Source organism: Frateuria sp. (assembly GCF_035943815.1).
Lineage (GTDB): Bacteria > Pseudomonadota > Gammaproteobacteria > Xanthomonadales > Rhodanobacteraceae > Frateuria_A.
Genome location: NZ_DASZBU010000019.1, coordinates 283334 through 338372 on the forward strand (window position 1 = coordinate 283334; position 55039 = coordinate 338372).

Consider the following 55039-nt stretch of genomic DNA (forward strand, 5'->3'; position numbering starts at 1 on the left):
CCGTTGACCTTGCCGATCACCACATTCTTGTACTTGACCGGCGTCTTGCCCGCCTCCAGGCCCTCGGCGGTCTGGAAGGTGATGGTGATGTCCGGACCGGCCTGCAGCCAGGCGTGTACCACCAGCGACAGCCCCACCAGCGCGGCCAGCACCGGCACCAGCCAGATAAGCGAAATGCTGAAGCGGCGCCTGCGCACCACCGGCTCGGGCAGTTCCCCGCGCGGGCCCTGCCCGGTGGGTGGGGTCTGGTCAGTCATGGTCGGGGCCATCCCACATCAGTCGGGGGTCGAAGCTCATCGAGGCGAACATCGTAAGTATCACGGTCAAGCCGAAGAACACCACGCCCGGCAGCGGTTCGACCTGGCTGAAGAAGCCGAAGCGCACCAGCGCGGTAAGCAACGCCACCACGAACACGTCCAGCATCGACCAGTAGCCGATGAACTCGACCAACCGGAACAGCTTGGCGCGCTGGCGCAGCGCCCAGCGGCTGCGCCGCTGTGTGGTTACCAGCAGCGTGCCCAGCACCAGGAACTTCATCATCGGCACCACGATCGAGGCGGTGAACACGATCATCGCCAGGCTGGGCGAGCCCTTGACCCACAGCTCCACCACCCCGCTGATGATGGTGTTGTCGTCCACGTCGCCCAGGCTCACCGTGCGCATGATCGGCAGTACGTTGGCCGGAACGTACAGGATGAACGCAGCCAGCAGCAGCGCCCAGGTGCGGCGGATACTGTCGTGCTTGCGCCGGTGCAGTCCGGCGCCACAGCGAGGACACGCCGCATCTTCCATCGCCGGTTCGCGACAGACCAGCCCGCATACGTGGCAGGCCATCATGCCCAGCTCGTGCGCGCGCGGCGCGTTCATCGAGGTGGCTCCGTGTCGTCCCACAGTCGGCGCAGGTCGATGCCGGAGAAAATTGTGATCAACAGTGTCAGCACGCCATAGGCCCAGATGCCTGGGTCGGGCAGCACCTCGAAATAGGCCCGCGCCTTGACGATGGATACCAGCGCGCCGAGCACGAACACCTCGGTCATCGTCCACGGCTGCAGGTAGTGGAGTGTGCGCATGATGAACGCGAAGGCCGGCGCACGCCGACCGTCACGTGCGAACCACAGCACCCAGCCGAGCATCAGCATCTTGTTCAGGGGAAAGAAGAACAGCGTGGCCGCCGCGACTACCGCCACCACCTGGGCCTCCTGCTTCCACATCATGATGATGGTGCCCCACAGGGTTGCGCTGATGCGCTGCGCGCCCAGCCCCAGGGTCACCACCGGCCACACGTTGGCGATCACGAACACGATCAGCGCTGTCAATACCAGCGCGAGCATGCCGCCGGCATCGAGCGCGTGGTAGCGCGCCAGCTCGGCGCCGCAACGCACGCAACGTATCTGCTCGCCGCGGGCCAGCACGCGATTGCGATGGACGGTATCGCATTGCTCGCAGATCAGCGGCGCCGCAGCCGTGGCTGGCGCCGGTTCCTCGCGGGCGATGCCCTGCTCTGGCGTGCTCATCCTGGCATTCTCGCAAATCGCGAGCGAAGAAGAAGCTGGTGGCGTACACCCGGGGCCAATCGAAAGCGGCCGGCAGTGCTCTTGATATGCTGCGCGACGCCCTGATCTCAGCCATTCCCGCCAGGAGAGCTTCCACGTGACCGCTGCAGCCCAAGCCCACGTCTTCGACGTCGACACCGTCAATTTCGAGGCCGAGGTGCTGCGTGCCTCGCTGACCGTGCCGGTGCTGGTTGATTTCTGGGCGAGCTGGTGTGGCCCCTGCAAGACGCTCGGCCCGCTGCTGGAAAAGCTCGCCGCCGAATACAACGGCGCATTCCGGCTGGGCAAGGTGGACGTGGACAAGAACCAGGAGCTGGCGGCCATGTTCGGCGTGCGCTCCATCCCTACCGTGATGCTGGTCAAGGACGGCCAACTGCTGGACGGCTTCGCGGGTGCGCTGCCGGAAGGCCAACTGCGCGAATTCCTCTCCCGCCACGTGCAGCCGCTGGAGGGGGCCGCCGAAGCCGAACCCGAGCCGGCCGAGCAGGAAGACGCGGCGCAGGCGATCAACCGCCTGCAGCAGGCCATCGCGGCCGAACCGGAGCGCGCCGAACTCAAGCTCGACCTGGCGCTTGCGCTGATGCGCAACGGTCAGGCCGACGCCGCCGAGGCCGAGCTCAACGCGCTGCCCGCCAACCTGGCGACCGACGCGCGCGCGGTGCGCCTGCGCAGCCAACTGGATCTTGCCCGCGCGCTGGAAGGTGCGCCTCCGCTCGCCGCCTTGCGCCAGCGCGTGCACGCCGATCCCGCGGACTGGGCTTCGCGCGACCTGCTCGGCGTGCGCCTGCTGCTGGAAGACGACCCGGCTGCCGGCCTCGACCAGTTCCTGGCGATCCTGGAAAAGGCGCGCGACTGGAACGAAGGCCAGGCGAAGAAGCGTCTGCTAGCCGCGTTCGCCACGCTGGATGATGCCGAACTGGTCGGACGCTACCGCCGCCGCATGGCTTCGCTGCTGTTCTGACATCCGCGGCAGGAGCCACGTCCGCCCGCGAGACGGCCGCGGCGGTGCAGGATCCGTACGCTGGCGTACGCTAAAGTGCGTTTTTTCCTGCCGGCTCCCCTGCGCATGCGCCCCGCCACTTTCCGCCGCCTGCTCAACCTGTGGCCGCCGTTCCTGTTCAACAGCATCCGCGTGCAGGAGCTGGCCGAAGACTGGAGCGAGGCGCGCGTGGTGTTGCGCCTGCGGCCATGGAACCGCAACTACGTGCGCACCCAGTTCGGCGGCAATCTGTTCGCGATGACCGACCCTTTCTGGATGCTGCTGGCGATGCACCGCCTCGGCACCGACTACTACGTGTGGGACAAGGCCGGCGCGATCGACTTCGTCGCACCCGGCCGTGAAGACGTCTATGCGTCCTTTCACCTGACCGAAGCGTTGGTCGATGAACTTCGCGCGGCGGCCGCAAGCGGCGACAAGGTGCTGCGCTGGTTCGATACCGAAGTGACCACCGCCGATGGCGAGGTCATCGCGCGCGTGCGCAAGCAGCTTTACGTGCGGCTCAAGCCAGGGGCTCGCCAGCCCGCTCCGTAGGCGGGCTTTGGCCATGGCCAAGCCCTATTCCTGCTGGAAACGTTCGATTTCGGCGAGCAGGGCTTCGGCCTTTTGCAAGCTCTTGCCGGCCGCATGGTCCTCTAGCCTGCGGCCCCGGCCGGTGGCACGCATGACCCAGACGACTAGCCCCACGCCGGCCAGCCCCACGCCGGCGCTTAGCGCCATCCACGCCATTGACCGACCGCCTGCCCAGATGTCCAGGCCGTACCAGGCCAGGTTGACCCACAACACCAGTATCCATACGAAGCAGCCCGCCACGGCATTGAACGGCCCCTCGACGCGGACGCGCCAGGCGCGCAACTCGGCGAGTTGGCGTTGGATCGCCAGCACCGGGGCGGCATGGTCGATGTGGTGGATCAGATACAGCGTGCGCGCGGCAAAGCCGATCAGCGCCAACCCATACAGATGCAGGAGCACACCGCACACCAGCAGATGGGTTACATGCAGCCGCGCCACCCAGAAAGAGCCCGCCAGCACGGCGACCAGGACGCCCAGCGCGATCTGGGCCATCTGCCCCCACACCAATGGCCGCAGCCCGCGGCGCAGCCGGTCGGCCTGACCGTCGCGCCAGGTCCGCCAGTTCAACGCCTGTTGCTGCACCAGCCGGCGGTCCAGCGCCTGCCATGCCTGTTTCATCTCCTCCAGTTCCATGTTCATGCTCCGGTGGTGGCCGCGGCGGTCATCTGCCCGCGCAGCTTCTGCTTGATGCGGCCGATCTTGGTGGCCACGTTGGTTTCGCTGATGCCGAGCACCTCGGCGATCTCGGCGTAGGAACGCTCCTCCAGGTAGAGCAGGATCAGCGCGCGGTTGAGCGCGTCGAGCTGGCCGATGAAGGCGTACAGCGCGGCGAGCCGCTCGTCCGGCTGCGCCACGTCCGCCTCGCCGGGCAGCTCCAGGTGACATGCGTCGAACGGCTCCAGCTGCGGGTTGCCCGCGCTGCGCCGTGCGTACGAGATCGCCACGTTCAGGGCGACCCGGTACATCCACGTGGAAAACTTCGCCCGCGCCGCGTCGTAGGCACCGAAGGAACGCCACAGCTGGGTGGCGATCTCCTGGGCCAAGTCATTGCGGTCCTCGCCGCCGCGCGCGTAGATGCTGGCCACCTTGAACACGATGCCGCGGTGCTCGCGCAGCAGCGATTCGAACAGGTGTCGGCTGTGGCGGTCGGTCATGGCGTGCACTTGAGATCCCTGTCTCCAGCATGATTCGCCCGGGCGGGGAAAAAATCACACGTCCCGGCAGCGCACGCTCTTGGGCAACAAAACGACTCTTCCTGGGTCGACGCCGCCTACAATGGCGGCTCCCCGCCCCGACGAAGCCGCCATGCCCCGCCTGCGCCTCAAACGCAACCTGCTGACCGGCCTGCTCACCTTCATCCCGCTCTGGGTGACCTGGACGGTGTTCAAGGTCGTGCTGGGCTTCCTGGCCGGCATCGGCGCGCCGATGGTGGCCGCGGTGCTGGGCGCGCTGGCGCTGGTCGCGCCGCAAACCGCCGCCACGCTCGGCAGCGCCTGGTTCACCTCGCTGGTCGCCCTGCTGATCACCCTGCTGGCGCTCTACCTGCTCGGCGTCCTGGCGGGCCGTGTGATCGGACAGCGGCTGCTGGATACCTTCGACACGCTGCTGCACCGCATTCCACTGGTGCAGACCATCTACGGCGGCACCAAGAAGTTGATGGCGGTGCTGCAGCAGAAACCTTCTGGCGTGCAGCGCGTGGTGCTGGTCGACTTTCCGCACCCCGGCACCAAGGCAGTGGGCTTCGTGACCCGGTTGATGGTCGAGGAAGGCAGCGGCCGCGAAATGGCCGCGGTGTTCGTGCCGACCACGCCCAACCCCACCGGCGGCTTCCTGCTGACCTTGCCGGTGGAGGCGCTGACGCCCACCGACTGGACCATGGACCAGGCGATGGCCTTCATCATCTCCGGCGGCGCCGTCGCGCCGGACACGCTGCCGGCCGTCGAGCACAGGACCGCGTAGATGTGCTGACCACACCGGCAGCGCCTACCGGTGCGGCCCGCGTGCCGGATCGAAGGCTCTCTCGACCGGCCAGGCTGAAGAACAACGTTCTTGTGCGACACGCGATCAGTCGTCGCTAGGCACCTGCACCTTGCCCTTGACGCCGCTGTGGTTCACGTCGCCGCTGCCCTTGGCACCGAGGCTGAGGTCGCCGCCGACGCCATCGACGTCCAGGTCGCCCGAGCCCAGGGTATCGACCCGCACGCTGCCGCGGACGTCGCGCAGGCGGACGTCGCCGGAGCCGATGCTGCCCACGCGCGCATCGCCGCCGATGCCCTTGGCGGTAAGGTCGCCCGAGCCCACCGAACCCACTTCCAGACTGCCCACGTCGTTTGCCTCGACGTCGCCGGAGCCCACCCCGGTGGCGAAACGGCCCGCGACGTTGCGCACGTGCAGATCGCCCGAGCCGACGTGGCTGTCCAGCTGCCGCACCCCACTGACTTCGGCGTCGCCCGAACCCACTTCAACCGAGAGCGGCAGGTCCGCGGGCAATTGCACGGTCACGTCCAGGTCCGAGTAGTTGCTGCCGAACAGATGAAAGCCCGAGCGCAGGTCGCCGCCAAGTTCGAGCACGAGCTGGTCGCCCTCGCGGCGCTGGGTGACCGTCAGCCCGTCCAGCATGGAGCGGTCCGATGCACAGGCGCGGCCGTGCACGTCGAGCTTGCGGGCATCGGCGCGGCCGGTCACGTGCAGCCCGTAGCTGCGCACCTGGATCTGCACGCCGCGCACGCCGGCCAGATCGATGCTCATGTCGCGTGGCGCCTCGAAGGCACAGCGGTCGGCCGCGTGGCCGGCCAGTGGCGCGAGCAGCAGCAGGGAGGCGAGAAAGATACGCATGGCAACTCCGTTTCAGATGGGACAGGGCTAGGATGCCGCCGGGCCGCAAAGGGTTGCGTCTACCGGCCGGGAATGCCCGCGTTTTTGCCAGGCACGATTCCGCTGGAGTGCTTCCATGCCCCGTTTCGACCTGCTCGCCCCTGCTCTCGCCCTGCTGCTCGCCAGCCCATTGGCCATGGCCCAGGATGCGCCATCGATGCCCCCGACCAACGCGCCGCAGGTCCAGTCGTCACCGCACCCCGACCACGGAGCGATGGGTCATCACATGCGATCGATGCGCATGCACGGCCCGGAGCTGGGCGCCTTGGCCGACCTACGCGCGCTCGAACGCCTCTACCGGGAGACCGGGCGCGACAAGGAGCTCAGCGGCCTCTACAACGAGGTGCTGGCCAAGTCGCAGGATCCGCAGCTTCGCACCTACGTCTACCACCAGCTCGCCCGCCTGCAGGCCAAGCCGGCCAATGTCGACCAGGCGATCGCCACGCTGCGCAAGAGCCTGTCCGAAAACCTCGCCAACGAGGCCAAGATGCGCGCCGAGCATGAACGCACGCGCGCCCAGTGGAAACAGCACCAGGGTGCCACCGAGCCGGCGGACCGTTAACGGCCAGTCGCCTGGCGTGAGAGAGCGCATGCCTGAGGTGTCCGGTGAACGGCCCAGGCGACGGCGGGCGGTTCTCAGCCTTCGTCCGACTTGGCCTGGCGCCAGAGCAGTTCCTGTGCGTCCAGGCCCAGTTCGGCGAGCGGGCGTCCCTGCATGGCGGCCAGGGCCTCCATGCGCCGGAAGCGGCGCTCGAACTTTGCGTTGGCTCGACGCAGCGCCCGCGAAAAGTCGACGCCCGCATGGCGGGCAAGATTGGCAGTGACGAACAGCACATCGCCCAGTTCGTCCTCGATGCGATCGGCGTTGGCGCCGCCCTCGAATTCCGCGCGTACCTCGTCCACTTCTTCGGCTAGCTTGTCCAGCATCGGGCCCGGCTCGCGCCATTCGAAACCTACCGTGGCGGCGCGCTGCTGCAGCTTCGCCGCCCGCTTCCATTCCGGCAGGCCGTGCGAGATGCCGGCCAGCGCACTCGCATCGTTCGCATCGCCACGACCGGCACGCTCGGCCGCCTTGATCGCCTCCCACACACGGGTCTGCTCCTCGACGTCTGCGTAGCGCGCCTCGCCGAAGACATGCGGATGGCGCCGGCGCATCTTGTCGGCGATCGCGTGCGCCACATCGCCGAAGTCGAACAGGCCCCGCTCGCTGGCCAGCTGGGCGTGGAACACCACCTGCAGCAGGAGGTCGCCCAGCTCCTCGCGCAGATCCCGGAAGTCGGCGCGATCGATCGCGTCGACGACCTCGTAGGCCTCCTCTATGGTGTACGGCGCGATCGAGGCAAAATCCTGCCGCACGTCCCACGGGCAGCCGTCTACGGGATCACGCAGGCGCGCCATGATCGCCAGCAGGTCCTCGAGCGTGTAGCGCCCCGCCATCACCCGATCCCGGGTGCGGACGACGGCCGCCCGCTCAAGTCGGCCGCGCCTGCTGCAGCCGCCTCTTCCAGTCCACCGCCGGGTCGCCGACCGCGAGGAATTCCGGGTTCAGTAGCAAGGGCTTGGTGTTGTAGCGCAACGGCTCACCGGCAAGATCCATTACGGCACCGCCGGCCTGTTCCAGCACGCATTGGGCAGCAGCGGTGTCCCATTCACTGGTCGGGCCCAACCGCAGGTAGAGATCGGCCACGGCGCGGGCGATCAGGCAGAACTTGAGCGAGGAACCCATCGGGAAAGGCTGGTACGCCGCGCCGAGCAGGGCGTCGAGAAAACCATGGGTGTCGCTGCCGTGCGAGCGGCTGCCCGCAACCACCGCCGGCGCCGCCAGCGCACGCGCGCCGATCCGCTGCCATTGGCCCCCGTCATGCTGCTGCAACCACGCGCCCTGTCCTTGGGCGGCGGCATACAGTTCGCCGGTCACCGGCGCCAGCACCACGCCCAGCACCGGCTTGTGGTTTTCGATGAGCGCGATGTTGACGGTGAACTCGCCGTTGCGCTTGACGAACTCGCGGGTGCCATCGAGCGGATCGACCAGCCAGTAGCGCGACCAGGTGCTGCGCTGCTCCCAGGGCGCGGCGCGCGCCTCCTCCGAGAGCAGCGGCCAGTCCGGCTGGATGCGCGCAAGGCCCGCGGCGATGACGCGCTGCGCGGCCAGGTCGGCGGCCGTGAGCGGCGAGGCATCGTCCTTGTGCTCGACCGTGAACTCGTCGCGATAGATGGCCAGGATCGCCGCGCCGGCCTCGCGCGCGATCGCGCCCACTTCGGCGAGCAGGCCGCTATCGGGCTGGCCGCTCATGGCTGGAAGCGTCCGGCAAGATATTCGCGCGCCATGAACAGCGCTGCGATGGAGCGCCCTTCGGTCACGTCCTCGCGCCCGATCAGCGTGTGCAGCTCTGAGAGCTTCCACGGCACCACGTCCAGCTCTTCGGGCTCATCGCCGGGCAACCGCTCGGGGTAGAGATCCTGCGCCAGCACCACGTGCGCCATGTGCGTCATGTAGCCGGGCGACAGCGACAAGTTGTGCAGGATCTTAAGGCGGTTCGCGCCGTAGCCGATTTCTTCCTTGAGCTCGCGGTCGGCGCCCTGCTCGGCGGTCTCGTCCTGGTCCAGCCGGCCCTTGGGCAGCGACAGTTCGTAGCGGCCCACGCCGGCGCCGTATTCGCGCACCAGCAGCACGGTGTCGTCATCGAGCATCGGCACGATGATCACCGCACCCAGGCCGCTGGCGCGCAGGCGCTCGTAGGTGCGCCGCTCGCCATTGGAAAATTCGAGGTCGAGTTGCTCGACGCGCAGGAAGCGGCTGTCGACGCATTCGCGGGTGGCATGGACGATCGGTGGCTTGCGCATCGGCCGATTCTAGCCGGTCGACGCATCGCGCAGGCGTGCAAGCGCCTGGGCGTGGATGGCCGGCACGCCGGCCAGCACGCTGGTGGTGTCCAGGCTGGGCGGCTTGCCCTCGATGTCGGTGAACAAGCCACCGGCCTCGCGCACGATCACCGCCAGCGCCGCCACGTCGAGGATGTTGACGTCCGACTCGATCACCAGATCCAGTCCGCCGCGCGCCAGCAGGTGGTAATGGCAGAAATCGCCGTAGCCGCGAATGCGGCTCGAATCGCGGATGAGCGCACCCAGCGCTTGCCAGCGCGCATCGGCGGTGAGCGTCCTGACGTTGCCGGTGGAGATCGCGGCCTGCGCCATCGTCCCGGTCGCCGCCACCTGCACGCGTTCGCCGTCCAGCCAGGCGCCGGCGCCGGCGCGCGCCCACATCGTTTCGCCGTACACCGGAGCGCAGGACACGCCGAGCACCAGTCGGCCACGATCCATCAGTGCGATCTGCGTGGAAAAGAACGGCGTGCGGCGCACGAAGCTCTTGGTGCCGTCGAGCGGATCGACCAGCCAGAGCAGGCCGTCGCGCGCGCCTTCGAGCCCGTATTCCTCGCCGTAGATCGCCGCCTGCGGCAGCGCCGTGGCCAGCACGGCGCGGATCGCCTGTTCCGCTTCGCGGTCGGCGATCGTGACCGGCGTGTCGTCGGCCTTCCATTCCACCGCCACCCCGCGATGCCAGTAGTGGCGGATGATCTCGGCCGCGGCCGTCGCGGCCTCGCGAGCGGCGGACAGGGCTTGCTCTGCGTCGTAGCTCATCGCTCGGTTTCCGCGGCCGCGGCAAGTCCGCCACGGCGGCGCAGGCGGACCGATCCGTCGGGATCGGGCGGCCCCAGGTGGGCCAGCCAGTTGCGCAGCGCCTTGTCGCCCGTGCGCGGCTGCAGGAGGGCATCCAGACGCCAGCCCAGCGGGCTGGCCTGCCACTGGCCCTCGACATGCAGCGGCCCGTGACCGTCGTCGCCGAGCCTGCCATGCATCACGCCGTTGGCAGCCACCAGGTTCGTTTCCAGGTTGCCGAGGACCACGCTGCCGGCGCGCACCTGCATCGCCGCATCGGCCCAGTGCGCATCGCCCTCCAGTTCGACCGGCCAGTCGGCCTGCAGCACGGCACGCCGCAACCTCAGCGCGAGCGTGCCCTGCGGCTCGCCCAGCGGAGAATCCAGCCGTGGCGTCCAAGCGGCGAGGCCCGCCTGCACCGCCACGTCGGTCCATAGCAGGCGCCCTTGCGCATCGCGCTGCAGATGGCCGCGGGCAGTTAGCGCGGTCGCTGCGAAGTCCAACTGCAGATCGAGCCGCCCCCACAGCGCGCTGCGCGCAAGCCGCCACTGCAGGCGGCCCAGAGGGCGGCCATCCCTGCCATGCACCTGCTCCGCCGCGCCGTCCCATACCGTACCGTGCACCTGTCCGAGCGACAGCCCGCGCAGCCGGGCCTGCACGAACGGCAGCGCCCAGCGCGCCGGCAGGAACAACACCAGCAACACGACACACGAGAGCAGCAGGGCGATGGCCAGCCAGGCGATGCGCGGGCGGTTCACTTCGGTCCTTGGGCTTGAGCGGGCATGACGCAGCGCCGATGATAGCCGGATGGACACCCCTTCCCCCATTGTGCCGGCCGTCGCCGGCAACGCTGCGCTGGCCGCGCGCGACCTGAAGCACGTGTGGCACCCCTGCACCCAGATGCACGACCACGACATCGCCCTCGAGAGCCGCGTCCCGATGCTGCCGATCGTGCGCGGCGAGGGTGCCTGGCTCGTCGATGCGGACGGCCGTCGCTATCTCGATGGCATCAGTTCGTGGTGGACCAATCTCTTCGGCCACGCCAACCCGCGCATCGCCGCGGCGCTCGCCGACCAGGCGCGGCGACTGGAACACGTGATCTTCGCCGGCTTCACCCATCAGCCAGCGATCGAACTGGCGGAGGAGCTCGTGCGCGTCACGCCGCCCGGACTCAGCCGCGTGTTCTACGCCGACAACGGCTCGTCGGCCATCGAGGTGGCGCTGAAGATGAGCTTCCACTACTGGCTCAATCAGGGCCATGGCCAGAAGACGCGTTTCATCGCGCTGACCGGCAGCTACCACGGCGAGACGCTGGGCGCGCTGGCGGTGAGCGACGTGGCGCTGTACCGCAAGACCTATGCGCCCCTGCTGCTGACGCCGATCCTGGCGCCCTCGCCCGACGCCTACGAGGGCGAGCCGGGCGAATCGCCGGCCGCCGTGGCCGCACGCCGCCTGGGCGAGTTGCGCGTGCTGCTGGAGCGCCACGCGCACGAGACCTGCGCGGTCATCGTCGAGCCGCTGGTGCAGTGCGCCGGCGGCATGCGCATGTACCACCCCGACTATCTGGCCGGCCTGCGCCGCCTGTGCGACGAATTCGCCGTACATTTCATCGCCGACGAGATCGCGGTCGGATTCGGCCGCACCGGCACGATGTTCGCCTGTGAGCAGGCCGACGTCGCGCCGGATTTCATGTGCCTGTCCAAGGGACTCACCGGCGGTACGCTGGCGCTTTCGGCCGTGCTCACCACCGAGGACGTGTACGCCGCCTTCTACGCCGAGTACAACGCCGGCAAGGCGTTCCTGCATTCGCACAGCTACACCGGCAACCCGCTGGCCTGCCGCGTGGCGCTGGAGACGCTGGCGATCTTCCGCGACGAGCCGGTGCTGGAGCGCAACCGCGCGCTGGCCGCGCACCTGGGCGCGCGCCTGGGGCCGCTGCGCGACCACCCGCACGTGGCCGACGTGCGCCAGACCGGCATGATCGCCGCGGTCGAGCTGGTGGCCGACAAGCGCTCGCGCGAACCCTGGCCGGCCGCCGAGCGGCGCGGCCTGCGGGTCTACCTGCATGGGCTCGAGCACGGCGCCCTGCTGCGGCCGCTGGGCAACGTGGTCTATTTCATGCCTCCCTACGTGGTCGACACCGGCGAGATCGACCACCTGGTCGACGTGGCGACGGCCGGCATCGAGGCGGCCATCGCCTAGCTGCTGGCCGCCGGCGCGCGGCGTCGGCTCAGTGGCCGCGCACCGTCAAGCTGGGATCGAGCATTCGCAGCGCCTCGGCGGTCGTGCGCGCGCCGGTTCGGCGAATGTCTTCCCGGTCGTAGCTGCGCCCTGCCACAGGGAGGCATTCGCCCGGCTTGGGTGGAATCAGACTGCCGGTGGAGCGCAGGCAATTGCGGTCGCCGGGACGCGGGACCGAGTGACCTTGGCCGGCACCAGCGCGCGCATTGTCGGCAGGCGGCCGGATAGCATCCTGCGCATGTGTCGACAGGCCGGCCAGCAAGAGCGTGCCGGCGGCGAGGGAAAGTAGGCTGGAACGGAGCATGGCGGCACCTCGGGGATCAGGAGCTCCTCCGCCATGCTGCTCCCGGCCGCATTCCCGTGCAATCGGCCTGCGCGGCTGGGCGCGGCGGCGCCAGGCGGTAAGCTTGTTCTTTTGGCCGAGCCTGCCGTGCGCACCATTCGCATTCATGTCGACCAGCCGCTCGTCACCGGTGGCGAGCTGGACCTTCCCGCACAGGCGGGCGAGCACCTCGCGCGCGTGCTGCGCCTTGGCGAAGGCGCTCCCGTGGTCTTGTTCAACGGCGACGGCGGCGATTACGCGGCGATTCTCGTCCACGTCGGCAAGCGCGTGGTGCGGGCCCGCATCGAGGGCATGCAGGCGGTGTCGAACGAATCGCCGCTGGCGCTGACGCTCGCGCAGGGCGTCGCGCGCGGCGAGAAGATGGACCTGATCGTGCAGAAGGCGACCGAGCTGGGCGTCGCCCGCATCGTGCCGCTACTGACCGAACGCTCGGAAGTCCGCCTTGACCCGGCCCGCGCGGAAAAGCGGCTGATGCACTGGCGCGCGGTCGCGGCCAGCGCCTGCGAGCAGAGCGGCCGCGCCCGCCTGCCGCAGATCCTGCCCGCGCAGCCACTGGATGGCTGGCTCGCCGAATTGCCGCGGGGCGGCGCACTGCGCCTGGCCCTGCTGCCCGAGGGCAGCCGCTCGCTGCGATCGCTGGTCTTTGCGCCGGCCGGGGGCCTGCTGGTGGTCGGGCCGGAGGGTGGGTTGGGCGAGCGCGACGTCGGTTCGCTGCATGCGGCCGGTTTCAGCGGCCTGGCGCTGGGTCCACGGATCCTGCGCACGGAAACCGCCGGCCTGGCAGCGCTGGCGGCGCTGCAGGCCGTACATGGAGACATGGGGTAATCGACGCTGGCCCTGGGGCGCGGAACCCGCTCTGCAGGCCTTTCCGCGGATTCAGCTGGCCAGATCGAGCATCTGGGCGAGTTCTTCCTCGATGCCTTCCAGATCGGGAATCACCGCGATGTCGTCGCGCACCAGGACCTGTGCCTTCACACCTGGCGGCAGCGGCGTGCCGTCGTGGGTGGGAATGATCAGTTCGGCGTTGAGCGTGGTCAGGCGCGGAAAGCCCTGGGTGACCACCGCGACGAAGGGCAGCTTGGCGTTGCCGCCCAGCGCTTTGAGCACGGCAACGCGCACGGCCAGGTCGGCATCCCCTTCGGGTGCGCCGGCAAGCTTGGTGAAGGAGACCAGCGGCACGCGCCAGCCACGCCAGGCGATCCGCCCGAGCACCCACTCCGCCGCGCCTTCGACCGGTTCGGGGGTGGGCAGCGTGATCACTTCGGCCACGGTGGCGTTGGGCAGCAGCAGGCGCAACTGGCCTACCGGCACCAGCACGCAGCGGATTTCGCGCGGCAGGGGTTGTTCGCTCATGGCTGATCTTCCGGGAATTGCTCGGCCAGGCGTGCCGCCAGTTCGCGCGGCGTGCCGGCATGATGGGAAAGATGCTCGGCCAGCACGCCACTGACCATGTCGGCGGCCTGCGCGCTGCCGCTTGCCTCGACCCAGACCTGGCCGCCGCGGTCGTGCACGGCTTGGCAGCCGCCCACCGCATCGGTGGAACGTCCGGCGAAGACGATGGCGATCACGTCGCGGCCGAACACGGCGGCGGCCTGGGTAAAACTGGCGTCGATCGACGGAGCGTGCGCTGCGTCCATCTCGACCGGCTGCAATTCGACGCTGCCGTTGCGGCGCAGCGTCACCTGGCGGTCGGACGGCACCACGATCACCTCGCCGGCGCGCGCCCGCATGCCGGCTTCGGCCACGCGCACCGGCAGCGCGCACAGCGAGGCGAAGTATTCGGCCAATCCATCGGCGGGGCGACCTGCCAGGTGCTGGGTATGGAGCACGGTGACCCGCAGGCCCGCCGGAAGCGCAGCCAGGAATTCGCCGACCGACGCGGTGCTCTCGGTCGTGGCACCGAGCACCACCAGCCGTGTCACGGCAGTGGCCGGCAACTCGAGCACCATCTCGTGGCCCCGCTCGAAATCCCGTGGCGCGATGGCTTCTTCCATCGACACCAGCTCCAGGCTGAGACCAGGCAGGATCGGCGACTCCCCGTCGTCGGCAGCGTCAGGCGCCAGATAGTCGGCTGCACTGAGCTTTTCGATGCCGAAGTCCGCCGGATCTGCGCGTTCGACCCGCTCGGCCGGAACGGCATCGTGGTCGTACAAGGTCCAGCCGTCCGATATCCGCGGCGCGGCGGCAGGTTCGGCGGCCAGGCGCGTTGCGGCGGGGATGGCCGCCTCGTCTTCCACCGCAAGCTGCAGGTGATCCCGTTGGATCACGGCGAGTTCCGGCGATTCGACGACCGGCGCGTGGAAGGCATCGACAACCACGGCGGAAGCGGCCGTCACCTCTTGTGCCGGTGCGTCGGCCGGCTCTTCCGTCGGCGCCGCAAACACGTCCTCGTGCAGCGCCATGCCCTCGCCGGCGGCGTAATTCAGACCCGAGCCGAGCTCGTCGGATTCAGCCACCGCGACGTCGGAGGCCAGCAGAGCCTCGAGTTCGGCGGCGAGCGTCTCGGACGCGGCGGCCTGTCGGGCCTCCTCGGTATGCGGAGTGACGGTGTCGACGGCAGCGAGCGGCTCGGCTTCGGTCAAGGCCGCCGCCATGGGAGCAGATGATTCCAGCGGCGCCTCGTCGGCAGCCGGCGGGCGCGGCGGATCGGCGTCGCCCATCGCCAGCACCTTCATCGCCAGGTGGCGTGCCCAACGCGCGCGGTCCCAGCCTTCCAGCCGGCGGCTGGCCTGGCCGTCGTTGAAGACCACGCGGGGACGATCTCCGGCGAGGGTCTCGTCAAGACGATCGAGCGCACCGTCATCCTCGTCGTCGAGGTTGACCACCAGCACGTCCGCGTTCACCGAAAAAAGCAGTTCGCGACTGAGGCCGCCGAGCGGCCCCTCGTGAACGATCCGCGCGCCGCGCTCCTGCAGCGCGCTGCGCAACTGCTCACCCAGGCCCGCGTCGTCGAACAGCAGTGCGACCGCCGGTACCGCCTCAGCCATGGACGATCTCCAGCGCGCGCTGCTCCAGCACCTCGGCGATCTGCGCCAGCAGCTCGACCTCCTGGTAAGGCTTGCCGAGGTAGCGGTCCACGCCGATGTCGAAGGCGCGCTGGCGATGCTTGTCGCCGGTACGCGAGGTGATCATGATGATCGGCACCTCGCGCAGGCGCGGGTCGGCCTTCATGTGCGTGGCCAGCTCGTAGCCGTCCATGCGCGGCATTTCGATATCCAGCAGCATCAGGTCGGGCACGCGGTCGTGCAGCTTCTCCAGCGCGTCCATGCCGTCCTTCGCGGTGGCGACCTCGTAGTCGTGGCGCTCGAGCACGCGGCCGGTGACCTTGCGCATGGTGATCGAATCGTCGACCACCATGACCAGCGGCTTGACCCGCTGATCTTCCAGCACCGGCGTGGACACCGCGCTGAGGCCGTCGGCCAGGCGCTGTTCGCGGCGGGCCATGCCGTGGCGAACCAGCGGCGGCAGGTCGAGAATGACCAGCACCGAACCGTCGCCCATGATCGTCGCACCCAGCACGCCCGGCACCGAGCTCACCTGCGGGCCGACCGACTTGACCACGATCTCGCGCGAACCGATCACCGCATCGATGCGGATCGCGGCGCGCAGGTCGCCGGCGCGGGTCAGCAGCAGCGGGAGCTGCTCTTCCTCGCCGCCGTGGCTGGACGGCAGGCCGAGCAGTTCGTTGAGGTCGTGGATGTCGTAGGAATCGCCGTTGTAATCGAACGAAGGGTTGGCCTCGGCCATACGCGCGGCCAGGTCTTCCGGACTGATCCGGGCCACGCCCTGCACCGACGTCATCGGAATGGCGTAGCTGGCCTCGCCGATGCGCACCACGATGGCCTGCGTCACCGCCAGGGTGAACGGCAGCCGCAGGATGAAGGTGGTGCCCTGGCCGGCCTGCGATTCGATCGCCAGCGAGCCGCCGAGCTGCTTGATCTCGTTGGCCACCACGTCCATGCCGACGCCGCGGCCGGCAAGCTGGGTGACCTGGCTGGCGGTGGAGAAGCCGGTCTGGGTGATCAGGCCGAGCAACTGGTCATCGCTGGGGCGGGCATCCGGGCGCAGCAGCCCGCGTTCGATCGCGCGCGAGCGGATCGCGTCGCGATCCAGGCCGCGGCCGTCGTCGCTGACGCGCACCACCACTTCGGTCGCCTCGCGGGCGACGCGGATGCGCACCGCGCCCTCGGTCGGCTTGCCCGCCTTGCGGCGGTCGGCCGGCGATTCGATGCCGTGCGCGATGGCATTGCGCAGCATGTGCTCGAACGGCGCCTTGATGCGGTCGAGCAGGTTGCGGTCCATTTCGCCGTGGGCGCCCTCGACGTACAGCTGGGCGCTCTTGCCTTCCTCCTGCGCAGCCTGGCGCAGCGTACGGCGCAGGTTTGGCACCATCGTATCGAACGGCAGCATGCGGGTGCGCAGCAGGCCGTCCTGCAGCTCGGCGCTGACGCGCGACTGCTGGATCAGCAGCGTTTCGGACTGGCGGGTCAGCTCGTCCAGCATGTTCTGGATCGAGACAAGGTCGGACACCGATTCGGCCAGCGCACGCGAGTACTGCTGCAGCTGCGAGAAGCGGTCGAGCTCGAGCGGATCGAACACCGCCATGCCCGCCTCGCGATGCTCGCGCTGGAAGCGCGCGATGATCTGCGCCTCGGTCTCGATCTCCAGCATGCGCAACTGGCTGCGCAGGCGCTGCACGGTCTGATCAAGCTCGACCAGATTGAAGCGGTAGCCCGCGACCTGCTGTTCCAGGCGCGAACGATAGATCGCGACCTCGCCGGCGTGGTTGACCAGGTTGTCGAGCAGTTCCGCGCGGACGCGGATCTGCTCCTGCGTGGAGCGGATCTCCTCCTCGCGGTCGGGCAGCAACTCGGGCAGCAGTTCGGGAAGCGGAGCCGCCGGTACGCGGGCTGTTGCCGGCGCGGGCGCCGCAGCGTCGCTGTCCTCGACCAGCGACTCCTGGCCCGCCATCGCCAGCAGGCGGTCGATCAGCGCCTGCGGGTACTCGATCGCCATGTCCTGCGAAACACGCTGCACCAGCGAGTTCAACGTGTCGAAGCCGGACTCGAGCGCACCGATCAGCTGCGCGGTATCCCGCTCGCCCACCGGCCGTTCCAGCAAGGTTTCGATAGCGTGCGTGAGGTCGCCTACCGGCACCAGGCCGGCGATGCGGGCGCCACCCTTGAGCGTGTGCAGGTCGCGCTGGACGCCTGCGGCGTGCGCCGGCTCGCCCGGCTCGGCACGCCACTTGGCCAGCAGCCCGTCGGCGTGGTCGAGCAGCTCGCGCGCCTCCTCGGTGAAGATCTCCAGCAGGTCCGGATCTATCTGACCCGTCCAGGCAACAGCCGGGCCGCCGGGTTCGCCCTGGTTCTCCACCGCCGCGGCTTGCACCGGTGCATCGGCGGCGCCGAGCGGCTCGATGCCGGCCTCGCCCGCTGCGTGCTCCAGCGATTCGCTGACGGCGTCCTCGACCATCGCAGCCGGAGCCTCGGCGAGCGGCTCGATCGCGTCCGGTTCTTCGGACTGGGACGCGACCGTTCCTTCGGCTTCGAACGCGGTGGCCCCGGCCTGCGTCGGTTCGCCGGCCTCCAGATCAGTCTCGTGTTCGATGGCCAGCTCAGGTGCGTCTTCCACCCCGGCATGGCCATCGGATAGCTGCAGGACGTATTCCTGCTCGGCCCTGCCCGGCTCGTCGAACGCGCCGGAAGGCATGGCGGGGCTGTCGACCGGTTCGTTGAGCAGACTGTCGAGCAGCGCAGCCAGGCTCTGCTCCTCGTCGGCGCCGGCAGCGAAGGCATGCGGTGCGGTACTGCTGGCAGGTGCCTCCGCAGCCTCGACCGCTTCCAGGTCGAAGGCATCGAGCGCAGCCAGCAGTTCGCCTGCGTAACTGTCATGCTCGTCCGCCTCGGCCGTGGCCGGCTGACCCAACGCATCATCCAGGCCCGCGTCGAGTGCGGCGGCCGCGCCGTCGTCCGGCATCTCGGCCGACAGATCCTCCGCGTGGGGATCGAACAGCACGTGCGCGACCTTGGGTTCGGGCTGGCTGTCGCGCAGCTCGATCAGGCGCACGGTGAGCGCGTCGACCGCGGGCAGCTGCGGTTCCGGGACGTCGAATTGCGCCATTACGTGGTCGACCACGTCCGCCGACTGCGCGAGCAGGTGGGTGCCCTCGACCGAGAGCGGTTCGCCGGCCGCGCGCAGCCGCTTGAGCAGGCTCTCCAGCGGCGACAGCAGCTGGGTCAGCAGCGGGATGTCGACCATCGCGATGGCGCCGTGCAGCGTATGCACCGCCCGCAACAGTGCGTCGTCGACGCGCAGCTCCCCCTCGGCACGGGCCAGCGCGCCGCGAATGGCTTGCAGGTACTGCGCCACTTCGCTGCGCAGAATCTCCAACAACACCGGATCGACCGGCGGCATCACCGGAAGCGCGATGGCTTCGGACTGCTCGGGCGTGACCTCGGCTATCGTCTCGGCGGCGGTGTGGTCGGTATGCGTGGCGGCCGGAATGGCCTCGACGGCCGCATCCAGGCGCGGCACGCGGCGGCGCACCGTGCGGCGCACGATTTCCGTGGCGGCCGGTAGATGGTCGCCCAACTGTGCCATCTCGCCGGCGGCCAGGCGGTCGGCCGTAGCCATGATCGCGCCCAACGGCGCTATCGGCTTGCCTTCGCCCTTCAGCGCGGACAGCAATTGCGGCAGCGCATCGATGGCGGCGTGCACCAGCGCCTGCACGCCATCATGCGGCTGGATGGTGGCATCCAGCACGCGATTGAGCATGTTCTCGACCTTCCAGGCGAACTCGCCCAGCACGCTGGCACCGACCAGCCGGCCCGAACCCTTGAGGGTGTGGAAGGAGCGGCGGATCGGCGTGAGCGCGGACAATTGCGACGGGTCGGCCAGCCATGTTTGCTCCGCGCGGAGCAGGTTGTCGATTTCCTCCTGCATCTCTTCCAGGAAGATGTCGCGGATGTCGTCGTCGATGCCCTCGGTGCCCAGCTGGAAGCCGGCTTTGCCGGCCAGCGCGTCGGCTACCGGCACTTCCTCGACGACTTCCTCCTCGATCTCGATCCAGTCGGCGGCATCCTCCCCGCCCGCGAACGGCGGCAGCGTTTCGGTCTCCGCGAGTCGCAGCCCGGCCAGCTCGTGTGCGGACGGCTGTGGCGGTTCGCTGCTGCCGATCAGGAGGTCGCCGAGGTCGTCGCCGGCAGCGAGGCTCACCGGTTCGGACAGCGCAGGGCCGGCTGATTCCTTGGCAGCGGCAGGCGCCGGTTCTTCATAGGCCACCGCCGCGCGCGCGGCAGGCAACGGCCAGTAACCGAGCGAGCCAAGGCTGTGTTCGGCCACGTCAAGGATGTGCTCCAGGCCACCGCGATGTTCACGGGCGGCCTCGAGGTAGTACTCGAGCGCGGCGAGCGCGTCAGCCAGGTGATCCATCTGCGCGCTGCCCGGCACGCGCCGGTCGGCGAGCATCTCGTTGCCGATGAAGCGGCCGATGCCCTCGGCAAGTTCGGACGGGCGCGGTGCGGAGAGCATGCGCATGGCACCAGCCACTTCGTCCATCAAAGCCGGGGTGCCATGCAGCTGCGCATGGTCCCAGCCGGCCTCGACGAAAGCGACGATGGCGTCCTTGACCTTGGCTGCGTTGGCGATCGCCTCCTGCATCAGCGAGGCGAGGATGCTGCGCGCCTCGCTGCGCGGCAGCGCTGGCACGACATCGCCTTCGACCGGCACGTCTTCGCCAGCCACGTCCTCGGCACCCAGGCTTTCGATGTGGTCGTCCAGCGAGGATTCGACGTAGAGCAGCGCGCCGGCGACATCGAGAAGCACGCCCTCTTCCGGCGCACGCGCCTTGTGCGCGATCTCCTCCAGTACGCGGCGCTGCTCGTTGACCACGCGGCGAGGCACCGCCAGCGCCAGCATTCCCAGCGTGTCGCCCACGCGCTCGAGCACTTCACCCTGCGCGGACAATTGCGCGGCGTCGGCATCGCTCTGGCGCAGGAACAAGTCCAAAGCTTCCTTCACGCGCAGCAGGTCTTCCTTCAGCGCCTTGGACACCGAATCGAGCAGCGCGCGGTTGTGGCCCGACATCGAGCCGCGCGCGTGTTCAAGCTCCGCGGCATCGGGCAGCAGGCTGTCGAGCCGGTAGGTCTGCTTCAACAGCGCCATCTGCGGGCTGGCCTGGCGGGCCTGCGCCACGATGTACAGCAGCTTGCTCGCCAGTTCGTCTGCATCTCCTCCGCGCAGGCTGGCTTCGCCCTGCTCCACCAACTGGCGAATGTTGCGGTCGACCTTGCCGATCAACTGACGGATTTCGGCGGCGTGGCTCTTGAGCAGGCCCTGCTCCAGGCCTTCCAGAACGCCGGCAGCGATCCACCATAGGCGGCGGCCGGGCACGGTCCAGCAACGGCCGGCAATGCCCAGTAGCGTCTCGCGCATGCCGACCAGCTGCTGGGGCGCGTTCTGGCCACGGAACCAGGCCAACAGTTGTTGCTGGAAGCGCAGCCGAAGCGTGGTGATCGCGCTGCGCTGGGCGGCCACGTCCACTTCGCCCTGTGCACCCGGCGCCTGGACCGGCAGCGCCTGCTCCAGGTTCGGGTTGAACAGCGCGGCTTCGGACAGGGCCTGCTGGTCACGGCTGGCGCGCAGGTCGTTGAGCAGCGGCAGCAGCACCACCGGCACGTCGCGATGGCCGCCGGACAGGCGCTCCATGTAGTCGGGCAATTGCATGAGGCCGCGCATCAACGCGCCGAAGGCTTCCTCGCGCTGGCGGACGTGATCTTCGAGCAGGCAGATGGCGAGCGTCTCCATCTCCTCGGCGACCATCGCCGCACCGTAGAGCTCGACCATGCGCAGGGTGCCCTGCACCTGATGCAGATGATCCACGCAGGCGCGCATGACTTCGCGCTTGCCGGGATTCTCTACATAGGTCTCCAACGCCTCGCGGGCCTGCGCCAGGGTCTCGTCGAGCTCCGGCTTGACCCACTGCAGGGTGGTGAAATCGATGTGGTCTTGAAGTCTCATGCGCCCCTCTTGAGCGGCTGCGCGCTACACGCGCATCGCGCAACCGTTCGAGGTTGCCCCCTGTCGGTAAACGTTGATCAACCCGGCAACTTGAAGTGAGCCACCGAGCGCCGCAGGTCGCTGGCCAGCTGCGCCAGGTAGCCGATCGAGTCGGCCGTCTGGCTCGCGCCCTGCGAGGTCTGCGAGGTAATTTCCTGGATCGCGTTCATTGACTGCGAAATATCGGTCGCCGCCGCGGACTGCTGGCGCGCCGCGGTAGAGATGTTCTGAATCAGCGCCGACAGGTCGTGCGAGACGCGCTCGATGTCGCCCAGCGCGCTGCCGGCGTCCTCGGCCAGACGTGCGCCGGCAACCACCTCGGCGGTGGTCTGCTCCATCGAGTTGACCGCTTCGTTGGTGTCGGACTGAATGGTCTGCACCAGCGTTTCGATTCGCTTGGTCGCGCTGGCGGAGCGTTCCGCCAGGCGCTGCACTTCGTCCGCCACCACCGCGAAGCCTCGTCCCGCCTCACCGGCCGAGGCCGCCTGGATGGCCGCGTTCAAGGCCAGGATGTTGGTCTGCTCGGCGATGTCGTTGATCAGCTCCACGATCGAGCCGATTTCCTGCGAGGACTCGCCCAGGCGCTTGATGCGCTTGGAGGTCTCCTGGATCTGGTCGCGGATCGAGTCCATGCCCGAGATGGTCTCGCGCACCACTTCGGCGCCGCGCGAAGCGATCTGCACCGAGCGCTCGGCCACGTCGGCCGACTCGGCCGAGTCCTTGGAGACGTTGTCCATCAGGCTGGCGATCTGGTTGATCGCCGAGGTCGCCGTGCTGATCCGCGCGGCCTGGCTTTGCGCCGCGTCGGCCAGGTGGCGCGCGGTGGTCTGGGTTTCCTGCGCCGAAGAGGACACCTGCTCGGAGGTCTCGTTGATCGTGGTCACCAGGGTACGCAGCTCGTCGATGGCGTAGTTCACCGAGTCGGCGATGGCACCGGTGATGTCCTCCGACACCGTGGTCTTGACGGTCAAGTCGCCTTCGGCGAGCGAACCCATCTCGTCCAGCAGGCGCATGATCGCCTCCTGGTTGCGCTGGTTGAGCTCGGTCGAATCCTGGAAGCGCTTGCGCTGGTCGCGCACCAGCGTGACCACCAGCAGCAGCGCGAAGGCGACCGCACCGATCGCGCCGATCACGCCCCACCACACGTTCGGGAACAGGCGGCGATAAGGCAGCTTGCCGATCTGGTCGGACAGCTCGTTGGCGCGCAGCAGTACGTTCTGCGAATCCAGCGAGGCCTGGTTGCCGGCGTTCTTTACGTCGACGATGGCGCTCGCCGCCACCACCAGCTTGGCGATCGGGTCGGCCAGTGCCTCCCAGTTGGCCTGCATGTCGGTGAGGATCTTGCGCGCGTTGGCGTCGCCCATGGCCTTGACGCCGGCAGCCGGGTTGCCGTCGGTGAGGCCCTTGAGCACGGTGCCGTAAAGCTGCGCGTCGCGCGCCAGGCCGTCGGCCGCCGCCTGCGCCGTGTCGCCGCCCTGCAGCACCTCCTGCACGCGGCGGGTCATGCGGTCGGCCAGCAGCATCTGGCGCGAGGAGCCCAGCATCTGCTCGGCACTGCCGTTGCGCTGCTGCAGGATGTTCGTGACCTGGTCCATGCTCGAGTTGAGCAGCGGCATCTGCTGCGCGAGCTTGTCGGCGCGCTGTGCCGAGTCGAGCACCACCGCCTTGTTGGACAGGATCTTGCGGATGTCGCCGTCGAACTGGCCCCAGGCGCTGACCAGCGCCGTCACGGCACGTCCGGCCGGCGTGGTGTTGTTGTCGCTATAGGCCTGCATGCCGCCCTTGGGATCGCCCTTGGTGAGCTTCTGCACGGCCGAGTCGATGGCGTTGCGGGTGCTCTCCAGCTCCTTGAAGGAGTCGACGTTGCCGCCGGCGGCCTCCAGTGCGTACTTGGCGGTCTGCTGCGACAGCACCTGGATCTGCGTGGTCAGCGCGCTGGCCTGGCGGTCCTCGCCGTTCTTCTGGTTGAGCAGGAAGAAATCCAGCGCCGCGAAACCGATCGCGATCAGCAGCAGGACGATGAGGCCGGTATAGCCCCGTTCCTTGCCGATGCCCCCTGTAGTGCTCATCGTTACACCTCGTCCGTCTTCCATCCTGCCGCACCGCGCTTCGACCGCGCGGCGCCGGCGGAAACCTCTCGCCCCTGTTTCCGGCCCCGCACGGCACCGGCCCTACCCATCTTTCGCCTCAGGCCGCGGCCTGGCGAAAATCCGGCGCACGCACCAGCCGGTTCATGCTGAAGACGCCCAACTGCTGGACACCCACCTCGACCCGCTCCTCGACGAAGCGCGTCAGCCGCGGATCCTCCTCAGCCACCGCCTGGCGGCGCTGTTCCTCATCGACCGTGCGCTGCCCGAACACCTCGTCGACCATCAGCGCCACGCTGCCACCACCCTGGCGCACGATCAGCAGGCGCGTGCGCTCGGTCGGCTGGGTGCGCTCGCCGAACAGGAAACGGTTGAAGTCGATGACCGGCACCAGGTTGCCGCGCACATTGGCGACGCCAAGCAGCCAGGGCTGGGTGAGCGGCACCGGGGTCATCACCGGCACGGCCAGCAGTTCGTTGATCTCGTCGATGCCGCTGACGAACAGCCGCGAACCCACCCGGTAGCCGATACCGCGCCACAGACCCGGCGCCTCCATCTTGTCCTGCACGTCCAGCGCGTGCGCCAGCGACAGGCGTTCGTAACGGGCCAGGATCTCGAACGGCGTGAGGTTGGCGCTCTCGTTCATGCAGCGCTCGGCAACAGGTCGTTGATGCAGGTCAGCAGTTCCTTCTCGTTGACCGGTTTGGTGATGAACGCGCGCGCGCCCTGGCGCAGGCCCCAGACGCGATCGGTCTCCATCGACTTGGTGGTGATCATCACGATCGGCACGGCCGAGGTGGCTGGATCGCGGGTGAGCGTGCGGGTGGCCTGGAAGCCGTTCATGCCGGGCATGATGACGTCCATGATCACCAGGTCGGGCAGCTCGGCGCGGACGCGCTCGATGCCTTCCTCTGCGGTGCTGACGGCGGCGACCTGGTACCCGGCCTTCTCGAGCAGCGTGGTGAACACGCGCACGTCGGTCGGCGAGTCGTCGATGATGAGAATCTTTGCCACAGGTCTCCCCTATAAGACGCTGCAGTCAGTGGCTTTTCAGACCGTGCTGACGTGACGATGGATGGCACCGAGCAGTTCGTCGCGGGTGAACGGCTTGGTCAGGTACTGCTCCGCGCCGACGATACGGCCGCGGGCCTTGTCGAACAGGCCGTCCTTCGAGCTCAGCATGATCACCGGGGTGGCGCGGAACTGCGGGTTGTTCTTGATCAGTGCGCAGGTCTGGTAGCCGTCCAGCCGCGGCATCATGATGTCGACGAAGATGATGGCCGGCTTCTGGTCGGAGATCTTCGCCAGCGCCTCGAAGCCATCGACGGCGGTGAGCACGTCGCAACCTTCCTTCTTGAGCAAGGTTTCGGCCGTGCGGCGGATGGTCTTGGAGTCATCGATCACCATGACCTTAAGACCGGACAAGCCGTTGTCGCTCGTGTTCAAGTTCACTCAACCCCCCTGCTGCCCGCCCAAGGCTCAGGTAAGGCACCCGGGCGAGGCGAACGCTCGCCGTGGTGCATGTAAGAAACCGCAACTTGTTAATGTGGTTGCGTCCCGATTGTCGGCAACGCACTCAATGCGTTGCTGTTTACCGCCTGACTTGAGCGGCGTCAAGCAAATTGAATGCCTTAGCGCCGGTCTTGTGCTGGTATCGGCAAACACGTCAGTTCTTGAGCGAGCGCGTCAGAACTTGCCGCTGCGCGCCCCACTCGGCGACCATCCACATTCCCCGCGCATGCCCCGGTCGCATGCCCTCCCGTCATGGAGCATGTTTCATGCCGCTTTCGGTCGCCGTGCTGATGGACCCCATCGGCTCCATCAAGATCGCCAAGGACACCACCTTCGCCATGCTGCTGGAAGCGCAGCGCCGCGGCCATGCGCTGCACTACATGGAGCAGGGCGACCTGGCATTGCGCGATGGGCTCCCGTACGCCCGCCTGGCGCCGCTGTCGGTGCGCGACGATCCATCGGCCTGGTACACGATGGGCGAGCGCCAGTGGCGCGACCTGCGCGAGATGGACGTGGTGCTGATGCGCAAGGATCCCCCGGTGGACGCCCAGTTCATGTACGACACGATGGTGCTGGATGCAGCGCACCGCGATGGCGTGCAGGTCGTCAACAACCCGCAGGCGCTGCGCGACTGCAACGAAAAGGTGTTCGCCCTGCATTTCCCGCAATGCATGGCGCCTACGCTGGTGGCTCGTGATCCGGCCGAGCTGCGTCGCTTCGTGGCCGAACATGGCCAGGCGGTGCTCAAGCCGCTGGACGGAATGGGCGGGCGCGGCATTTTCCACGTCCGGGCCGGCGACAAGAACCTCAACTCGATGCTGGAAACCCTGCTCGGCGGCGGACCGCACGGCGAAGGGCGGCAGTTCACCGTGGCGCAGAAGTTCATCCCGCAGATCAGCGCGGGGGACAAGCGCATCCTGCTGATCGACGGCGAGCCCGTACCCTATGCACTGGCGCGCATCCCGCAGGGCGACGAGTTCCGCGGCAACCTGGCCGCCGGCGGCCGCGGCGTCGGTGTGCCGCTGTCCGAGCGCGACCGCTGGATCGCGGCCCAGGTGGCGCCCGAACTGCGGCGGCGCGGGCTGCGCTTCGTCGGGCTGGACGTGATCGGCGACTACCTCACCGAGATCAACGTCACATCGCCGACCTGCGCGCGCGAACTGGACGCCCAGTTCGGGCTTAATATCACCGGCCAGCTGTTCGATGCGATCGAGAACCCTCCCGCGTGAGCTCCACACCCCCGCGTCCCGCAACCCCTGACATGCTCGGGGCGACATTGCTGTTCTCGCTGCTACTGCACGGCGTGCTGGTGCTCGGCCTGACCTTCCACTACGTCAAGCCCAGGCCCGGCCTGCCGACGCTGGACGTGACACTGGTCGACGTGGCCAACCGGGAAGCCCCGGACAAGGCCGACTTCCTGGCCCAGGCGAACAACCAGGGCGGCGGCCAGAGCGAGCACGCCGCACGGCCTTCGCAAGCGGTGTCCGGCGTCCTGCCCAAGCCGACGCCCGGCACCGCGCCGCAACCGGTCGAGGCCACGGTTCCGCGCCCGCAGGACGCCACGCCGGCACGCCGCATCACCACCAGCGGCCGCAGCGATTTCAGCGTCGCCAGCGACAGCGCGCGCATCGCACGGCAAACCCAGGAAGCGCCCACCGCCGACGAACAGCGCCGGCGCCAGGAAATGGCCCAGCTCGCCGCGGAGGTGCGCAACCGCACCGAGGCCTACGCCAAGCGACCGAAGAAGAAGTTCATTTCCGCCAATACCAAGGAATACGTCTACGCCGCCTACATGCGCGGCTGGGTCGATCGCGTCGAGCGGGTGGGCAACCTCAACTATCCCCAAGAAGCGCGCCGGCGCAACCTGCACGGCGAACTGGAGCTGACCGTCACGCTCAACCGCGACGGCAGCGTCAAGGCCATCGACGTGATCCGCAGCTCGGGTGAGCCGCTGCTGGACAAGGCGGCCGAGCGCATCGTCAGGCTGGCCGCGCCGTTCCCGCCGATCCCCCGGGACCAACGTGTCGACGAGCTCTACATCACCCGGACCTGGCAGTTCCTGCCCGGCAACGTGCTGCGCAACAAATAGCGCAGACGCCACCGCGGCCCCGCGCATTGCAGCCGCTTCACACGGGCCGCGCTACAACGCATACCCGCCCGTCGCATTACAATGGCCGCATGAGCGCCGTTCCCAGCACGCCCACCCTCGCCGGACATTTCCTCATTGCCATGCCGAGCCTGGCCGAACCGCCGTTCTCGCGCGGCGTGGCCTTCCTGTGCCAGCACGACGAGGACGGCGCGGTCGGGTTGCTGGTCAACCGGCTTTCAGAATACCGGCTCGGCGACGTGCTGGCCCAGCTCAAGCTCGACTGCTCAGACCAGGAACTGGCCGACCGGCCGGTGCTGATCGGCGGCCCGGTGCAGCAGGAGCGCGGTTTCGTGCTGCACCGCGAGCACGGGCACTGGGAATCGAGCTATCGCATCAACGCCGACTGGTCGGTGACCACCTCGCGCGACATCCTGGTCGCGATGGCCGCCGGCGAGGGGCCGCACGATGCCTTGATGGCGCTGGGTTATGCCGGCTGGAGCGCGGGCCAGCTGGAGCAGGAGCTGAAGGACAACAGCTGGCTCACCGCCGAAGCCAACGAGCGGGTGTTGTTCCACACCCCGCTGGAGGAGCGCTGGAGCGCCGCAGCCGGCCTGGTCGGCGTCGATCCGCTGCAGTTGCCGGGCTACGCGGGCCACGCGTGAGCACGCCGCGCCCCATGGCGAACGAAGGCGGGCACGCATGAGTTGCGTGCTTGGTTTCGATGTCGGCAGCCGGCTCATCGGCGTCGCCGTCGGCAACCGGGTCACCGCCAGTGCCCGCGCGCTCGCCGTGGTATCGGTGCACGAGGGCGGGCCGGACTGGGCCACGCTCGACGACCTCCACCGGCAGTGGTTGCCCGATACCCTCGTGGTCGGTCTGCCACTGGCCCTCGACGGCACCGAACAACCTGCCACCCGCCTCGCCCGCCGCTTTGCCGAGCATCTGCGCCAGCGCTACCGGGCTCCGGTCGCGCTCGTCGACGAGCAGTACAGTTCACAGGAAGCCGCCCAGCGATTCGCCGAGGCGCGCGCCGCAGGCACCCGACGCCGGCGCGATGCCGCGGCGATCGACGCCCAGGCCGCGGCCGTGATCCTGGAACGCTGGCTCGCCGCAACCACCGCCTCCGAATAGTCCAGGCCACCGCATGTTCATCCCTTCCCGCTCCTTCGAACCGCCCGCCATGAGCTCCCGCCTGCGCCACCTGACCACGCTGGAAAACCTGCCGCGCGCGTGCATCGAACGCCTGCTCGACCGTGCGTTGTCCATGCGGGACGCCTGCGCACATGGCACCCGCAAGCTGGACCTGCTCCGCGGGCGTACCGTACTCAACCTGTTCTTCGAGCCCTCCACTCGCACGCGCACCTCTTTCGAGCTGGCGGCGCGCCGGCTGGGCGCGGACGTGATCAACTTCGACATCGGGTTTTCCTCCACCGCCAAGGGCGAGGAGCTGTTCGACACCCTGCACACGCTCGAAGCGATGCACCTGGACGCGATCGTGGTTCGCCACAAGGTGTCGGGTACGCCGGAGGAGCTGGTTCGCCACGCCATGAGCGGCGTGTCGGTGATCAACGCCGGCGACGGCAACCGCGCCCACCCGACCCAGGGCTTGCTGGACGTTATGACGATCCGCGAGCACCGCCCGGATTTCGAGAACCTGGCGGTAGTGATCTGTGGCGACATCAAGCACTCGCGCGTGGCGCGCTCGGACGTACACGCGCTCACCGCCTTGGGCGTGCGCGAGATCCGCCTGTGCGGGCCTGCGCCGCTGATGCCCCCGCAGGAGGAGTTCCCGCGCTGCGCGTTCGTCGAGGACTTCGACGCGGCGATCGAGGGCGCCGACGTGGCGATCATGCTGCGCCTGCAGAAGGAACGCATGAGCGCCACGGACCTCCCGGACGAGGCGGCCTATTTCGCGCGCTACGGCCTGGACACCCGCCGCCTGGCGCGCGCCGCCAGGGGTTGCCTGGTGATGCACCCGGGCCCGATCAACCGCGGAGTCGAGATCGCGTCGGACGTGGCCGACGGTGCGCAATCGAAAATCCTCGAACAGGTAGGCAACGGCGTGTTCGTGCGCATGGCCGTGCTGGGCGAACTGCTCGGCCGCTGACACCCGCCGACGTGGCCGGCCACATTTCTGCTGCCGCAATTCGATTCGGCGTTGATCGCGAATTGCGGGCACGCGCCGGGGTTGCCGGCGCGGCATAATGCGCGCGCCTCATTCCATTTCAGGGAACCGAAATCATGCGATCGACGACGCGCACTCTCGCGCTGGCCCTTGCCGGCGTGCTGCTGGCGGCTTGCGGACACAAGGACAAGGATGCGCCGCTGGCCTTCGTCCCGGCCGACACCCCTTACGTGGTCGCCAACCTCGACGTGCTGGACGATGGCACCCGCAGCGCCCTGCTTGCCCAGGCCAACGCACAACTGCCTGCCGAACTGGTCCAGTTGCGCGCCAGCGCCGACAGCATGGCCGCCAAGGACCCTGACACCGCCAACCTGATCCGCGCCTTCGCCAAGGAACTCGACGGCAAGACCATCGAGGGCTTCGCGCAGAACGCCGGACTGGACCTGAAAGGCTATTCGGCGCTCTACGGCCTGGGGCTGGCGCCGGTGCTGCGCTTCCAGCTCAGCGATGCGGGCGCCTTCGAGGCCTTCATCGGCAGGCTCGAGGCCGCCTACGGCAAGAAGCTCGATGTCGCCAGCGTGGACAAGCAAAGCTATAGGCGCCATCTCTCGCCCGCGACCGGCACGCAGTTGATCCTGGCCGTGGTCGGCAAGCAGGCGGTGGCCGCGATCCTGCCGGCCGATGCCCCTCAGCCTTTGCTGCGCCAGGCATTGGGCCTGGACCGCCCGGCCCGTAACCTGCAGGACGACGGCCGCCTTCAGAAACTCGCCAAGGACCAGGGCTACCAGAGATGGGCCGTCGGCGAGCTGGACCTGAGCCGCGCCCTGCCGCTCGCCGCCAGCGGCAAGGACCCGCTGTTCGGCGCCTTGTTCAAGGCACGCGCGCAAGCCGAGTCGGCCAAGACCGGGGAGCCGGTGGCCAACCAGCTGCAGATCCCGCCCGCTTGCCAGGCCGACGCCGCGCGCATCGCCAGCCGCGTGCCGGAACTGAGTTTCGGATACACGCGCCTGGAGGCCAGGCATCAGGACATGCGCTGGAACGTATCGCTGGCTCGCGACATCACCCAGGCCTTCGGCGGACTGAAGGTCGACCTGCCGGGCCTGGGCGCCAGCCGGCCCGGCTCGCCGTTCGAGTTCTTCCTGGGCCTCCCGGTGGCGCAGCTGCGCACGTTCTGGACCGCGCAGGCCGATGCGGTCACGGCCAAGCCCTTCACCTGCCCCGCGCTGGCCGACCTCAACGACAGCTTCGCCAAGCTCGGCCCGAGCATGCAGAAGGCGGCCATCCCGCCATTCGGCGACCTGCTGGGTGTGGCCCTCTCGCTGGACAGCTTCACGCCGGCCACGGGCAACGCGATGCCCCAGTTCACCGGCCGGCTGGTGCTCGGCACCAGTAATCCCGCAGGCCTGCTGGCCATGGGGCAGATGATGACCCCGGCACTGGCCCAGGTGAAGCTCGCCGACGACGGCAAGCCCGTGGCACTGCCGCCCACGCTCAGCGGCATGTTCAACCAGCCGGCCTGGATGGCGATGGGCACCAAGAGCCTCGGGCTGGGGATCGGAGCGGGCGAGGACGCCAAACTGGCAGAAGCGCTCAAGGCGCCCATAGGCAACACCGGCCAGATGCTTCGCATGCACCTGAGCGGCCAGATGTACCTGGACTGGGTCACCCTGATGCAGCAGAAGGCCGACAGCCTGGGCGCCGCCGCAGCGGCGCTTGGCAAGAATGAAACGGGCAGCCCTGACGACCAGGCCGAAACGGCGGCCAATGAAGCCCGCACCAAGGCCCAGTTCGACGCCATGCGCGCGCAGGCATCGCGCATCGAGTCCATCGATGCCGAAATCCACGTCGACAGCCAGGGCCTGGTGGTCAACAGCCAGACCACCCTGAAATAGACGGGACGGACGCTCCCTGTCGAAGAAGGCGCCTTCGCGGCGCCTTCTTCATTTGAGCCTGACTACGACTCGATCACCCAGCCTTCGCGGTCGGCAAACCTTCCCTTAAGCGCGGCGTTCACAACGGTAATTGCCACTGAACACCAGGCGGCCAGCGCACACCGTGTTCACAGGCGCCCTGTTGCCATGGATCGGTCGATGCGGCGCGCATCGGCTGCCTTGATCGCCAACCTAAGGAGAGTCTCATGCGTACCACTTCCGCGTTCCATCGTGCCCTCGTTGCCGCAGGCCTGACCGCTGCGCTGGCCGCCGTTCCGGTCGCACAGGCCCTCGCACAGGATACCGGCGCCCAGTCCAGCGGCAGCATGCAATCGAGCAACCAGACCGTGCCGGGCAAGGTCGATGACGCCTGGATCACCACCAAGGTGAAATCCGAACTCGCCACGACCAAGCACGTCCATGCCACGGATATCTCGGTGGATACCACCGATGGCGTGGTCCGCCTGACCGGCACCGTGGGCAGCAAAAAGGAAAAGAGCCGCGCGGTGCACGTGGCGCGCAAGGTCAAGGGCGTCAAGAGCGTGGATGCCACCGGACTTACCGTTGAGCCCACCAAGACCAAGAGCACCACGACCACGACCACGACGACCGAGCCGGCATCCGGGTCGACCTCGGGCATGTGAGCCGCCCGTTTTCCCGGAAACAAAAAGGAGCCTGCGGGCTCCTTTTTGTTTCCGATCCGGCCGATGCACGTTCGTATATATCGGCCCCGGGGATGGGTCAACGGCGCAGCATGCCGCCGCCGAACTGGTTGTTGTCGCGCGTATCTTCCAGCTCAACGCCTTCCAGGCCCTGTGACAGGGTATGCGCGTCGCCTCCCTGGGCAAGCTTGATGCGCAGGCGCACCTCGTTGGAGCTGTCCGCGTGGCGCAGCGCGTCTTCGTAGCTGATCTCGCCGGCATGGTAGAGCTCGACCAGGCTCTGATCGAAGGTGCGCATGCCCAAGTTGGTCGATTCCTTCATCACGTCCTTGATCTTGTGGATCTCGCCCTGGCGTATGTAGTCCTGCACCAGCGGCGTGCCAAGCAGGACTTCCACCGCCACGCGGCGCGCCTTGCCGTCGGGCGTGGGGATCAGCTGCTGGGCCACGATGCCCTTGAGGTTGAGCGACAGATCCATGAACAGCTGCTGGCGCCGGTCCTCGGGGAAGAAGTGCAGGATGCGGTCGATCGCCTGGTTGGCGTTGTTGGCGTGCAGCGTGCAGAGGCACAGGTGACCGGTTTCGGAGAAGTTGATCGCGTATTCCATCGTCTCGCGCGTACGCACTTCACCGATGAGGATCACGTCCGGCGCCTGGCGCAGGGTGTTCTTGAGCGCGTTCTCCCAGTTGTCGGTGTCGATGCCGAGCTCGCGCTGGGTGATGATGCAGCCCTCGTGCTTGTGCACGTACTCGATCGGGTCCTCGATGGTGATGATGTGCCCGGTGGAGTTCTGGTTGCGGTAGCCGACCATCGCCGCCAACGAAGTGGACTTACCCGAACCGGTGGCGCCGACGAAGATGATGATGCCGCGCTTGGTCATCGACAGCGACTTGAGCACCGGCGGCAGCGTGAGTTCCTCGAAGGTGGGGATCTTCGATTCGATCCGTCGCAGCACCATGCCCACGCAGTTGCGCTGGTAGAAGCATGAGACGCGGAAGCGGCCCACGCCCTGCGCGGAGATCGCGAACTGGCACTCGTGGGTCTTCTCGAACTCCTCGCGCTGCGAGGGCGTCATCACGTTGAGCACCATGTCGCGCGCCTGCTGCACCGACAGCGGGCTCTGCGTGATCGGCACGATGCGACCCTGCAGCTTCATCGACGGCGCCACGCCGGCGGTGACGAACAGGTCCGACGCCTTCTTGTGCACCATCAGCTTGAGGAAGGAGGTGAAGTCGAAGTCGCTCATGGCTTGGGTCCGCGAATCGGAAATCGGGAATCGCCGGGAGTACCTGGCGGTCATCCACGGCGTGCAGCGTACCGGTAATCGGTGAGCGGGTTCTGCGAATCCCGGCTCACCCTTCCCGATCCCCGCTTATTTGAAAATATCCTTGTTCTTGGCATAGCCGATCGCCTCCTGCCGCGCGACGATGCCGCGCTTGACCAGGTCCTGCAGGTTCTGGTCCAGCGTCTGCATGCCGAACTGCTGGCCGGTCTGGATCGAGGAGTACATCTGCGCGACCTTGTCCTCGCGGATCAGGTTGCGGATGGCGGGGATGCCGACCATGATCTCGTGCGCCGCGATGCGCCCGCCGCCGACCTTCTTCAGCAGCGTCTGCGAGATCACCGCGCGCAGCGACTCGGACAGCATCGAGCGGACCATCGGTTTCTCGCCGGCAGGGAACACGTCGATGATGCGGTCGATCGTCTTGGCGGCCGAACTGGTGTGCAGCGTGCCGAACACCAGGTGCCCGGTTTCGGCGGCGGTCAGCGCCAGGCGGATGGTCTCCAGGTCGCGCAGCTCGCCGACCAGGATGTAGTCCGGGTCCTCGCGCAGCGCCGAGCGCAGCGCCTCGTTGAACCCATGCGTGTCGCGATGCACCTCGCGCTGGTTGACCAGGCACTTCTGCGAGGTGTGCACGAACTCGATCGGATCCTCGACCGTGAGCATGTGCCCGTATTCGTTCTTGTTGATGTGGTCGACCATGGCCGCCAGCGTGGTCGACTTGCCCGAGCCGGTCGGCCCGGTGACCAGGATCAGGCCCTGCGGCTGCTCGATCAGTTCCTTGAAGATGCGCGGTGCGCCCAGGTCTTCCAGCGTCAGCACTTCGGAAGGAATCGTACGGAACACGGCGCCGGCGCCACGGTTCTGGTTGAACGCGTTGACGCGGAAACGCGCCAGGCCAGGGATCTCGAAGGAGAAGTCGGTTTCGTAGAATTCCTCGTAGTCGCGCCGCTGCTTGTCCGACATGATGTCGTAGATGAGCGAGTGCACCTGCTTGTGCTCCAGCGCCGGGATGTTGATGCGGCGCACGTCGCCATCCACGCGGATCATCGGCGGCAGGCCGGCGGAAAGATGCAAGTCCGAGGCCTTGTTCTTCACCGAGAAGGCCAGCAGTTCGGCGATGTCCATCGGGTTCCCCTTGAGCGTTCATCTGGATGAAAAGCGGCATTGCGCAGGGGACCGCCCGGCTGCGCGCTTGCGCGCACCCACCGTCGCCATGGAGCCGGCCATTCCACATCCCCCTTGCTTGCGGCCGATACTACTCGCGCCAATGGCTGTGGGGCCAGTAGGTTGCGGCATCTTCCTGCGGAAACTGAGACCGCCTCCCGGACGGGACGGCGCCCTCCCGTCGAAGCCGATACACCATCCGCCGGACAGCCGCTTCGGGTTAATGTAGCGGCCTGAAGCAACCCTCAAGGACCGGCATGACACGACTTGCCTTCATCGGCGGCGGCAACATGGCGCGCAGCCTGATCGGCGGCCTGCTCAAGACCGGCGCCGCGGCCTCTTCCATCCGCGTGGCCGAGCCGCAGGCGCAGGCGCGCGATGCGCTCGGGCGCGAATTCGGCGTAGCCACCTTCGCCGAGAACCGGCTCGCCGCCGAGGGCGCCGAGGTGCTGCTGCTGGCGGTCAAGCCGCAGATCATGCCTACGCTCCAGGCCGAGCTGCGCGACGTGCTGCAACGCCAGCGGCCGCTGCTGGTCTCGATCGCCGCCGGCGTGCGGCTGGACCAGCTGGAGCGCTGGTTCGGCGCGCTGCCGATCGTGCGCTGCATGCCCAACACCCCCGCGCTGATCGGCGCAGGCGCCACCGGGCTGTGCGCCAACGCGCGGGTCAGCCCGCCGCAGAAGGCGCAGGCGCAGCACATCCTGGATGCAGTGGGCCTGACCCGCTGGATCGACGAGGAGGCGCAGATGGATACGGTCACCGCTCTGTCCGGCTCCGGCCCGGCCTATTTCTTTGCGCTGGTGGAGGCGCTGGAAGACGCTGCCGTGGCCCAGGGCATGCCGCGCGACACGGCCCGCGCGCTGGCCGCGCAAACCTGCCTGGGCGCCGGCCGCATGCTGGCCGAGAGCGGCGAAGCGCCCGGCGAATTGCGCCGACGCGTGACCTCTCCCAACGGCACTACGCAGGCGGCGCTGGAAAGCTTCGCTGCCGACGGCCTGGCGCGCGTGGCCGCGCGCGCCGTCGCCGCGGCCACCCGTCGCGGCACCGAACTGGCCGACGAACTGGACGCCAAGGAGTCCCGCCCGTGACCTACTTGCTCAATGCGTTTTCGATGCTCGTGGAGATCGCTTTCGATGCGCTGGCCACGTTGTTCGTTTTGCGCCTGCTTGCCGAGGCCGGACGGGCCGACTTCCGCAACCCGGTCAGCCAGTTCGTCTACCGCTACACCAATCCGCTGCTGGCGCCGATCCGCCGCGTGCTGCCGAACTGGCGGCGCATCAACCTGGCCGCGTTGCTGGTGTGCTACCTGGTGATGCTGCTCAAGCGGCTGGTGCTGTTCGCGCTGGTCGGCGCCCTGCCGCACGTGGCCGGCCTGCTGGTGCTGGCGCTGGCCGACCTGCTCGACTTCGTGCTGCTGTTCTACCTGGTGCTGGTGTTCGGCTGGTCGCTGCTGAGCATGTTCCAGGTCAGTCCGTACCACCCGGTACTGCAGCTGGTCGAGGCGATCGTCGATCCGCTGCTGCGTCCGCTGCGCGGCAAGCTGGTGGTGGGCATGCTCGATTTCTCGCCTGCCGCGGTGATGATCGTGCTGCTGCTCGCGCGCATCCTGTTGGCGGCGCCGCTGTTCGACTGGGGCAGCCAGCTCGCCCGCGGCTTCTGACCTAGCGCCGCAATACCCAGGCCGAAATGATCCGGTGCAGTTCGGCCAGCCCGTCGAACAGCGCCGCCGGCCCCGGCTGCAGAATGATCGGCGACTTGACCTCGTGCAGCTCGCCGTCGCGCACCGCCGGGATCGCCGCCCAACCCGGCCGTGCCGCCACCTTTTCCGGGCGGAAGCGCTTGCCGCACCACGAGCCAAGGATGATGTCCGGCGCACGGCGCACCACCTCGCCGCCATCGGCCAGGATGCGCTGCCTGGCCAGCGGCTCGCGCGCGAGTTCCGGGAACGCATCCTCGCCACCGGCGATGCCGATCAGCTCGGCCACCCAGCGGATGCCGGTGATGATCGGCTCGTCCCATTCCTCGAAGTAGACCTTCGGCCGGCGCGGCAGGCGCGCCGCCGCTGCCCGTATCTGAGCGATATGCGCTTCCGCGCGCCGCGCATATGCCTCGGCCTTGTCGCCCGAGCCCACCATCGCACCCAGGCGCCGAACATAGGCCAGGATGCCTTCCACGCTGCGGTGGTTGCTTATCCACACTTCCACCCCGGCCTTGATCAGTTCCCGCGCTATGTCGGCCTGGATGTCGGAAAAGCCGATCGCCAGGTCGGGCTCGAGCTTGAGGATCTCGCCGATCTTCGCGCTGGTGAACGCCGAGACCTTGGGCTTCTCCCGACGCGCGCGGGCCGGGCGCACGGTGAACCCGGAGATGCCGACGATGCGATGCTCCTCGCCCAGCGCGTAGAGCACTTCGGTCGGCTCCTCGGTGAGGCAGACGATGCGTTGCGGGAAACCGCCCATCAGCGCCCCAGCACGCTCACCGTGACCTTGCGCTGGTGCGGGTCGTGGCGGTGCTCCCACAGATAGATGCCCTGCCAGGTGCCAAGCTGCGGCTTGCCGCCGTGCACCGGCACGGTGAGGCTGACACCGGCGAGCACCGAACGCACGTGGGCGGGCATGTCGTCCGGGCCTTCGGCGTCGTGCTCGAACATCGGGTCGCCATCGGGTGCGGCACGCGCGAACCAGCGTTCCAGATCGGTGCGAACGGCAGGATCGGCGTTCTCGCAGATCAGCAGCGAACAGCTGGTGTGCTGGGTGAAGACGTGGGCGATGCCGTTCTGCACGTGGCTGGCGGCGACCGCGTCGACGACCTTGGCGGTTACATCGTTGAAGCCGCGCCCGCGCGTGTGCACGACGAAGCCGCCCTGGGCGACGTGCGGAGCGGGCTGCGCATGGGTCATGGATAGAGCAGCCGGCTGGTCCAGGTCTGGCCGTGGCGGCTCCAGCGCACGCGCTCGTGCAAGCGAAACTGCGCGCCGTACCAGAACTCGACCATGTCAGGCTCCACCACAAAGCCGCCCCAGTGCGGCGGGCGCGGCACGTCCCGGTTCTCGAACTCCTTCTCGCACCGATCCACGCGCTGCTCGAAGGTTTCCCGGTCAGGCAACGTCTGCGACTGCAGCGAGGCCCAGGCGCCGATCTGGCTGCCACGGGCGCGGCTGGCGAAGTAGGCGTCCGACTCCTCCGCCAGCAGCTTGCGCGCCACACCCTCCACGCGCACCTGCACGCCTTCGCGCAGGTGCTTCCAGTGGAAATTGAGCGCCACCTGCGGGTGGTCCTCCAACTGCACGCCCTTGTCGCTTTCGTAGTTGGTGTAGAAGCGGAAGCCGCGCTCGTCGGCCCCTTTGAGGAGCACGATGCGTGAGCTCACCCTACCGGCCGCGTCGGCGGTGGCCAGGTTCATCGCCGTGGGTTCGGGATCGCCGCCGCCGGTGGCCTCTTCCAGCAGGCCGAGGAAGGTGTCCAGGATCTCGCGTTTGAGCATGACTCTTGCATCGTGGCGGCGCCGCGCCATCATGCGCGGATGACCAACGATGCTAGCACGCAGAATGTCGCCCTCGCCGGCCATCTGCTCGACCACTACGCCGGGCGCATCGCGCGTTCACGCCGCCCCTACATCCTGGGCCTGTCCGGCCTGCAGGGCAGCGGCAAGAGCACGCTGGCGCGGGTGATGAAAGCGGACGCCGAGTCGCGCGGCTGGCCCACCGACGTGCTCACGCTGGACGACTTCTACTACCCGCGCAGCGAGCGCGAGGCGCTGGCGCGCGAGGTGCACCCGCTGCTGCGCACGCGCGGCGTGCCGGGCACCCACGAGATCGAGCTGCTGCTCTCGGTGCTGGCGGCCCTGCCGCAGGCGTCGGAAAGGCTGCCGGTGACCTGGCCGCGCTTCGACAAGGGCCGTGATACCCGCGTGCCGCCCTCGCGCTGGCCGAAAGTGAACCGTCCGCCGAAGCTGGTGATCCTCGAAGGCTGGGCACTCGGGCTGCGTCCGCAGCTGCAGGCAGCGCTGGAGACGCCGGTGAACCGGCTCGAACGAGAGGAAGACCCGGATTGCCGCTGGCGCCACTGGGTCAACAAGCAACTGCGCGCCTACCAGCCGCTGTGGCGCAAGCTCGATGCGCTGATCGTGCTGCAGGCGCCGAACTGGGACGTGGTGCGCCGCTGGCGAGGCGAGCAGGAGGAAGCCCTGCTCGCACGGCACGCGCCGTTGGCGATGGACGCCAAGGCGATGGTGCGCTTCCTGGCCCACTTCGAACGCCTGAGCCGGCACGCACTGGCCACCCTGCCTGCACTGGCAGACAGCGTGGTCGAGTACGACGACAACCGCCACGTCACTGGCATGGCCCACGCCTGACGCCTCTCCCTGATGGAGAGAATTCGGTAAACGCCGGCTCTCGTCGCCAGACGACGCAAGAACAACGATGTACGAGCGGCGCATTTCCCACGCCCCCGCCCCGGTGCTCTCCCCTGGCGGGACGAAACAAGCGGCTACCCGCCCAGCAATGCTGCGTAGCCCGAGCGTGCGTCCGGCCAGCGCGGCACGAACCCGCTCGCGCGCAGGCGTGCATTGCAGAGCCGCTTGCTGCCGATGCCCTCGGGCGCCGGCCCGTCCGGCGGACGCGGCGCGCCGACCAGTCCGGCCAGATGGTCGTACAGCACATCGAGCGGCAGCGGGGTGTCGTCGACGCCCAAATAACGTGGAGCGGCATCGGGCAACAAGAGCAGATGGGCGATCGCTGCCGCGGCATCCTCGACGTGGATCCGGTTGGCCCAGTGAACCTGCCCGCGCGGCACGGTCACCCTGCCCGCACGCAGCCGATCGACCAGTTGCAACCGTCCCGGCCCGTACAGGCCGGCCAGCCGCACCACCGTGGAAGCCACCGGCTCGGCCTCGAGCCGACGCTCCGCTTCGAGCAACACGGCACCGTTGAAGCCGGGCGGCCGTGCCGGCGTGTCCTCATCCACCCAATCGCCGGCATGGTCGCCGTAGACCGCGCTGGAGGAGACGAACAGCACGCGCCGCAGCGCCGATCGGTCCAGCGCCGCAAGCATGGCGTGCAGGCCATCGAGGAAGACGGCCTCATAGGTGGCCCGGTCGCGCACATCGGGCGCCGGCAGGTAGGCCACCCGGGTAATGCCTGCGGGCAGGCCATCCCATGTCGCGGGCAAGGTCAGGTCGCCGGCAAGCCAACCGATGCCGTCCCCGGCGGCCGCCGGCGGGCGCCGACGCAGCGCGAACACCTCGTGCCCCTGCGCGAGCAATTGCCGCGCCACGCGCAGTCCCACGTCGCCGCAACCGGCCAGCAAGACGCGTTCGCCCGTGGTTGCTAGCATGCGCGCATGAACCCCTCGTGCAACCTGTTCCTGGTCGGTCCGACCGGTGCCGGCAAGACGTCGATCGGCCGACGCCTCGCCGCGCATTATGGCCTGCCGTTCCTGGATCTGGACCAGGAGATCGAGCGGCACTGCGGCGTGGACGTACGTTGCGTGTTCGAGATCGAGGGCGAGGCGGGTTTCCGCCAGCGCGAAACGGCGCTGCTCGATGAGATCACCGCGCGCACGGGCGTGCTGCTGGCCACCGGCGCCGGCGCCGTGCTCGATCCGGCCAACCGTCGGCACCTGGCCGAGCGCGGCTTCGTGCTGTGGCTGGACACCACCGTGGAGCAGCAGCTCGAGCGCCTGGCGCGCGACACCAAGCGTCCCCTGCTCGCGGGCGAGGACCGGCGCGGCAAGCTAGAGGCGATGGCGCAGGTGCGCGCACCGCTCTACCGCGGAATCGCCGACCTGCGCATGCCCGGCGAACACGAAGGGGTGGCGACGGCGAGCGAACGCTGCCTGGCGCTGCTCGACCAGCATTGGCAACGGCAGCAGGCCGCGTGAACCGCATGAACGAAACGGACGTCCAGACGATCGAAGTCGCGCTCGGCGCACGCCGCTATCCCGTGTGGATCGGCCATGGCCTGCTCGGCGACAGTGCCCGCTGGCGGGCGCGCCTGCGCGGGCGCCACGCGCTGGTGGTCAGCAACACCACCGTGGCGCCGCTGTATCTGGAGCGGCTGGCCAAGGGCCTCGACGGACTGCAGTGGTCGAGCTTCCTGCTGGAGGACGGCGAGGCGCACAAGAGCTTCGCGAACGTCGGCCGGGCGCTGGATGCGCTGGCCACGCTGGGCGCCACCCGGGATGCCTGCGTGGTCGCGCTGGGTGGCGGCGTGGTCGGCGACCTGGCCGGCTTCGCCGCGGCCTGCTGGATGCGCGGCATCGATTTCATCCAGGTGCCGACCACCCTGTTGGCGATGGTCGATTCCTCGGTCGGCGGCAAGACCGGCGTCAACCTGCCCGCAGGCAAGAACCTGGTCGGCGCCTTCCACCAGCCGCGCGCGGTGGTCGCCGACGTCGACACCCTGGCCACCCTGCCCGACCGCGAATACCGCGCGGGCCTGGCCGAAGTGGCCAAGGGCGCGGCGATCGGCGACGCCGCGTTCTTCGCCTGGCTGGAAGCGCGCGCCGAGGCGCTGGCCGCCCGGGATGCCGCCATCGTCGTCGAGGCGATCGCGCGCAAGGTCCGCTACAAGGCCGAGGTGGTCGCCCGCGACGAAACCGAGCAGGGCGAGCGTGCCCTGCTCAACCTGGGCCATACCTTCGGCCATGCGCTGGAAACTGCCGGCCGCTACACGGCCCTGTTGCATGGCGAGGCAGTCGCCATCGGCATGCTGCTGGCGGCCCGGTTGTCCGAGCGACTGGGCATGAGCGGGCCGGCCGACACCGCCCGCCTGCAGCGCCTGCTCGACCGACTCGGCTTGCCGACCGCCGTGCCGGCCGGTTCGGATCCCGAACAATTGCTCGCCCTGATGCGGCTGGACAAGAAAAACACCGCAGGCACGCTGCGCCTGATCCTGTGGCGGGGCATCGGTCGGGCAGAGATTGTCGGCGGTGTCGACGAGGCGGCGGTGCTGGCGGTCCTGCGCGAGGCCTCGCCCGCGGCTTCTTAGCGGACGAAGCCACCAGGAAACCGCCACGTCGGCCGCACGTGCCTCGCCACGCGGCGCGCTCGCCAGGGCCAAGGCAGCGACGGCCCCGGCGGACACGTTCCGGCAGGAACGACAACACCTACGCTCGCCAGCCTTGCCGCGGCCTTCTAGAATGGCGCGCCTGCGGCGCCCTTGCCGCACCATCACGGACACCATGCGTCTCTACCTGCAAACCATGCCCGCCTCGTCCGAGGCGCCGCGCTACGTGCAGATCGTGCTCGAACAGGATCTGCTCGGCGGCTGGACGCTCTACCGCGAAAGCGGCACGCAGGGCGGCAAGGCCACGCTCAAGCGCGAGCAGTTCCTCGAGCGCGACGCCGCCATCGCGGCGTTCGAGAAGGCGCGCGACGCGCAGCTCAAGCGCGGCTTCCGCGTGATGTTCGCCCAGGGCCTGGACGGCCCGCACGGCCGCTGACGACATGAACGCACCACTGAAGAACGACCGCTTCCTGCGCGCCCTGCGCCGCGAGCCGACCGACACCACGCCGATCTGGGTGATGCGTCAGGCCGGCCGCTACCTGCCCGAGTATCGCGCCACGCGCGAGCGTGCCGGCAGCTTCATGGGCCTGGCGCAGAACCCCGAGTTCGCCTGCGAGGTGACGCTGCAGCCGCTGGAGCGTTTCGAGCTCGACGCCGCCATCCTGTTCTCCGACATCCTCACCATCCCCGACGCGATGGGCCTGGGGCTGTCCTTCGCCCAGGGCGAAGGCCCGCAGTTCGCGCGCCCCCTGCGCAACGCCGCCGACATCGGGCGGCTGGCCGTGCCGGACATGGACCGCGAGCTGCGCTACGTGATGGACGCCGTCCGGCTGATCCGCAAGGAGCTCGACGGCCGCGTGCCACTGATCGGTTTCTCCGGCAGCCCATGGACGCTCGCCTGCTACATGGTCGAAGGCCGGGGCTCACGCGATTTCGCCACGCTCAAGGCGATGTGCTGGAACGAGCCGGCGCTCGCCCACCAATTGCTCGACACGCTGACCCGCGCGGTCTCCTCCTATCTCGCGGCCCAGGCCGCCGCGGGCGCGCAAGCGCTGATGGTGTTCGATACCTGGGGTGGCCTGCTCGGGCCGGCTCCCTTCCGCGAATTCTCGCTGCGCTACATGCGCGAGGTGGTTGCCGCGTTGAAAGCCGACCCGCGCGCACGCGAACTCCCGGTGATCCTGTTCTCCAAGGGCGCGGGGCTGCACCTGGCCGAAATGGCGGGCTCCGGCTGCGCGGCGCTCGGCGTGGACTGGACCATCGACTTGGACCAGGCCCGCCGCGCCGTGCAGGGCAAGGTCGCACTGCAAGGCAACCTCGACCCGGCCGTGCTGCGCTCCAATCCCAAAGTGATCCGCCGCGAGGCGCGCGCAGTGCTGGACAGCTTCGGCAACCACCCCGGCCATGTGTTCAACCTGGGCCACGGCATCACGCCGGAAGTCGAGCCGGAGCACGTCAAGGTGCTGGTCGACGAAGTGCACGCCTACGGGCGCAGCTTGCGGGCGGGCGGCTGATGGCCTGGCTCGTCACCAAGTACCTGATCACCGCCGCCGTGGTGGTACTGGTGTCCGAGGCGGCCAAGCGCAGCGACAGGCTGGGCGGCCTGCTCGGCGCCCTGCCGATGGTGACCCTGCTGGCGCTCATCTGGCTCCAACTGGAGCACCAGCCGCAGCAGAAGATCGCCAACCATGCCTGGTACACGTTCTGGTACGTGCTGCCGACCTTGCCGATGTTCCTGATCTTCCCGGCGCTGCTGCCCCGGTTGGGTTTCTGGCCCACGCTGCTCACTTGCGCGGCCATCACGGCGGCGTGTTTCGGCCTGTTCGCGCTCGCGGTGCGGCGTTTCGGGATCGAATTGCTCTAGGCACGCAAATCCGCCTAACACACCCCGCTTGCCCTGTCCATAGCTGCGGCGCATGATGAGCCCGCCGGCGAATGGCCGGTCGGCAAAAGGCAGGGGGTGCCGTCATGTCGCGAAGCAATCCTTTCAACGCGCCGGTTCCGGGCGCGGACGATGTTGCGCAACCGTACGTTTTCCGGTCACCGGCCGCGCTGGGCAACGGCGTGCGGGGCGTGCTCGCCGCGTTCGTGCTGCTCACGCTGGCGGTCATCGCCGTCATGCTCCATGGACTGCAGTTGCTGCAGCAGGGAATCGATACGGGCATCAGTACGGGCCTTCAGGAGGAACTGGCCGGCACCGGCCGACTGCAATTGAACCTGTTCCGCCTGCAACTGGTGCTGATGCTGGCCTGCTACCTCTGGGCCGGTAGCTGGGTCCATCGGGTGGCCTGCAACGTCCGCGCGCTCGGCGCCAAGGGCCTGGACGACTCGCCCGGCTGGGCGGTGGGCTGGTACGTCGTGCCGGTCATGAATCTGGTGCGGCCGATGCGGGCAATGACCCAGGTCTGGCTGGCGTCGCATGCGCCCACTCGCTGGCAGAAACTCGGTACGCCGCGGTTGCTGGCGACCTGGTGGTGCTTCTGGGTCGCGGGCAACCTGTCCTACTGGTTCGTCACGCAGTACCTGCGGCCGGAGCACACCTTCGAAGGCTTGCATACGCAGCAGTGGTTGTTGCTCTGCGGCCAGGCGCTGAACCTGGTGGCCGCCGCGCTGTTCCTGCTCGTGGTGTCGCGGCTGACCCGCATGCAGGTGGAAGAGCGCGAGCGCCAGCAGGCCATGCCGGCGATCCCGACACCTTCGCTGGCCGACGCCTTCGTCGCCTAGGCGATCCGGCACCGATGCGGTCGACCCGGGGCCCCGGCTCGAGCCGGGGCCTTTTTGCTGCCTGCGCCGCCACGGCTTGGGGCCATGACGCGCGCCCCGTACAATCGCAGGCTTACCTTCCATGACGCGCGCGCCGCACGGCGCGCCATCGCGAGTCTCCGATGGACAAGAGTTTCGAGCCCGGCCAGATCGAATCGACGTGGTACGCCCGCTGGGAGGAAAGCGGCGCGTTCAAGCCGACCGGCCAAGGCGAGCCTTACTGCATCCTGCTGCCGCCGCCGAACGTCACCGGCACGCTGCACATGGGCCATGCGTTCCAGCAGACCGTGATGGACATGCTGATCCGCTACCAGCGCATGCGCGGCATGAACACGCTGTGGCAGGTCGGCACCGACCACGCCGGCATCGCCACGCAGAAGATCGTGGAGAACCAGCTCGCCGCCGAGGGCAAGTCGCGGCACGACCTGGGCCGCGAGCCCTTCGTCGAGCGCGTATGGCAGTGGAAGGAGCAATCGGGTTCGACGATCACGAACCAGATGCGTCGCCTGGGCGTGGCCGCCGACTGGTCGCGCGAGCGCTTCACCATGGACGAGGGGCTCTCGGCCGCGGTGCGCAAGGTGTTCGTGCAGTGGTATCGCGACGGCCTGATCTACCGCGGCAACCGCCTGGTGAACTGGGATCCGGCACTGGGCACGGCCGTGTCGGACCTGGAGGTCAACAACGTCGAGCGCGACGGACACATGTGGTCGATCCGCTACATGACCGCCGATGGCGCGGGCTCGGTGGTGGTCGCCACCACGCGCCCGGAAACCATGCTGGGCGACGTGGCGGTGGCGGTGCATCCGGAGGACGAGCGCTACGCGCACCTGATCGGCACGATGCTGCACCTGCCGCTCACCGGCCGCGAGATCCCGGTGATCGCCGACGACTATGTCGACCGCGAGTTCGGCACCGGCTGCGTCAAGATCACCCCGGCGCATGATTTCAACGACTACGCCATCGGCCAGCGCCACAAGCTGGAGCCGATCAACATCTTCACGCTCGACGCCAAGGTCAACGACAACACGCCGGCGAAGTACCGCGGCCTGGATCGCTACGAGGCGCGCAAGGCCGTACTGGCGGACCTCGAAGCGGCGGGCCTGCTGGTCGAGACCAAGCCGCACAAGCTGCAGGTGCCGGTCAGCCAGCGCTCGGACGCGGTGATCGAGCCGATGCTGACCGACCAGTGGTTCGTCGACCTCACCTCCGAGGTGCTGGCGGACGGCCGTCCCGGCGGGCGCACGGCGATCACCGAGCCGGCGCTGGAAGCGGTGCGCTCCGGCGCGATCCGCTTCGTGCCGGAGAACTGGACCACCACCTACACGCAGTGGCTGGAGAACATCCAGGACTGGTGCATCAGCCGCCAGCTCTGGTGGGGCCACCGCATCCCGGCCTGGTACGACGAGGCGGGGAACATCTTCGTCGGCGAGGACGAGCAGGACGCGCGCCGCCACGCGACCACCGAGGTCGTCGGAACGCTTCGGCAGGACGAGGACGTGCTCGACACCTGGTTCTCCGCCGCGCTGTGGCCCTTCTCCACGCTGGGCTGGCCGATGCAGGGGTCGGTGAAGAACGAGCGCGGCGAAGTGGTCGCCGACTGGAGCCAAGACAAGCTGTTCCTGCCCAGCGCGGTGCTGGTCACCGGATTCGACATCATCTTCTTCTGGGTCGCGCGCATGGTGATGGCGACCCTGTACTTCACCGAGCAGGTGCCCTTCCGCGAGGTCTACATCAACGCCATCGTGCGCGACGCCGAAGGCCAGAAGATGTCCAAGTCCAAGGGCAACACACTGGACCCGCTGGACCTGATCGACGGCATCGACCTGGAGCCACTGGTGGAGAAATCCACCCGCTCGCTGCTGATCCCGCAGGTGCGCGACAAGGTGGAGAAGCGCATCCGCAAGGACTATCCCGCCGGCATCCCGGCGATCGGCACCGACGCGCTGCGCTTCACCTTTGCGGCGCTGGCCAGCTACAGCCGCACGATCAACTTCGACATCAAGCGCGCCGAAGGCTACAAGGCGTTCTGCAACAAGCTGTGGAACGCGGCGCGGTTCGTGTTGATGAATGTGGATGAAGCCGGTGGCGGGGAGCACGAAACGGCGAACGCCCAGTCGGCGACGGAGGCGGAGCGCTGGATTCTCACGCGTTTGAAGCACACGCTGACCGAGGTCGAGGGACACTTCGCGACCTACCGCTTCGATCTGCTGGCGCAGGCGCTCTACGAGTTCGTCTGGAACGAGTACTGCGACTGGTTCCTGGAGTTGTCCAAGCCCGCCTTGAACGGCGACGACGCGGCCGCTGCGGCCTCCACCCGGCATACCCTGCTGGTGGTGCTGGAGACGGTGCTGCGCGCGCTGCACCCGGTGATCCCGTTCATCACCGAGGAGATCTGGCAGTCGGTGGCCCCGCGCCTTGGCATCCAGGCTTCGAGCATCATGCAGCGGCCCTGGCCGACGGCCGCCGGGCTCCCGGCCGACGAGGCGTCCAGCGCCGAAATCGAGTGGGTCAAGGCGGTGCTCTCGGGCATCCGCCGCATCCGCTCGGAGATGAACATCGCGCCGGGCAAGACCATCCCTCTGCTGCTGGCCGACGGGGAGCCTGCCGATCGCACACGCGTGGCCAAGTTCGCCGCGCAGATCGCCTTCCTCGCGCGCACCGAGACGCCGCGGTGGATCGAAGCGGGCACCGAGGAGCCCGCGGCGGCCGCGGCGGTGGTCGGCAGCCTGCGCGTATTGATCCCGCTCGCGGGGTTGATCGACCTCACCGCGGAGAAGGCGCGTCTCGCCAAGGAAATCGCCCGCATCGAGGGCGAGATACGGAAGTGCGAGGGCAAGCTCGGCAATGTCAACTTCGTGGCCAACGCGCCAGCCGAGGTGGTGGCGCAGGAGCGCCAGCGCATCGCGGATTGGGGTACCCAGCTCGAAGCGTTGCGGGAGCAGGCGCGCAAGCTAGGGTGATCGCTGCCTTATTCGTTAGCCGATCCTGCATCCGCTTCACCGAATCCTCCGTGCGAAGGCGGGAGGTGCCGACAGGCGGATGGGCGCACCTTGGGCGGACGCGGCAAGCCTTTCGCACCGCCCCCTCATCCGCCTCCGGGCGCCTTCCCCAAGAACGGGGGCTTAACCCGCGGCGCCGAGGGGATCAGCTTGCGGGCGGGCTGGAGCCGCCCGGCGCGTGGTCCAGTGCCATCACGATGGCGTCCTCGCGCCCGTTCTTGGCCGGGTAGTAGCGCGGGCGTCGGCCGATCTCCTTGAAGCCGACCGAGGCGTACAACTGCTGCGCCACCGGGTTCGAAGGGCGCACCTCGAGGAACACCCGGTCGGCGCCGCTCCAGCGCGCCACGTCCAGCAACCGGCCCAGCAGGTGACGGCCCAGGCCCTGGCCGCGCCAGTCGGAACCGATGCAGAGATTGAGCACGTGCGCCTCGCCGGCAGCTACCGACAGGATGCCGTAGCCGGCCACCACGCCGTCGCTGCAGAGCACCCAGCACGGATGCCCCGCCTTCAGGCAGTCGCCGAAGATGCCGGCGGACCATGGGAAGTCGTACGAGGCGGTTTCCAGCGCGCTGACCGCGGGCAGATCCTCGCGGCGCATGGCGCGCACCTCCACCCGCGGGCGCGCCACCGCCACCATCACACGCTCTCCGGTGCGGCCAGCGTTCGCCGCAGCTGGCGCAGCGCGGTCCACAGCCGGCGCTTGCCCTCGCCGCTGGCAAGCACCTGCTGCGGTTCGTCGGCGAGCACGATCTGCGCCTGGTTCATCACCGCGGCGGGCAGCTCACGCCCCAATGCATGCGCCTGTGCCTGGCCGAACACCAGGTAGGCGCGCACGGGCGACACGGTGGCGGTGGGACGCCCCTCCCGCACCAGGATGCGGCCGGCCCGCGCCAGTTCCGGCCCATAGGCGGCGAGCGCGCGGCCAAGCAGGTCCAGCTCGCGGGGCGAGCAACCCTCGGGCAACAGCACCACGCAGGAAGCCGGCGGAACAGCCGGCGCAGGCGCCGCGCGCGGCTCGGCCGCCGCCGTGCCAACGCGTCGCACCCATGGCGTGATGCCCAAAGCGCGCAGCATCCGCGCGCGGCGCGCGGTGGGTTCGCTGCTGGCCGGCAGGGCGCTCACGGCCTGCCGCGGCGAATCCGCCGGCGATGCGCGGCACGGCCCCACAAGGTGACCGCCGGACCGGACAGCAGGTACAGCGTGAACACCACGAACAGCACCCGCGGCGGGTCGATCAGGAAGGGCACCAGCACCAGCACGCCGACCAGCACCCACAGGAACGGCACGCGGTCGCGCTCGCCCATCGGCAGCGACTTGAAGCTGAAATAGCGGAAGCGGCTGACCATCAGCAGTCCCACCACCACGGCCACCACCAGCGTGACGAAACACAGCGCCTGGCCGTCGATGTCCTGGCCCTCAGCGCGGAATTTCTCCACGCTCCACACGTAGGACATGCACACGGCGGCCGCTGCCGGACTGGCCAGGCCCTGGAAATAGCGTTTGTCGATCACTCCGACCTGGGTGTTGAACCGCGCCAGGCGCAACGCGGCGCAGGCGGCATACAGGAAGGCCGCGGCCCAGCCGATCTTGCCCCAGACCGGCCCGAAGCCCTTGAGCGAAGACAGCGACCAGTTGTACATCACCAGCGAGGGCGCCAGGCCGAAGCTGACCAGGTCCGACAACGAGTCGTACTGCACGCCGAACTCGCTCTGCGTGCCGGTCAACCGCGCCACGCGGCCGTCCATGCCGTCGAGCACCGCCGCGACGAAAACGGCGACCGCCGCCTCGGTGAAACGCCCGCCGATGCTCGCCACCACGGCGTAATAACCTGCGAACATCGCCGCCGTGGTGAACAGGTTCGGCAGCAGGTAAATGCCCCGGTGGCGCGGGGTGCGAACTGGCGCGTTCTCGCTCATGCAACGATCCGTGACGTACTGCGCGAGAGTGTAAACCATCGTCCGTCGCCTGCTCCGGCGCGCTTGAGTCCGGCGCGCCGGAGTGTTAACTAGTGCCGGGCCCCACCCCGCCGGAGAAACCCATGCGCCGCCTGCCCCTTGCCCTCGTGTTGCTGCTGCTCGCACCCGCGGTCGCGGCGCAGGTGTACAAGTGGACCGATGCGCAGGGAACCGTGCACTACTCAGAGATGCCTCCGCCGCAGGGCACCGCATTCAAGCGCATCACCACTACCGGCGTGGTCCAGTCGCCGCCGCCGGCGCCCAAGCCGACCGCCGTCGAGCCCGACGACAAGCCGCAACCCGAACAACCCGCCCCCGTCGCCGACACGCCGGAAAACCGCGCCAAGCTGTGCAGTTCGCTCAAAGCCAACCTCGATACGCTCAGGAGCAAGGGGCCGGTGGTGATGGAGCAGCAGGGTAAGCCGGTCGCGCTGGATGACGAACAGCGCAAGCAGCAGATGGCCACCGCCGAAAAGCAATACGTGCAGTTCTGCTCGCAGTAACCGCCGGCAATCCCGACCGGCGGGGGCCGTATAATCGACCTCTTTGCCCGATCCGGATCGCCCGCCATGCGCCTCAGCCAATTCCACCTGGCCACCGTCAAGGAAGTTCCCGCCGACGCCGAAATCGCCAGTCACCGACTGATGCTGCGCGCCGGCATGATCCGCAAACTCGCTTCGGGCCTGTATACCTGGGCACCGCTGGGCCTGCGCGTATTGCGCAAGGTCGAACAGGCCGTGCGCGAGGAAATGAATCGCGCCGGCGCCATCGAATTGCTGATGCCCGCCGTGCAGCCGAAGGAACTGTGGGAGGAATCCGGCCGCTGGGACAAATTCGGCGACCAGTTGCTCAAGATCCGTGACCGCAAGGACCAGGAATTCTGCTTTGGTCCGACCCACGAGGAAGTCATTACCGACTTCGCCCGCAACGAGCTCAAAAGTTACAAGCAGCTCCCGCTCAACTTCTACCAGATCCAGACCAAGTTCCGCGACGAGATTCGCCCGCGCTTCGGCGTGATGCGCGCGCGCGAGTTCCTGATGAAGGACGCCTATTCCTTCCACCTCTCGGCCGAGTCGCTCGGCGAAACGTACGAAGCGATGTACCGCGCCTACTCGCGCATTTTCAGCCGGCTGGGCCTTTCGTTCCGTGCGGTGCAGGCCGATACCGGCGCGATCGGCGGCAACGCCAGCCATGAGTTCCAGGTATTGGCCGACTCGGGCGAAGACGCGATCGCCTTTTCGGACGGTTCCGATTACGCAGCCAATGTCGAAAAGGCACAGGCACTCGCGCCTGCCGGCGCGCGCCCTGCCCCGCATGCGGAACTCAAGCGCGTGGACACGCCCACGCAGAAGTCCATCGCCGAAGTGAGCGCCTTTCTGGGCGTATCGCCGCAGCTTTGCATCAAGACGCTGCTCGTGCGCGGTCGCGATGGGCTGGTTGCGCTATGCCTGCGCGGCGACCATGAGATCAATGAGGTCAAGGCCGGCAAGCTGCCCGAGTTGCCAGACCAGTCGGTGCTCGCCTCGGAGGAGGAGATCCTCGACGCCACCGGCACGCGCCCCGGTTTCATCGGCCCGGTCGGCCTGCCTGCGGGCATTCCGGTGATCGTCGACCGCGATGCGGCGGTGCTCGCCGATTTCGTCTGCGGCGGCAATGCCGATGGCACCCATTACACCGGCGCCAACTGGGAACGCGACGCGCGCATTACCCGTATCGAGGATATCCGCCAGGTCGTCGAGGGCGACCTCTCGCCCGACGGCCACGGCATGCTGCATATCGCCCGCGGCATCGAAGTGGGGCACATTTTCCAGCTCGGGGCCAAATATGCCCAGGCGCTGGGCGCCACGGTGCTCGACGACCAGGGCAAGAGCCAGGTGATGCTTATGGGCTGCTATGGCATCGGCGTCAGTCGCATCGTGGCGGCGGCCATCGAGCAATCGCACGACGAAGCCGGAATTATCTGGCCCGAAGCCATGGCGCCGTGGCGGGTGGCCGTTTGCATCATCAATCCAAAGAACTCGCCCGAAGTGCGCGCCGCGGCCGAGGCGCTTTATCGCAAACTGGAACAGCGCGGCATCGAAACGGTTCTGGACGACCGTGGCCTGCGCCCGGGCCAGATGTTCGCGGACCTCGAACTGATCGGCATTCCGCACCGCGTGGTGGTGAGCGAGCGTGGCCTGGCTGCCGGCACGCTGGAATACCGCCGTCGCAGTGAATCGGACAACCGCGCCATTACCGAGGACGAATTGTTCACGCTGCTGGCAGGAGAGTAGGTGCCCATTTGCACCATTAACAGGCCGTCGCTCCGCGCAAGGCCGCTTATGGCTTCCTGATAATCGGCTACTTTTGCAATCGCCCCCGCTATTGGGCGAGAATGGACCCGGCACAGGACGCACCGCTCTCATGACGAGAAGCAAGGCACATAATCGAAAGACTTTCCAGGAGCCTACGCATGGCAGTCGATATCAAGAGCCTCAATCACAACCAGCTCAATGAACTGATCAGCAAGGCGCAGGTGCGCCAGAATGAGCTGCGCAAGGAAAAGGTCGCCAAGCTGCGTGAAAAAATCCACGCGCTGGTGAAGGCCGAGGGTTTCACTTTCGAGGACGTTTTCGGCGGCGCCCGCAAGGCCCGCCGCAGCACCGGTACGGTCGCGCCGAAGTATCGCAACCCGGCCAATCCTGAGCAGACCTGGTCCGGCCGCGGCAAGCGCCCTCGCTGGTTCAACGATGCGCTGAAGGCCGGCAAGAAAGAAAAGGATCTGGCGATCTGATTCCGGCGGCTGCCATGAAATAAAAACACCGGCCCAGTGCCGGTGTTTTTTTGTGCGGGGTCTTCGCTCAATTGACTCCCTCTCCCCAGCGGGAAGAGGGCCGACAACTCAGGCCGCGGTGCCGCCCACCGTCATGCCATCGATCTTGAGCGTGGGCTGGCCTACGCCGACCGGCACGCTCTGGCCGTCCTTGCCGCACACGCCGATGCCTTGGTCCAGCTCGAGATCGTTGCCGATCATCGAGACGCGGGTGAGCACCTCGGGACCGGAGCCGATCAGCGTGGCGCCCTTGACCGGCGCGGTGACCTTGCCGTCCTCGATCAGGTAGGCCTCGCTCGCGGAGAACACGAACTTGCCGCTAGTGATGTCGACCTGGCCGCCGCCGAAATTCACCGCATAGAGGCCGCGCTTGACCGAGCGGATGATCTCGGCCGGATCCTGCGCGCCGGCACGCATGTAGGTGTTGGTCATGCGCGGCATCGGCAGCTGCGCGAAGGATTCGCGCCGGCCGTTGCCGGTGGGTTTCATGCCCATCAGGCGCGCGTTCAACTTGTCCTGCATGTAACCCACGAGGATGCCGTCCTCGATCAGCGTGGTGCACTCGCTGGGCGTGCCCTCGTCGTCCACGCTGAGCGAGCCGCGGCGATTGGGCAGGGTGCCGTCGTCGACCACGGTGACGCCGGGAGCGGCCACGCGCTGGCCGATGCGGCCGGCAAAGGCCGAGCTGCCCTTGCGGTTGAAGTCGCCCTCCAGGCCGTGGCCGATCGCTTCGTGCAGCAGCACGCCGGGCCAGCCGGGGCCGAGCACGACGGTCATCTGACCGGCCGGGGCATCGATCGAATCGAGGTTGACCAGCGCCTGGCGCACCGCCTCGTCGGCGAAGGCCAGCGCGCGACCGTTCTCGATCAGCTCGCGGTAGCCGTAGCGGCCACCGCCACCGGCGCTGCCCTGCTCACGCCGGCCGCCGGCCTCGGCGATCACCTGCACGTTCAGACGAACCAGCGGGCGCACGTCGGCGGCCAGGGTGCCGTCGGCGCCGGCCACCAGCACGGTATCCATGGTCGCGGCCAGGCTTACGATCACCTGCTTGACGCGCGGGTCGCGCGCACGGGCATACGCATCGACTTCGCGCAGGAGCGCGATCTTGTCCGGGTTGGGCAGGCTCTCGACCGGATCGAGCGCGGGATAGAGCGCCTGCGCGCCGCCGAGCGCCAGCGGCTTGCCGGCGCCATTGCCGCCCTGGGCGATCGCGCGCGCGGCCTTGGAGGCCTCCAGCAGCTGCGGCAGAACGATCTCGTCGGAGTAGGCGAAGCCGGTCTTCTCGCCGCTGATCGCGCGCACGCCCACGCCCTGCTCGATCGAGTGGCTGCCGTCCTTGACGATGCCCTCCTCCAGCAGCCAAGACTCGCTGCGCGAATGCTGGAAATAGAGATCCGCCGCGTCGATCGACGGACCCATCAATTGCGCGAAGACACGTTCCAGGTCGTGGGTGGCCAGACCACCGGGGGCCAGCAGCTTGTTCTCGACGTGGGCAATCAGTGAATCCATGGAGCCGGCGTCCTCGGGGCGAAAGGGGTGACTATCCCACATGGGGCCGGACGGGGGCTTTAAAAGCGCGCCGCTGGGTGCGGCAACTGCCATTCGCAGTCCGCTACGGAAACAGGATCAATGGCCGGAACTCGATGCCGGCGCGGGCGCCGATGCGGACGCGGCCGGGGCCGGGGCCGGCTGCACTTCGTGCTTCTCGATCAGGGTGAACACCGGCTTCTCCCAGCTGCCGCTGACGCGGTAGCGCGCGCTGGCTGCCTTGTTGAGGCCCTTGCCGAGCAGCCCCTGCACGGCGAAGCCGGCGGCAGCGCCGACCGGCCCGGCGACCACCGCACCGACCACCGGCAGGCTGTTGCCCAGGTGCGGCACCACGTAGACCTGCTGGTCGTAGTCGCGCGCGCGCAAGCCGGTGCGGCCGCGGATGTCGATGTCGGCGGCGGGGCCGAGGATTTTCAGGTTGTCGGTGGTGGCGTTGCCGCCGGCGAAACGGAAGTCGCCCCGGATCGAATCGAAGGCCAGCCCCTTGCCGAACACGTCACCGAAATCCAGCGTCAGCCGACGCGGCAGCTCGGCCACCGAAACCAGCCCGAACAGTCGCCCCACCCCGGGCCCGACCTCGGGGATGCGCCCGTGGCTGACATCGACGGCGAGGCTGCCGTCCATCGTCGCCAGGGCTAGCGAGCTGGGCGCTCCCGGCCAGGTGGCATCCAGTACCGCGTGCGTCTTGCCGCCGTTGAACAGCCCCTGGTAGCCGAATGCGTTGAGCATGCTGCCCAGGTCCTGCGCGGAGAAATCGATGCGCATGCGCGTGTGGCTGTCCTGCGCGTTGCCGTTCCAGTCCCCGCTGGCGCTGAGCTGCACGCTGCGCGACAGCGAGCGCAACTGGTCGATGCGCATGCCCTTGTCCGTCGGCCAGGTTTCCAGCCGCGCCTCGCCCAGCTTGGCGGTACCCAGGCGCATGTCGCCCACCCACAAATGCAGCGGCGGCAGGGCGGCCGGGTCGATGCCGGTGGCCGCGGGATTGGCCGGCTCCTTCGCGCCCGCCTGGGGCTGCGCAGGCGCCGCCTCAGACTCCGCCGGCGGTGGCGCTGCCTTGACCTGCTGCGCTCCTTCGGTCGGCGGTGCGGCGCCCTGCGGCCAGTAGAGCCGCTGCAGGCGTGCCGTGATGCCGCGCTTGCGCAGGTCCGTCGAGGGCACGCCGACGTGGCCGGCCATCGCCGGGCTGTCGACGTCGATGCCCAGCACGTCGGCCTGCGGCGCGGCCTGGATGCGCATGCCGGCAAATTCGTGTTCGAACACCAGCGCGCGGTCGGCACTGACGTCCAGGCTCTCCAGCCCCGGTCCCTCACCGGTGCTGCCGGCTGCCGCGTGTTGCACCCAGCCGGACAGATCCAGCACGGAAGCATGGCCGCGAATGCGCAGGCCCTTGTCCGGCAGGTCCTCGGGCGCGGCCTGGCCGAGCCCGATCGCTGCCGCGAGCGGCTGCATGTCGCCGGCCGGCAGGCGGAAGCGCGCGCGCATCACCTCGCCGAGCGCGAGGTCGAGGTCGCCCCCCTCCACCGGCACGCCCAATGTGAGGTGCAGCGGCAAGGCCGCGTCGGCGGGCTTGGACAGCGGCGCCGGCAGCGTGAGCGCGGTGCCTGCCAGCGTGCTGTCGGCGCTTAAGGTTTGCAGCAGTGCATCGCCGGTGCCGTGGCGGATATCGAAGCCCAGTGTGTAGTCGCTACGTCCCTGCGATGCGGCGCCCAGCCAATCCAGTTGCGGATAGCCCTGGACCATTTCGGCGATGCTATAGCGCCCTTGCAGCCGCGCCGCCAGCACAGTGCCGGCGCGGCCGGTGGC

General features: G+C 68.4%; 56 protein-coding genes (2 of these 56 cut by a window edge). 26 read left to right on the forward strand and 30 right to left on the reverse strand.

Features of this window, described 5'->3' with window-relative positions:
* The 3 genes in view from VGU65_RS15115 to VGU65_RS15125 are tightly spaced (each overlapping or abutting the next) and all read right to left on the reverse strand, a layout consistent with a single transcriptional unit that may run on beyond the window.
* Positions 1 to 257: the start of a PqiB family protein gene (locus VGU65_RS15115; protein ID WP_327477092.1), read on the reverse strand. Its footprint begins 1429 nt before the window's first position; the window shows 257 of its 1686 coding nt (coding positions 1-257); it begins with the start codon at positions 255 to 257; the stop codon falls past the left edge of the window.
* Positions 250 to 867 (reverse strand): paraquat-inducible protein A, encoded by a 618-nt coding sequence (locus VGU65_RS15120; protein ID WP_327477094.1) that lies wholly within the window; start codon positions 865 to 867, stop codon positions 250 to 252. The genes VGU65_RS15115 and VGU65_RS15120 overlap by 8 nt, the downstream gene beginning before the upstream one ends.
* Positions 864 to 1514, reverse strand: coding sequence for a paraquat-inducible protein A (locus VGU65_RS15125; protein WP_327477096.1), 651 nt, complete (start codon positions 1512 to 1514; stop codon positions 864 to 866). Before VGU65_RS15125 ends, VGU65_RS15120 begins: the two co-directional genes overlap by 4 nt.
* Before the next feature lie 136 nt (positions 1515 to 1650).
* Between VGU65_RS15125 and trxA the strand changes: the two genes are divergently transcribed.
* Entirely contained in the window at positions 1651 to 2514 is an 864-nt protein-coding gene (gene trxA / locus VGU65_RS15130; protein ID WP_327477098.1) for a thioredoxin, read from the forward strand.
* 105 nt (positions 2515 to 2619) lie between these two features.
* Positions 2620 to 3084, forward strand: coding sequence for a DUF4442 domain-containing protein (locus VGU65_RS15135; protein WP_327477100.1), 465 nt, complete (start codon positions 2620 to 2622; stop codon positions 3082 to 3084).
* A 24-nt stretch (positions 3085 to 3108) separates the two neighbouring features.
* Here the strand turns inward: VGU65_RS15135 and VGU65_RS15140 are convergent, their stop codons facing one another.
* Positions 3109 to 3756: a hypothetical protein gene (locus VGU65_RS15140; RefSeq protein WP_327477101.1), complete on the reverse strand. Its 648-nt coding sequence runs from the start codon at positions 3754 to 3756 to the stop codon at positions 3109 to 3111.
* A gap of 2 nt (positions 3757 to 3758) precedes the next feature.
* Positions 3759 to 4277 carry an RNA polymerase sigma factor gene (locus VGU65_RS15145; RefSeq protein ID WP_414655834.1) on the reverse strand — a complete coding sequence of 173 codons (519 nt, stop codon included), beginning with the start codon at positions 4275 to 4277 and terminating at the stop codon, positions 3759 to 3761.
* A 151-nt stretch (positions 4278 to 4428) separates the two neighbouring features.
* On the opposite strand from VGU65_RS15145, the gene VGU65_RS15150 reads away from it, so the two are divergent.
* Positions 4429 to 5082, forward strand: coding sequence for a DUF502 domain-containing protein (locus tag VGU65_RS15150; protein WP_327477105.1), 654 nt, complete (start codon positions 4429 to 4431; stop codon positions 5080 to 5082).
* A gap of 105 nt (positions 5083 to 5187) precedes the next feature.
* Here VGU65_RS15150 and VGU65_RS15155 read toward each other — a convergent pair whose 3' ends face one another.
* Positions 5188 to 5958: a DUF4097 family beta strand repeat-containing protein gene (locus VGU65_RS15155; RefSeq protein WP_327477107.1), complete on the reverse strand. Its 771-nt coding sequence runs from the start codon at positions 5956 to 5958 to the stop codon at positions 5188 to 5190.
* Positions 5959 to 6073: 115 nt separating this feature from the next.
* Here VGU65_RS15155 and VGU65_RS15160 point away from each other — a divergent pair, with 115 nt between their 5' ends.
* Positions 6074 to 6559 carry a hypothetical protein gene (locus VGU65_RS15160; RefSeq protein ID WP_327477108.1) on the forward strand — a complete coding sequence of 162 codons (486 nt, stop codon included), beginning with the start codon at positions 6074 to 6076 and terminating at the stop codon, positions 6557 to 6559.
* Between the two features lie 74 nt (positions 6560 to 6633).
* On the opposite strand, the gene mazG is transcribed toward VGU65_RS15160, so the two are convergent.
* The 5 genes from mazG to gspN are packed head-to-tail and all read right to left on the reverse strand — an operon-like array spanning position 6634 to position 10412.
* On the reverse strand, positions 6634 to 7434 hold the full coding sequence (gene mazG / locus VGU65_RS15165) for a nucleoside triphosphate pyrophosphohydrolase (protein WP_327477109.1): 801 nt from the start codon (positions 7432 to 7434) through the stop codon (positions 6634 to 6636).
* Between the two features lie 34 nt (positions 7435 to 7468).
* Positions 7469 to 8290 (reverse strand): 3'(2'),5'-bisphosphate nucleotidase CysQ, encoded by an 822-nt coding sequence (gene cysQ, locus VGU65_RS15170; protein ID WP_327477110.1) that lies wholly within the window; start codon positions 8288 to 8290, stop codon positions 7469 to 7471.
* Entirely contained in the window at positions 8287 to 8841 is a 555-nt protein-coding gene (gene nudE / locus VGU65_RS15175) for an ADP compounds hydrolase NudE (RefSeq protein ID WP_327477111.1), read from the reverse strand. The genes cysQ and nudE overlap by 4 nt, the downstream gene beginning before the upstream one ends.
* 9 nt (positions 8842 to 8850) lie before the next feature.
* Complete coding sequence (locus VGU65_RS15180; RefSeq protein WP_327477112.1) at positions 8851 to 9636, reverse strand: inositol monophosphatase family protein; 786 nt, start codon at positions 9634 to 9636, stop codon at positions 8851 to 8853.
* Positions 9633 to 10412, reverse strand: a complete 780-nt coding sequence (gene gspN / locus VGU65_RS15185) for a type II secretion system protein N (RefSeq protein WP_327477114.1) — start codon at positions 10410 to 10412, stop codon at positions 9633 to 9635. Before gspN ends, VGU65_RS15180 begins: the two co-directional genes overlap by 4 nt.
* 49 nt (positions 10413 to 10461) lie before the next feature.
* Here gspN and bioA point away from each other — a divergent pair, with 49 nt between their 5' ends.
* Positions 10462 to 11856 carry an adenosylmethionine--8-amino-7-oxononanoate transaminase gene (gene bioA / locus VGU65_RS15190; RefSeq protein ID WP_327477116.1) on the forward strand — a complete coding sequence of 465 codons (1395 nt, stop codon included), beginning with the start codon at positions 10462 to 10464 and terminating at the stop codon, positions 11854 to 11856.
* A gap of 28 nt (positions 11857 to 11884) precedes the next feature.
* Here the strand turns inward: bioA and VGU65_RS15195 are convergent, their stop codons facing one another.
* On the reverse strand, positions 11885 to 12199 hold the full coding sequence (locus tag VGU65_RS15195; RefSeq protein WP_327477117.1) for a hypothetical protein: 315 nt from the start codon (positions 12197 to 12199) through the stop codon (positions 11885 to 11887).
* A gap of 126 nt (positions 12200 to 12325) precedes the next feature.
* On the opposite strand from VGU65_RS15195, the gene VGU65_RS15200 reads away from it, so the two are divergent.
* Positions 12326 to 13063: a 16S rRNA (uracil(1498)-N(3))-methyltransferase gene (locus tag VGU65_RS15200; protein ID WP_327477119.1), complete on the forward strand. Its 738-nt coding sequence runs from the start codon at positions 12326 to 12328 to the stop codon at positions 13061 to 13063.
* Between the two features lie 51 nt (positions 13064 to 13114).
* Here the strand turns inward: VGU65_RS15200 and VGU65_RS15205 are convergent, their stop codons facing one another.
* The 7 genes from VGU65_RS15205 to pilG form a co-directional block, all read right to left on the reverse strand.
* Positions 13115 to 13591 (reverse strand): chemotaxis protein CheW, encoded by a 477-nt coding sequence (locus VGU65_RS15205; RefSeq protein WP_327477121.1) that lies wholly within the window; start codon positions 13589 to 13591, stop codon positions 13115 to 13117.
* Entirely contained in the window at positions 13588 to 15225 is a 1638-nt protein-coding gene (locus tag VGU65_RS15210) for a chemotaxis protein CheB (protein WP_327477123.1), read from the reverse strand. Before VGU65_RS15210 ends, VGU65_RS15205 begins: the two co-directional genes overlap by 4 nt.
* Positions 15218 to 21259 (reverse strand): Hpt domain-containing protein, encoded by a 6042-nt coding sequence (locus tag VGU65_RS15215; RefSeq protein WP_327477125.1) that lies wholly within the window; start codon positions 21257 to 21259, stop codon positions 15218 to 15220. The genes VGU65_RS15210 and VGU65_RS15215 overlap by 8 nt, the downstream gene beginning before the upstream one ends.
* Positions 21260 to 21336: 77 nt before the next feature.
* Positions 21337 to 23367 (reverse strand): methyl-accepting chemotaxis protein, encoded by a 2031-nt coding sequence (locus tag VGU65_RS15220; RefSeq protein ID WP_327477127.1) that lies wholly within the window; start codon positions 23365 to 23367, stop codon positions 21337 to 21339.
* A gap of 118 nt (positions 23368 to 23485) precedes the next feature.
* Positions 23486 to 24031, reverse strand: a complete 546-nt coding sequence (locus tag VGU65_RS15225; RefSeq protein WP_327477128.1) for a chemotaxis protein CheW — start codon at positions 24029 to 24031, stop codon at positions 23486 to 23488.
* Entirely contained in the window at positions 24028 to 24399 is a 372-nt protein-coding gene (locus VGU65_RS15230) for a response regulator (protein WP_327477129.1), read from the reverse strand. The genes VGU65_RS15225 and VGU65_RS15230 overlap by 4 nt, the downstream gene beginning before the upstream one ends.
* 36 nt (positions 24400 to 24435) lie before the next feature.
* Positions 24436 to 24792 carry a twitching motility response regulator PilG gene (gene pilG, locus VGU65_RS15235; RefSeq protein WP_091337506.1) on the reverse strand — a complete coding sequence of 119 codons (357 nt, stop codon included), beginning with the start codon at positions 24790 to 24792 and terminating at the stop codon, positions 24436 to 24438.
* A 371-nt stretch (positions 24793 to 25163) separates the two neighbouring features.
* On the opposite strand from pilG, the gene gshB reads away from it, so the two are divergent.
* The 7 genes from gshB (at position 25164) to VGU65_RS15270 (ending at position 31686) form a co-directional block, all read left to right on the forward strand.
* On the forward strand, positions 25164 to 26126 hold the full coding sequence (gshB, locus tag VGU65_RS15240) for a glutathione synthase (RefSeq protein WP_327477133.1): 963 nt from the start codon (positions 25164 to 25166) through the stop codon (positions 26124 to 26126).
* 32 nt (positions 26127 to 26158) lie between these two features.
* Positions 26159 to 26986: an energy transducer TonB gene (locus VGU65_RS15245; protein WP_327477135.1), complete on the forward strand. Its 828-nt coding sequence runs from the start codon at positions 26159 to 26161 to the stop codon at positions 26984 to 26986.
* 89 nt (positions 26987 to 27075) lie between these two features.
* The gene (locus tag VGU65_RS15250) at positions 27076 to 27648 is read left to right on the forward strand and encodes a YqgE/AlgH family protein (RefSeq protein ID WP_327477137.1); all 573 of its coding nucleotides are present in this window, start codon (positions 27076 to 27078) and stop codon (positions 27646 to 27648) included.
* A gap of 37 nt (positions 27649 to 27685) precedes the next feature.
* Positions 27686 to 28117, forward strand: coding sequence for a Holliday junction resolvase RuvX (gene ruvX, locus VGU65_RS15255; RefSeq protein ID WP_327477139.1), 432 nt, complete (start codon positions 27686 to 27688; stop codon positions 28115 to 28117).
* A gap of 49 nt (positions 28118 to 28166) precedes the next feature.
* Complete coding sequence (locus VGU65_RS15260) at positions 28167 to 29093, forward strand: aspartate carbamoyltransferase catalytic subunit (RefSeq protein ID WP_327477275.1); 927 nt, start codon at positions 28167 to 28169, stop codon at positions 29091 to 29093.
* A 134-nt stretch (positions 29094 to 29227) separates the two neighbouring features.
* Positions 29228 to 31003 carry a hypothetical protein gene (locus tag VGU65_RS15265; RefSeq protein ID WP_327477141.1) on the forward strand — a complete coding sequence of 592 codons (1776 nt, stop codon included), beginning with the start codon at positions 29228 to 29230 and terminating at the stop codon, positions 31001 to 31003.
* A gap of 245 nt (positions 31004 to 31248) precedes the next feature.
* Entirely contained in the window at positions 31249 to 31686 is a 438-nt protein-coding gene (locus tag VGU65_RS15270; protein ID WP_327477143.1) for a BON domain-containing protein, read from the forward strand.
* Positions 31687 to 31783: 97 nt separating this feature from the next.
* On the opposite strand, the gene VGU65_RS15275 is transcribed toward VGU65_RS15270, so the two are convergent.
* Both VGU65_RS15275 and VGU65_RS15280 read right to left on the reverse strand, forming a co-directional pair.
* Positions 31784 to 32950 (reverse strand): PilT/PilU family type 4a pilus ATPase, encoded by a 1167-nt coding sequence (locus tag VGU65_RS15275; protein ID WP_327477144.1) that lies wholly within the window; start codon positions 32948 to 32950, stop codon positions 31784 to 31786.
* Positions 32951 to 33076: 126 nt separating this feature from the next.
* A complete protein-coding gene (locus VGU65_RS15280; protein ID WP_327477145.1) occupies positions 33077 to 34114 on the reverse strand; it encodes a type IV pilus twitching motility protein PilT in 1038 nt (345 codons plus the stop codon).
* A gap of 296 nt (positions 34115 to 34410) precedes the next feature.
* Between VGU65_RS15280 and proC the strand changes: the two genes are divergently transcribed.
* Positions 34411 to 35241 (forward strand): pyrroline-5-carboxylate reductase, encoded by an 831-nt coding sequence (proC, locus tag VGU65_RS15285; protein ID WP_327477147.1) that lies wholly within the window; start codon positions 34411 to 34413, stop codon positions 35239 to 35241.
* Entirely contained in the window at positions 35238 to 35813 is a 576-nt protein-coding gene (locus VGU65_RS15290; protein WP_327477149.1) for a YggT family protein, read from the forward strand. Before proC ends, VGU65_RS15290 begins: the two co-directional genes overlap by 4 nt.
* A 1-nt stretch (position 35814) precedes the next feature.
* Here VGU65_RS15290 and VGU65_RS15295 read toward each other — a convergent pair whose 3' ends face one another.
* Genes VGU65_RS15295 through pdxH form a run of 3 tightly spaced genes read right to left on the reverse strand, consistent with a single transcriptional unit; the run spans position 35815 to position 37636 of the window.
* Positions 35815 to 36612 carry an ABC transporter substrate-binding protein gene (locus VGU65_RS15295; protein ID WP_327477150.1) on the reverse strand — a complete coding sequence of 266 codons (798 nt, stop codon included), beginning with the start codon at positions 36610 to 36612 and terminating at the stop codon, positions 35815 to 35817.
* Positions 36612 to 37052: a secondary thiamine-phosphate synthase enzyme YjbQ gene (locus VGU65_RS15300; protein ID WP_327477151.1), complete on the reverse strand. Its 441-nt coding sequence runs from the start codon at positions 37050 to 37052 to the stop codon at positions 36612 to 36614. The genes VGU65_RS15295 and VGU65_RS15300 overlap by 1 nt, the downstream gene beginning before the upstream one ends.
* Positions 37049 to 37636 carry a pyridoxamine 5'-phosphate oxidase gene (pdxH, locus tag VGU65_RS15305; RefSeq protein ID WP_327477153.1) on the reverse strand — a complete coding sequence of 196 codons (588 nt, stop codon included), beginning with the start codon at positions 37634 to 37636 and terminating at the stop codon, positions 37049 to 37051. Before pdxH ends, VGU65_RS15300 begins: the two co-directional genes overlap by 4 nt.
* A gap of 39 nt (positions 37637 to 37675) precedes the next feature.
* On the opposite strand from pdxH, the gene VGU65_RS15310 reads away from it, so the two are divergent.
* On the forward strand, positions 37676 to 38506 hold the full coding sequence (locus tag VGU65_RS15310; protein WP_327477155.1) for a kinase: 831 nt from the start codon (positions 37676 to 37678) through the stop codon (positions 38504 to 38506).
* 134 nt (positions 38507 to 38640) lie between these two features.
* On the opposite strand, the gene VGU65_RS15315 is transcribed toward VGU65_RS15310, so the two are convergent.
* A complete protein-coding gene (locus tag VGU65_RS15315) occupies positions 38641 to 39486 on the reverse strand; it encodes an NAD-dependent epimerase/dehydratase family protein (protein WP_327477157.1) in 846 nt (281 codons plus the stop codon).
* Between the two features lie 6 nt (positions 39487 to 39492).
* On the opposite strand from VGU65_RS15315, the gene VGU65_RS15320 reads away from it, so the two are divergent.
* The 7 genes from VGU65_RS15320 (at position 39493) to VGU65_RS15350 (ending at position 46882) form a co-directional block, all read left to right on the forward strand.
* Complete coding sequence (locus tag VGU65_RS15320) at positions 39493 to 40032, forward strand: shikimate kinase (protein WP_327477159.1); 540 nt, start codon at positions 39493 to 39495, stop codon at positions 40030 to 40032.
* 5 nt (positions 40033 to 40037) lie between these two features.
* Entirely contained in the window at positions 40038 to 41141 is a 1104-nt protein-coding gene (gene aroB, locus VGU65_RS15325) for a 3-dehydroquinate synthase (RefSeq protein WP_327477161.1), read from the forward strand.
* Positions 41142 to 41334: 193 nt separating this feature from the next.
* On the forward strand, positions 41335 to 41595 hold the full coding sequence (locus tag VGU65_RS15330; protein WP_327477163.1) for a WGR domain-containing protein: 261 nt from the start codon (positions 41335 to 41337) through the stop codon (positions 41593 to 41595).
* A gap of 4 nt (positions 41596 to 41599) precedes the next feature.
* On the forward strand, positions 41600 to 42673 hold the full coding sequence (gene hemE, locus VGU65_RS15335) for a uroporphyrinogen decarboxylase (protein WP_327477165.1): 1074 nt from the start codon (positions 41600 to 41602) through the stop codon (positions 42671 to 42673).
* Complete coding sequence (locus VGU65_RS15340) at positions 42673 to 43023, forward strand: DUF3147 family protein (protein ID WP_327477167.1); 351 nt, start codon at positions 42673 to 42675, stop codon at positions 43021 to 43023. The genes hemE and VGU65_RS15340 overlap by 1 nt, the downstream gene beginning before the upstream one ends.
* A gap of 104 nt (positions 43024 to 43127) precedes the next feature.
* Positions 43128 to 43883, forward strand: a complete 756-nt coding sequence (locus VGU65_RS15345; protein WP_327477168.1) for a DUF4328 domain-containing protein — start codon at positions 43128 to 43130, stop codon at positions 43881 to 43883.
* Between the two features lie 161 nt (positions 43884 to 44044).
* Positions 44045 to 46882 carry a valine--tRNA ligase gene (locus VGU65_RS15350; protein WP_327477170.1) on the forward strand — a complete coding sequence of 946 codons (2838 nt, stop codon included), beginning with the start codon at positions 44045 to 44047 and terminating at the stop codon, positions 46880 to 46882.
* Positions 46883 to 47066: 184 nt separating this feature from the next.
* Here VGU65_RS15350 and rimI read toward each other — a convergent pair whose 3' ends face one another.
* From rimI to VGU65_RS15365, 3 genes are read right to left on the reverse strand one after another with little or no spacing between them, the layout of a single operon-like run.
* Entirely contained in the window at positions 47067 to 47558 is a 492-nt protein-coding gene (gene rimI / locus VGU65_RS15355) for a ribosomal protein S18-alanine N-acetyltransferase (RefSeq protein WP_327477172.1), read from the reverse strand.
* A complete protein-coding gene (locus VGU65_RS15360; protein WP_327477174.1) occupies positions 47558 to 48043 on the reverse strand; it encodes a hypothetical protein in 486 nt (161 codons plus the stop codon). The genes rimI and VGU65_RS15360 overlap by 1 nt, the downstream gene beginning before the upstream one ends.
* Complete coding sequence (locus VGU65_RS15365; RefSeq protein ID WP_327477176.1) at positions 48040 to 48837, reverse strand: CDP-alcohol phosphatidyltransferase family protein; 798 nt, start codon at positions 48835 to 48837, stop codon at positions 48040 to 48042. Before VGU65_RS15365 ends, VGU65_RS15360 begins: the two co-directional genes overlap by 4 nt.
* Positions 48838 to 48959: 122 nt before the next feature.
* On the opposite strand from VGU65_RS15365, the gene VGU65_RS15370 reads away from it, so the two are divergent.
* From VGU65_RS15370 to VGU65_RS15380, 3 genes are all read left to right on the forward strand, one after another.
* On the forward strand, positions 48960 to 49379 hold the full coding sequence (locus tag VGU65_RS15370; protein ID WP_327477178.1) for a DUF4124 domain-containing protein: 420 nt from the start codon (positions 48960 to 48962) through the stop codon (positions 49377 to 49379).
* Between the two features lie 66 nt (positions 49380 to 49445).
* Positions 49446 to 51149, forward strand: coding sequence for a proline--tRNA ligase (locus tag VGU65_RS15375; RefSeq protein ID WP_327477180.1), 1704 nt, complete (start codon positions 49446 to 49448; stop codon positions 51147 to 51149).
* Between the two features lie 179 nt (positions 51150 to 51328).
* Positions 51329 to 51649, forward strand: a complete 321-nt coding sequence (locus tag VGU65_RS15380; RefSeq protein WP_327477182.1) for an H-NS histone family protein — start codon at positions 51329 to 51331, stop codon at positions 51647 to 51649.
* A gap of 108 nt (positions 51650 to 51757) precedes the next feature.
* Here the strand turns inward: VGU65_RS15380 and tldD are convergent, their stop codons facing one another.
* Positions 51758 to 53197, reverse strand: a complete 1440-nt coding sequence (tldD, locus tag VGU65_RS15385) for a metalloprotease TldD (protein ID WP_327477184.1) — start codon at positions 53195 to 53197, stop codon at positions 51758 to 51760.
* 117 nt (positions 53198 to 53314) lie between these two features.
* Positions 53315 to 55039, reverse strand: partial view of a YhdP family protein gene (locus VGU65_RS15390; RefSeq protein ID WP_327477186.1) — the end only. It continues 2178 nt past the right edge of the window; the window shows 1725 of its 3903 coding nt (coding positions 2179-3903); its start codon lies beyond the right edge, outside the window — the gene reads right to left on this strand; it ends in the stop codon at positions 53315 to 53317.

What these genes read in the sequence shown, in the direction of transcription:
- VGU65_RS15120 (WP_327477094.1), bottom strand. Translation starts at nt 867, where the DNA reads ATGAACGCGCCGCGCGCGCACGAGCTGGGCATGATGGCCTGCCACGTA.
- VGU65_RS15125 (WP_327477096.1), bottom strand. Translation starts at nt 1,514, where the DNA reads ATGAGCACGCCAGAGCAGGGCATCGCCCGCGAGGAACCGGCGCCAGCC.
- VGU65_RS15135 (WP_327477100.1), top strand. Translation starts at nt 2,620, where the DNA reads ATGCGCCCCGCCACTTTCCGCCGCCTGCTCAACCTGTGGCCGCCGTTC.
- VGU65_RS15140 (WP_327477101.1), bottom strand. Translation starts at nt 3,756, where the DNA reads ATGGAACTGGAGGAGATGAAACAGGCATGGCAGGCGCTGGACCGCCGG.
- VGU65_RS15145 (WP_414655834.1), bottom strand. Translation starts at nt 4,277, where the DNA reads ATGACCGACCGCCACAGCCGACACCTGTTCGAATCGCTGCTGCGCGAG.
- VGU65_RS15150 (WP_327477105.1), top strand. Translation starts at nt 4,429, where the DNA reads ATGCCCCGCCTGCGCCTCAAACGCAACCTGCTGACCGGCCTGCTCACC.
- VGU65_RS15155 (WP_327477107.1), bottom strand. Translation starts at nt 5,958, where the DNA reads ATGCGTATCTTTCTCGCCTCCCTGCTGCTGCTCGCGCCACTGGCCGGC.
- VGU65_RS15160 (WP_327477108.1), top strand. Translation starts at nt 6,074, where the DNA reads ATGCCCCGTTTCGACCTGCTCGCCCCTGCTCTCGCCCTGCTGCTCGCC.
- mazG (WP_327477109.1), bottom strand. Translation starts at nt 7,434, where the DNA reads ATGGCGGGGCGCTACACGCTCGAGGACCTGCTGGCGATCATGGCGCGC.
- cysQ (WP_327477110.1), bottom strand. Translation starts at nt 8,290, where the DNA reads ATGAGCGGCCAGCCCGATAGCGGCCTGCTCGCCGAAGTGGGCGCGATC.
- nudE (WP_327477111.1), bottom strand. Translation starts at nt 8,841, where the DNA reads ATGCGCAAGCCACCGATCGTCCATGCCACCCGCGAATGCGTCGACAGC.
- VGU65_RS15180 (WP_327477112.1), bottom strand. Translation starts at nt 9,636, where the DNA reads ATGAGCTACGACGCAGAGCAAGCCCTGTCCGCCGCTCGCGAGGCCGCG.
- bioA (WP_327477116.1), top strand. Translation starts at nt 10,462, where the DNA reads ATGGACACCCCTTCCCCCATTGTGCCGGCCGTCGCCGGCAACGCTGCG.
- VGU65_RS15195 (WP_327477117.1), bottom strand. Translation starts at nt 12,199, where the DNA reads ATGCTCCGTTCCAGCCTACTTTCCCTCGCCGCCGGCACGCTCTTGCTG.
- VGU65_RS15205 (WP_327477121.1), bottom strand. Translation starts at nt 13,591, where the DNA reads ATGAGCGAACAACCCCTGCCGCGCGAAATCCGCTGCGTGCTGGTGCCG.
- VGU65_RS15210 (WP_327477123.1), bottom strand. Translation starts at nt 15,225, where the DNA reads ATGGCTGAGGCGGTACCGGCGGTCGCACTGCTGTTCGACGACGCGGGC.
- VGU65_RS15215 (WP_327477125.1), bottom strand. Translation starts at nt 21,259, where the DNA reads ATGAGACTTCAAGACCACATCGATTTCACCACCCTGCAGTGGGTCAAG.
- VGU65_RS15220 (WP_327477127.1), bottom strand. Translation starts at nt 23,367, where the DNA reads ATGAGCACTACAGGGGGCATCGGCAAGGAACGGGGCTATACCGGCCTC.
- VGU65_RS15225 (WP_327477128.1), bottom strand. Translation starts at nt 24,031, where the DNA reads ATGAACGAGAGCGCCAACCTCACGCCGTTCGAGATCCTGGCCCGTTAC.
- pilG (WP_091337506.1), bottom strand. Translation starts at nt 24,792, where the DNA reads ATGGTGATCGATGACTCCAAGACCATCCGCCGCACGGCCGAAACCTTG.
- gshB (WP_327477133.1), top strand. Translation starts at nt 25,164, where the DNA reads ATGCCGCTTTCGGTCGCCGTGCTGATGGACCCCATCGGCTCCATCAAG.
- VGU65_RS15245 (WP_327477135.1), top strand. Translation starts at nt 26,159, where the DNA reads ATGCTCGGGGCGACATTGCTGTTCTCGCTGCTACTGCACGGCGTGCTG.
- VGU65_RS15250 (WP_327477137.1), top strand. Translation starts at nt 27,076, where the DNA reads ATGAGCGCCGTTCCCAGCACGCCCACCCTCGCCGGACATTTCCTCATT.
- ruvX (WP_327477139.1), top strand. Translation starts at nt 27,686, where the DNA reads ATGAGTTGCGTGCTTGGTTTCGATGTCGGCAGCCGGCTCATCGGCGTC.
- VGU65_RS15260 (WP_327477275.1), top strand. Translation starts at nt 28,167, where the DNA reads ATGAGCTCCCGCCTGCGCCACCTGACCACGCTGGAAAACCTGCCGCGC.
- VGU65_RS15265 (WP_327477141.1), top strand. Translation starts at nt 29,228, where the DNA reads ATGCGATCGACGACGCGCACTCTCGCGCTGGCCCTTGCCGGCGTGCTG.
- VGU65_RS15270 (WP_327477143.1), top strand. Translation starts at nt 31,249, where the DNA reads ATGCGTACCACTTCCGCGTTCCATCGTGCCCTCGTTGCCGCAGGCCTG.
- VGU65_RS15275 (WP_327477144.1), bottom strand. Translation starts at nt 32,950, where the DNA reads ATGAGCGACTTCGACTTCACCTCCTTCCTCAAGCTGATGGTGCACAAG.
- VGU65_RS15280 (WP_327477145.1), bottom strand. Translation starts at nt 34,114, where the DNA reads ATGGACATCGCCGAACTGCTGGCCTTCTCGGTGAAGAACAAGGCCTCG.
- proC (WP_327477147.1), top strand. Translation starts at nt 34,411, where the DNA reads ATGACACGACTTGCCTTCATCGGCGGCGGCAACATGGCGCGCAGCCTG.
- VGU65_RS15295 (WP_327477150.1), bottom strand. Translation starts at nt 36,612, where the DNA reads ATGGGCGGTTTCCCGCAACGCATCGTCTGCCTCACCGAGGAGCCGACC.
- VGU65_RS15300 (WP_327477151.1), bottom strand. Translation starts at nt 37,052, where the DNA reads ATGACCCATGCGCAGCCCGCTCCGCACGTCGCCCAGGGCGGCTTCGTC.
- pdxH (WP_327477153.1), bottom strand. Translation starts at nt 37,636, where the DNA reads ATGCTCAAACGCGAGATCCTGGACACCTTCCTCGGCCTGCTGGAAGAG.
- VGU65_RS15310 (WP_327477155.1), top strand. Translation starts at nt 37,676, where the DNA reads ATGACCAACGATGCTAGCACGCAGAATGTCGCCCTCGCCGGCCATCTG.
- VGU65_RS15315 (WP_327477157.1), bottom strand. Translation starts at nt 39,486, where the DNA reads ATGCTAGCAACCACGGGCGAACGCGTCTTGCTGGCCGGTTGCGGCGAC.
- VGU65_RS15320 (WP_327477159.1), top strand. Translation starts at nt 39,493, where the DNA reads ATGAACCCCTCGTGCAACCTGTTCCTGGTCGGTCCGACCGGTGCCGGC.
- aroB (WP_327477161.1), top strand. Translation starts at nt 40,038, where the DNA reads ATGAACGAAACGGACGTCCAGACGATCGAAGTCGCGCTCGGCGCACGC.
- VGU65_RS15330 (WP_327477163.1), top strand. Translation starts at nt 41,335, where the DNA reads ATGCGTCTCTACCTGCAAACCATGCCCGCCTCGTCCGAGGCGCCGCGC.
- hemE (WP_327477165.1), top strand. Translation starts at nt 41,600, where the DNA reads ATGAACGCACCACTGAAGAACGACCGCTTCCTGCGCGCCCTGCGCCGC.
- VGU65_RS15340 (WP_327477167.1), top strand. Translation starts at nt 42,673, where the DNA reads ATGGCCTGGCTCGTCACCAAGTACCTGATCACCGCCGCCGTGGTGGTA.
- VGU65_RS15345 (WP_327477168.1), top strand. Translation starts at nt 43,128, where the DNA reads ATGTCGCGAAGCAATCCTTTCAACGCGCCGGTTCCGGGCGCGGACGAT.
- VGU65_RS15350 (WP_327477170.1), top strand. Translation starts at nt 44,045, where the DNA reads ATGGACAAGAGTTTCGAGCCCGGCCAGATCGAATCGACGTGGTACGCC.
- rimI (WP_327477172.1), bottom strand. Translation starts at nt 47,558, where the DNA reads ATGGTGGCGGTGGCGCGCCCGCGGGTGGAGGTGCGCGCCATGCGCCGC.
- VGU65_RS15365 (WP_327477176.1), bottom strand. Translation starts at nt 48,837, where the DNA reads ATGAGCGAGAACGCGCCAGTTCGCACCCCGCGCCACCGGGGCATTTAC.
- VGU65_RS15370 (WP_327477178.1), top strand. Translation starts at nt 48,960, where the DNA reads ATGCGCCGCCTGCCCCTTGCCCTCGTGTTGCTGCTGCTCGCACCCGCG.
- VGU65_RS15375 (WP_327477180.1), top strand. Translation starts at nt 49,446, where the DNA reads ATGCGCCTCAGCCAATTCCACCTGGCCACCGTCAAGGAAGTTCCCGCC.
- VGU65_RS15380 (WP_327477182.1), top strand. Translation starts at nt 51,329, where the DNA reads ATGGCAGTCGATATCAAGAGCCTCAATCACAACCAGCTCAATGAACTG.
- tldD (WP_327477184.1), bottom strand. Translation starts at nt 53,197, where the DNA reads ATGGATTCACTGATTGCCCACGTCGAGAACAAGCTGCTGGCCCCCGGT.